At 63.2% G+C, this 56,267-nt stretch carries 54 protein-coding genes and 4 pseudogenes (1 of these 58 running past the window's edge); 19 read left to right on the forward strand and 39 right to left on the reverse strand.

Annotation, left to right across the window (positions count from 1 at the left end; all coding sequences use genetic code 11):
• Positions 1-157: 157 nt before the first annotated feature.
• Positions 158-271 (forward strand): annotated as a pseudogene (locus ACZ9H4_RS31355) (integrase); the annotation flags it as partial.
• A gap of 483 nt (positions 272-754) precedes the next feature.
• Here ACZ9H4_RS31355 and ACZ9H4_RS31360 read toward each other — a convergent pair.
• Both ACZ9H4_RS31360 and ACZ9H4_RS31365 read right to left on the reverse strand, forming a co-directional pair.
• Positions 755-979 (reverse strand): helix-turn-helix transcriptional regulator, encoded by a 225-nt coding sequence (locus tag ACZ9H4_RS31360; protein WP_408148021.1) that lies wholly within the window; start codon positions 977-979, stop codon positions 755-757.
• 678 nt (positions 980-1,657) lie between these two features.
• Positions 1,658-2,914 (reverse strand): annotated as a pseudogene (locus tag ACZ9H4_RS31365) (tyrosine-type recombinase/integrase).
• Between the two features lie 228 nt (positions 2,915-3,142).
• On the opposite strand from ACZ9H4_RS31365, the gene ACZ9H4_RS31370 reads away from it, so the two are divergent.
• Entirely contained in the window at positions 3,143-3,571 is a 429-nt protein-coding gene (locus ACZ9H4_RS31370; RefSeq protein WP_408148019.1) for a hypothetical protein, read from the forward strand.
• A 96-nt stretch (positions 3,572-3,667) separates the two neighbouring features.
• Here ACZ9H4_RS31370 and ACZ9H4_RS31375 read toward each other — a convergent pair.
• The 20 genes and pseudogenes from ACZ9H4_RS31375 to ACZ9H4_RS31470 all read right to left on the reverse strand — a co-directional run bounded on the left by ACZ9H4_RS31375 (position 3,668) and on the right by ACZ9H4_RS31470 (position 23,997).
• Positions 3,668-4,377, reverse strand: a pseudogene (locus ACZ9H4_RS31375) (DNA adenine methylase).
• A 15-nt stretch (positions 4,378-4,392) separates the two neighbouring features.
• Positions 4,393-5,442, reverse strand: coding sequence for a relaxase/mobilization nuclease domain-containing protein (locus ACZ9H4_RS31380; protein ID WP_408148017.1), 1,050 nt, complete (start codon positions 5,440-5,442; stop codon positions 4,393-4,395).
• A 1-nt stretch (position 5,443) separates the two neighbouring features.
• A complete protein-coding gene (locus ACZ9H4_RS31385) occupies positions 5,444-5,965 on the reverse strand; it encodes a plasmid stabilization protein (RefSeq protein ID WP_408148015.1) in 522 nt (173 codons plus the stop codon).
• A gap of 10 nt (positions 5,966-5,975) precedes the next feature.
• Positions 5,976-7,526, reverse strand: coding sequence for an LPD7 domain-containing protein (locus tag ACZ9H4_RS31390; RefSeq protein WP_408148013.1), 1,551 nt, complete (start codon positions 7,524-7,526; stop codon positions 5,976-5,978).
• A 45-nt stretch (positions 7,527-7,571) separates the two neighbouring features.
• Positions 7,572-9,497: a PriCT-2 domain-containing protein gene (locus ACZ9H4_RS31395; RefSeq protein WP_476122445.1), complete on the reverse strand. Its 1,926-nt coding sequence runs from the start codon at positions 9,495-9,497 to the stop codon at positions 7,572-7,574.
• Positions 9,494-11,287, reverse strand: coding sequence for a type IV secretory system conjugative DNA transfer family protein (locus tag ACZ9H4_RS31400; RefSeq protein WP_408148009.1), 1,794 nt, complete (start codon positions 11,285-11,287; stop codon positions 9,494-9,496). The genes ACZ9H4_RS31395 and ACZ9H4_RS31400 overlap by 4 nt, the downstream gene beginning before the upstream one ends.
• On the reverse strand, positions 11,284-11,685 hold the full coding sequence (locus tag ACZ9H4_RS31405) for a hypothetical protein (protein ID WP_408148031.1): 402 nt from the start codon (positions 11,683-11,685) through the stop codon (positions 11,284-11,286). The genes ACZ9H4_RS31400 and ACZ9H4_RS31405 overlap by 4 nt, the downstream gene beginning before the upstream one ends.
• Before the next feature lie 14 nt (positions 11,686-11,699).
• On the reverse strand, positions 11,700-12,839 hold the full coding sequence (gene virB11, locus ACZ9H4_RS31410) for a P-type DNA transfer ATPase VirB11 (RefSeq protein WP_408157479.1): 1,140 nt from the start codon (positions 12,837-12,839) through the stop codon (positions 11,700-11,702).
• Positions 12,836-14,053 (reverse strand): type IV secretion system protein VirB10, encoded by a 1,218-nt coding sequence (gene virB10 / locus ACZ9H4_RS31415; RefSeq protein ID WP_408328315.1) that lies wholly within the window; start codon positions 14,051-14,053, stop codon positions 12,836-12,838. Before virB10 ends, virB11 begins: the two co-directional genes overlap by 4 nt.
• Positions 14,046-14,864: a TrbG/VirB9 family P-type conjugative transfer protein gene (locus ACZ9H4_RS31420; RefSeq protein ID WP_408328324.1), complete on the reverse strand. Its 819-nt coding sequence runs from the start codon at positions 14,862-14,864 to the stop codon at positions 14,046-14,048. The genes virB10 and ACZ9H4_RS31420 overlap by 8 nt, the downstream gene beginning before the upstream one ends.
• Before the next feature lie 14 nt (positions 14,865-14,878).
• Positions 14,879-15,613, reverse strand: coding sequence for a VirB8 family type IV secretion system protein (locus ACZ9H4_RS31425; RefSeq protein WP_408328312.1), 735 nt, complete (start codon positions 15,611-15,613; stop codon positions 14,879-14,881).
• A 190-nt stretch (positions 15,614-15,803) separates the two neighbouring features.
• Positions 15,804-16,496, reverse strand: coding sequence for a P-type DNA transfer protein VirB5 (gene virB5 / locus ACZ9H4_RS31430; RefSeq protein WP_408148027.1), 693 nt, complete (start codon positions 16,494-16,496; stop codon positions 15,804-15,806).
• 11 nt (positions 16,497-16,507) lie between these two features.
• Positions 16,508-17,692, reverse strand: coding sequence for a TrbL/VirB6 family protein (locus ACZ9H4_RS31435; RefSeq protein WP_408148002.1), 1,185 nt, complete (start codon positions 17,690-17,692; stop codon positions 16,508-16,510).
• Positions 17,689-20,160, reverse strand: coding sequence for a VirB4 family type IV secretion/conjugal transfer ATPase (locus ACZ9H4_RS31440; RefSeq protein ID WP_408328309.1), 2,472 nt, complete (start codon positions 20,158-20,160; stop codon positions 17,689-17,691). Before ACZ9H4_RS31440 ends, ACZ9H4_RS31435 begins: the two co-directional genes overlap by 4 nt.
• Before the next feature lies 1 nt (position 20,161).
• Positions 20,162-20,482, reverse strand: a complete 321-nt coding sequence (locus tag ACZ9H4_RS31445; RefSeq protein ID WP_408147998.1) for a VirB3 family type IV secretion system protein — start codon at positions 20,480-20,482, stop codon at positions 20,162-20,164.
• Positions 20,483-20,508: 26 nt separating this feature from the next.
• Complete coding sequence (locus ACZ9H4_RS31450) at positions 20,509-20,850, reverse strand: TrbC/VirB2 family protein (RefSeq protein ID WP_408328307.1); 342 nt, start codon at positions 20,848-20,850, stop codon at positions 20,509-20,511.
• A gap of 35 nt (positions 20,851-20,885) precedes the next feature.
• Complete coding sequence (locus tag ACZ9H4_RS31455; protein ID WP_408147994.1) at positions 20,886-21,533, reverse strand: lytic transglycosylase domain-containing protein; 648 nt, start codon at positions 21,531-21,533, stop codon at positions 20,886-20,888.
• The gene (locus ACZ9H4_RS31460; protein WP_408328304.1) at positions 21,530-22,108 is read right to left on the reverse strand and encodes a hypothetical protein; all 579 of its coding nucleotides are present in this window, start codon (positions 22,106-22,108) and stop codon (positions 21,530-21,532) included. Before ACZ9H4_RS31460 ends, ACZ9H4_RS31455 begins: the two co-directional genes overlap by 4 nt.
• A complete protein-coding gene (locus ACZ9H4_RS31465) occupies positions 22,101-22,949 on the reverse strand; it encodes a ParA family protein (RefSeq protein WP_408328301.1) in 849 nt (282 codons plus the stop codon). The genes ACZ9H4_RS31460 and ACZ9H4_RS31465 overlap by 8 nt, the downstream gene beginning before the upstream one ends.
• A 793-nt stretch (positions 22,950-23,742) precedes the next feature.
• Positions 23,743-23,997 carry a helix-turn-helix transcriptional regulator gene (locus ACZ9H4_RS31470; RefSeq protein WP_408147988.1) on the reverse strand — a complete coding sequence of 85 codons (255 nt, stop codon included), beginning with the start codon at positions 23,995-23,997 and terminating at the stop codon, positions 23,743-23,745.
• A gap of 273 nt (positions 23,998-24,270) precedes the next feature.
• Between ACZ9H4_RS31470 and ACZ9H4_RS31475 the strand changes: the two genes are divergently transcribed.
• Positions 24,271-24,516, forward strand: a complete 246-nt coding sequence (locus tag ACZ9H4_RS31475) for a hypothetical protein (protein ID WP_408147986.1) — start codon at positions 24,271-24,273, stop codon at positions 24,514-24,516.
• Between the two features lie 337 nt (positions 24,517-24,853).
• On the opposite strand, the gene ACZ9H4_RS31480 is transcribed toward ACZ9H4_RS31475, so the two are convergent.
• The 8 genes from ACZ9H4_RS31480 to ACZ9H4_RS31515 all read right to left on the reverse strand — a co-directional run bounded on the left by ACZ9H4_RS31480 (position 24,854) and on the right by ACZ9H4_RS31515 (position 32,601).
• Entirely contained in the window at positions 24,854-25,888 is a 1,035-nt protein-coding gene (locus ACZ9H4_RS31480) for a porin (RefSeq protein WP_408148025.1), read from the reverse strand.
• A 75-nt stretch (positions 25,889-25,963) separates the two neighbouring features.
• Positions 25,964-26,509 (reverse strand): amino acid synthesis family protein, encoded by a 546-nt coding sequence (locus ACZ9H4_RS31485; RefSeq protein ID WP_408147985.1) that lies wholly within the window; start codon positions 26,507-26,509, stop codon positions 25,964-25,966.
• Complete coding sequence (locus ACZ9H4_RS31490) at positions 26,506-27,921, reverse strand: amidase family protein (protein ID WP_408328298.1); 1,416 nt, start codon at positions 27,919-27,921, stop codon at positions 26,506-26,508. Before ACZ9H4_RS31490 ends, ACZ9H4_RS31485 begins: the two co-directional genes overlap by 4 nt.
• A 54-nt stretch (positions 27,922-27,975) precedes the next feature.
• Positions 27,976-29,154, reverse strand: a complete 1,179-nt coding sequence (locus tag ACZ9H4_RS31495) for an ABC transporter substrate-binding protein (RefSeq protein ID WP_408147981.1) — start codon at positions 29,152-29,154, stop codon at positions 27,976-27,978.
• 28 nt (positions 29,155-29,182) lie between these two features.
• Positions 29,183-29,926 (reverse strand): ABC transporter ATP-binding protein, encoded by a 744-nt coding sequence (locus tag ACZ9H4_RS31500; RefSeq protein WP_408328295.1) that lies wholly within the window; start codon positions 29,924-29,926, stop codon positions 29,183-29,185.
• Positions 29,913-30,647, reverse strand: a complete 735-nt coding sequence (locus ACZ9H4_RS31505) for an ABC transporter ATP-binding protein (protein WP_476122446.1) — start codon at positions 30,645-30,647, stop codon at positions 29,913-29,915. Before ACZ9H4_RS31505 ends, ACZ9H4_RS31500 begins: the two co-directional genes overlap by 14 nt.
• Positions 30,647-31,720: a branched-chain amino acid ABC transporter permease gene (locus ACZ9H4_RS31510; protein ID WP_408147975.1), complete on the reverse strand. Its 1,074-nt coding sequence runs from the start codon at positions 31,718-31,720 to the stop codon at positions 30,647-30,649. The genes ACZ9H4_RS31505 and ACZ9H4_RS31510 overlap by 1 nt, the downstream gene beginning before the upstream one ends.
• A 5-nt stretch (positions 31,721-31,725) precedes the next feature.
• Positions 31,726-32,601 carry a branched-chain amino acid ABC transporter permease gene (locus ACZ9H4_RS31515; protein ID WP_408328289.1) on the reverse strand — a complete coding sequence of 292 codons (876 nt, stop codon included), beginning with the start codon at positions 32,599-32,601 and terminating at the stop codon, positions 31,726-31,728.
• A gap of 228 nt (positions 32,602-32,829) precedes the next feature.
• Here ACZ9H4_RS31515 and ACZ9H4_RS31520 point away from each other — a divergent pair, with 228 nt between their 5' ends.
• Entirely contained in the window at positions 32,830-33,069 is a 240-nt protein-coding gene (locus ACZ9H4_RS31520; RefSeq protein WP_347143642.1) for a helix-turn-helix domain-containing protein, read from the forward strand.
• 317 nt (positions 33,070-33,386) lie between these two features.
• A complete protein-coding gene (locus ACZ9H4_RS31525; protein WP_408147973.1) occupies positions 33,387-34,811 on the forward strand; it encodes an amidase family protein in 1,425 nt (474 codons plus the stop codon).
• Between the two features lie 55 nt (positions 34,812-34,866).
• On the opposite strand, the gene ACZ9H4_RS31530 is transcribed toward ACZ9H4_RS31525, so the two are convergent.
• Positions 34,867-35,703 (reverse strand): FadR/GntR family transcriptional regulator, encoded by an 837-nt coding sequence (locus tag ACZ9H4_RS31530; RefSeq protein ID WP_408328286.1) that lies wholly within the window; start codon positions 35,701-35,703, stop codon positions 34,867-34,869.
• A 240-nt stretch (positions 35,704-35,943) separates the two neighbouring features.
• Here ACZ9H4_RS31530 and ACZ9H4_RS31535 point away from each other — a divergent pair, with 240 nt between their 5' ends.
• From ACZ9H4_RS31535 to ACZ9H4_RS31590, 12 genes are all read left to right on the forward strand, one after another.
• A complete protein-coding gene (locus ACZ9H4_RS31535) occupies positions 35,944-37,173 on the forward strand; it encodes an acyl-CoA dehydrogenase family protein (RefSeq protein ID WP_408328283.1) in 1,230 nt (409 codons plus the stop codon).
• A gap of 58 nt (positions 37,174-37,231) precedes the next feature.
• On the forward strand, positions 37,232-37,510 hold the full coding sequence (locus ACZ9H4_RS31540; RefSeq protein ID WP_408147967.1) for an acyl carrier protein: 279 nt from the start codon (positions 37,232-37,234) through the stop codon (positions 37,508-37,510).
• Positions 37,511-37,631: 121 nt separating this feature from the next.
• Positions 37,632-38,522 carry a 3-oxoacyl-[acyl-carrier-protein] synthase III C-terminal domain-containing protein gene (locus ACZ9H4_RS31545; protein ID WP_408328280.1) on the forward strand — a complete coding sequence of 297 codons (891 nt, stop codon included), beginning with the start codon at positions 37,632-37,634 and terminating at the stop codon, positions 38,520-38,522.
• A gap of 2 nt (positions 38,523-38,524) precedes the next feature.
• The gene (locus ACZ9H4_RS31550) at positions 38,525-39,472 is read left to right on the forward strand and encodes a 3-oxoacyl-[acyl-carrier-protein] synthase III C-terminal domain-containing protein (RefSeq protein WP_408328277.1); all 948 of its coding nucleotides are present in this window, start codon (positions 38,525-38,527) and stop codon (positions 39,470-39,472) included.
• 25 nt (positions 39,473-39,497) lie between these two features.
• Positions 39,498-41,105, forward strand: coding sequence for an acyl-CoA ligase (AMP-forming), exosortase A system-associated (locus ACZ9H4_RS31555; RefSeq protein ID WP_408328275.1), 1,608 nt, complete (start codon positions 39,498-39,500; stop codon positions 41,103-41,105).
• On the forward strand, positions 41,102-42,310 hold the full coding sequence (locus ACZ9H4_RS31560) for a pyridoxal-dependent decarboxylase, exosortase A system-associated (RefSeq protein ID WP_408328272.1): 1,209 nt from the start codon (positions 41,102-41,104) through the stop codon (positions 42,308-42,310). Before ACZ9H4_RS31555 ends, ACZ9H4_RS31560 begins: the two co-directional genes overlap by 4 nt.
• Positions 42,311-42,334: 24 nt before the next feature.
• On the forward strand, positions 42,335-43,423 hold the full coding sequence (locus ACZ9H4_RS31565) for an acyl-CoA dehydrogenase family protein (RefSeq protein ID WP_408328270.1): 1,089 nt from the start codon (positions 42,335-42,337) through the stop codon (positions 43,421-43,423).
• Positions 43,424-43,448: 25 nt separating this feature from the next.
• The gene (locus ACZ9H4_RS31570) at positions 43,449-44,057 is read left to right on the forward strand and encodes a GNAT family N-acetyltransferase (RefSeq protein WP_408147956.1); all 609 of its coding nucleotides are present in this window, start codon (positions 43,449-43,451) and stop codon (positions 44,055-44,057) included.
• On the forward strand, positions 44,054-45,124 hold the full coding sequence (locus ACZ9H4_RS31575) for a 3-oxoacyl-ACP synthase (RefSeq protein WP_408328267.1): 1,071 nt from the start codon (positions 44,054-44,056) through the stop codon (positions 45,122-45,124). The genes ACZ9H4_RS31570 and ACZ9H4_RS31575 overlap by 4 nt, the downstream gene beginning before the upstream one ends.
• Positions 45,114-46,040 (forward strand): 3-oxoacyl-[acyl-carrier-protein] synthase III C-terminal domain-containing protein, encoded by a 927-nt coding sequence (locus ACZ9H4_RS31580; protein ID WP_408147952.1) that lies wholly within the window; start codon positions 45,114-45,116, stop codon positions 46,038-46,040. The genes ACZ9H4_RS31575 and ACZ9H4_RS31580 overlap by 11 nt, the downstream gene beginning before the upstream one ends.
• Positions 46,041-46,354: 314 nt before the next feature.
• Complete coding sequence (locus tag ACZ9H4_RS31585) at positions 46,355-47,143, forward strand: helix-turn-helix transcriptional regulator (protein WP_408328264.1); 789 nt, start codon at positions 46,355-46,357, stop codon at positions 47,141-47,143.
• 164 nt (positions 47,144-47,307) lie between these two features.
• Positions 47,308-48,057 carry an acyl-homoserine-lactone synthase gene (locus ACZ9H4_RS31590; protein ID WP_408328261.1) on the forward strand — a complete coding sequence of 250 codons (750 nt, stop codon included), beginning with the start codon at positions 47,308-47,310 and terminating at the stop codon, positions 48,055-48,057.
• 17 nt (positions 48,058-48,074) lie between these two features.
• On the opposite strand, the gene ACZ9H4_RS31595 is transcribed toward ACZ9H4_RS31590, so the two are convergent.
• Complete coding sequence (locus ACZ9H4_RS31595; RefSeq protein WP_408328258.1) at positions 48,075-48,641, reverse strand: hypothetical protein; 567 nt, start codon at positions 48,639-48,641, stop codon at positions 48,075-48,077.
• Positions 48,642-48,768: 127 nt separating this feature from the next.
• Positions 48,769-49,389: a hypothetical protein gene (locus ACZ9H4_RS31600; RefSeq protein ID WP_476122447.1), complete on the reverse strand. Its 621-nt coding sequence runs from the start codon at positions 49,387-49,389 to the stop codon at positions 48,769-48,771.
• A gap of 650 nt (positions 49,390-50,039) precedes the next feature.
• Here ACZ9H4_RS31600 and ACZ9H4_RS31605 point away from each other — a divergent pair.
• Positions 50,040-50,528: a tyrosine-type recombinase/integrase gene (locus ACZ9H4_RS31605; protein ID WP_476122448.1), complete on the forward strand. Its 489-nt coding sequence runs from the start codon at positions 50,040-50,042 to the stop codon at positions 50,526-50,528.
• On the opposite strand, the gene ACZ9H4_RS31610 is transcribed toward ACZ9H4_RS31605, so the two are convergent.
• From ACZ9H4_RS31610 to ACZ9H4_RS31635, 6 genes and pseudogenes are all read right to left on the reverse strand, one after another.
• Complete coding sequence (locus ACZ9H4_RS31610; RefSeq protein WP_408328256.1) at positions 50,475-51,920, reverse strand: DEAD/DEAH box helicase; 1,446 nt, start codon at positions 51,918-51,920, stop codon at positions 50,475-50,477. The genes ACZ9H4_RS31605 and ACZ9H4_RS31610 overlap by 54 nt on opposite strands.
• 135 nt (positions 51,921-52,055) lie before the next feature.
• The gene (locus ACZ9H4_RS31615) at positions 52,056-52,307 is read right to left on the reverse strand and encodes a hypothetical protein (protein WP_408328253.1); all 252 of its coding nucleotides are present in this window, start codon (positions 52,305-52,307) and stop codon (positions 52,056-52,058) included.
• Between the two features lie 72 nt (positions 52,308-52,379).
• Positions 52,380-52,580, reverse strand: a pseudogene (locus tag ACZ9H4_RS31620) (YbfB/YjiJ family MFS transporter); the annotation flags it as partial.
• A 51-nt stretch (positions 52,581-52,631) separates the two neighbouring features.
• Complete coding sequence (locus ACZ9H4_RS31625; protein WP_408328250.1) at positions 52,632-53,609, reverse strand: alpha/beta fold hydrolase; 978 nt, start codon at positions 53,607-53,609, stop codon at positions 52,632-52,634.
• An 83-nt stretch (positions 53,610-53,692) separates the two neighbouring features.
• Positions 53,693-54,073 carry a tautomerase family protein gene (locus ACZ9H4_RS31630; RefSeq protein WP_408328247.1) on the reverse strand — a complete coding sequence of 127 codons (381 nt, stop codon included), beginning with the start codon at positions 54,071-54,073 and terminating at the stop codon, positions 53,693-53,695.
• 20 nt (positions 54,074-54,093) lie between these two features.
• Positions 54,094-55,506 carry an amidase gene (locus ACZ9H4_RS31635; RefSeq protein ID WP_408328244.1) on the reverse strand — a complete coding sequence of 471 codons (1,413 nt, stop codon included), beginning with the start codon at positions 55,504-55,506 and terminating at the stop codon, positions 54,094-54,096.
• A gap of 270 nt (positions 55,507-55,776) precedes the next feature.
• Here ACZ9H4_RS31635 and ACZ9H4_RS31640 point away from each other — a divergent pair, with 270 nt between their 5' ends.
• Positions 55,777-56,267: the 5' portion of a TetR/AcrR family transcriptional regulator gene (locus ACZ9H4_RS31640; protein WP_408328241.1), read on the forward strand. It continues 91 nt past the right edge of the window; 491 of the gene's 582 nt are visible here — the first part of the coding sequence; the start codon lies at positions 55,777-55,779; the stop codon falls past the right edge of the window.

The raw sequence follows: 56,267 nt of genomic DNA on the forward strand, positions 1-56,267 counted from the left end.
TGCGGTCATCGCCTTCAACGAATCGCTTCATGAGTCACCCAGTCTGAACGCGTTAATTCAGTTTAGGCGATCAATGCGTTTTCACACACTCTGGGTCAAAGAGCGACCGCTGCGCAGCGCGCAAAATCGATCTCCCTTAGTTGAAGAGGATGTAGACATGGAAACGCTTAATTCTTCCAGCACCCGTCGGACGCCGTGAAACAAAGGAAGGATGACTGGCCAGAAGGCCCCGTTGAAGCTGCGCGAAATCTGGGCGATTCGAACGAGGCTTACTTCACCTCAAACTCGCGCCATTACGCCGATCCATGACACGTGCAAGGCACCTTGACCAAAACTTGACCACAGTAGGCACGAATTGCCGCGAATAGATCGAAAAGCGCAGCCAGTTAAAGTGGTGGCCACCGATGCAAGTCATTGATTTGACTGCGCTTTGCGTCGATACCTGATTACGGGAAGTAGGACTCTTAATCCGTTGTCGCCTACTCCTGCTTGAGATTGGAGGGTACTTGGCGGGCAGGTCCGACACAAGAAGAAACCCCGCAAGATTCATGTGGCAACCTTCCGGGCGCGGCCTCGGAACAGTATGGACTGCTACGGGAATTGCTCCTGCTGAAGGCGAATGGCGAATTAAAAAGGAAAACGAAGCATTCATTGCAGCAGTATGACCGAGCAACTCAAGCTTCCGCAAGTCCGCGTTCTGTCGCTCCGACGGCTTCTAATATCACGCAAACCGCCGCGACAGAACGGAACCAAGCTAGGTTGCTCCGCGCCCGCTGGCCTCAACGCGGTCTACAATCCATGCATCAACGTCGGTCTCTAGCCATGCAACCCTACCACCACCGATTTGTACTGGCCGTGGAAATTTACCTTCGGCCAGATACCGATAGACAGTACTTGTGCCCAGACCAACACGCAGACGCACCTCGCGAAGGCGAATCAAACGTTGCTTTGCCAGATTCTCAAGGAATTGATCAGCCATCGCCAGACTCCTTCTGAAAGCGTCCGACACGAACCGGACATATAGCAATCTAGACCGCAATTCGGAGCGTGACAAATACCCCGCCGAGAATGAAATTGCGCAAACTCAGAGTCGTGTCTCGCTGGCATCGTCCCCCCGGTTCCCAAGAGTTCCCATCTCATGCGGCGAAGAAGTGAAGCCTCGCTTTGACAAGCGGATACGAAGCCGAATCCTTCCGATTTTTATCAGGTAGCCAACCAGTGGGATGAGTTCACCTGTGTGAAATCCGTGCGATAGAGCGCCCAAAAACGAAGACGCTCCGCTGCCCCGACAGTCTCGCAAAATGATTGAGCCGCCACGAAGCCCTCGCCCGCTGACTCCGCGGGCGGGACATGTTCAGCCGATTCCCCTACGTACCCAGAACTTCCATCGCGTTCCCGATACTGGAGTGGCCTAAAAGTGGCACTATTCTGAAAGCCAAAGAAAAAGGCCTCACAAGCATTGCTTGTAAGGCCTTGATTTCTTTGGTCGGGGCGAGAGGATTTGAACCTCCTACCACCTGCACCCCATTCAATTATTCCACTTAGCAATACGCATCGAAAAGTCCCTTGCATGCATACCCGCTCCCGTCATCAATGCCCAATGAGCGATGGCAACCCACCCATCGAACGATCCTGATTTCTCAACGTACACCGACAGCTATGCAGCGAACGCTTGCGGTACAGCCGACGCCGTTGACGCAGTTTTCTCGTGCTCGTTGCCGCGGTACCTTCCCCAGTCCTCCATCATCAGCCGCCGACGCTCGAGCTGGTCGCGACGCCGGTAAGCCGCCACCGTCTGCGAAACGATGACGTGGGCGAGTGCCTCTTCGGCGAGCGAATCCGGGTATTCCGTGCATTCCGCCACCCAGTCGCGGAACGTCGACCGGAAACCATGCACGGTGATCCCGTGCCGTGACATGCGTTTCAGAAGAATCAGCATCGCCATGTTCGACAATGGACGGCCTTCCTTGCAACCCGGGAAGAGATATCCGTATTTCGCCTTGGGCAGCGCGCTGCGCACAATCTCCACGGCCCGCTCACAGAGCGGCACGCGAAGCGGCCGACCACTTTTCGTACGGTCGCCGGGAATTGACCAGACACGGCTGTCCAGATCGAATTCCTCTGGCCGCGCGAAGCGCACCTCGTTCGTGCGGGTTGCCGTGAGGATGAGCAGGTGCAGAACCCGTGCCGCGCGCCGGGGACGTTGCTCAAGTTGACGCACAAAACCCGGGATATCTTCCCATGGAAGCGCCGGGTGGTGTCTTACCTGCGAGCGCTTCTTCGACCGCGGCAACACGAGTTGCAGATGGTCAACGTACCGTGCCGGGTTGCTGCCGGTGCGATGGCCCATCACAGTCTCGGCGTCGAGGATGGCCTTGATGCGGCCACGCACGCGACGCGCAGTCTCCGCCTTTTTCGTCCAGATCGGCTGGAGAATCCGTACGATCATCGCGGTGTCGATGTCGCGCACCCGGACTTCCCCGATCACCGGATATGCGTACCTGCTGAGTGTGTTGCGCCACTGCTGCACATGCTTGCGGCTTCGCCAATGAGGTTCTTGCACACGGATAAACGCTTCGGCCGTCTCACGGAATGTCAGGTTGGCATCCGACGAGGTATCGAGCAACTATCTACGCTGTTGCTCACGCCGCGCGAGGATGGGATCAGTCAACTCTCTGACCATGTCACGGTATTCGGCGGCGAGTTTGCGCGCCTCGCCAAGCGAGACGCGCGAAAGCGGTCCGAGACCCATCTCCCCCACACGCCCGCCAAGCTTGAACCGGAACACCCACGAACGCGCACCACTGTCCGCGATCTGCATGTAGAGGCCGCCGCCGTCAGAGTAATGGCCCGGGGCCACCTCCTTCGCGACCCGCAATGCGCTGAGGCTCCGCTGTCCTCGATGACAATGAATGATCCAGGGCGTTGGACCAGAACCTGATGGCGGCGGTTCGGCTTGATCGGGCGCTCTTGCGGTCGATGATCAGACAGGGCCATGGCGCTATTATTGTGTCGAGCTAATGCTACTTTGCATTCGTCAGTCAAACGTCTATATTTGGCAGATGAAACTTCGCTCAAGTGTCAGCCTCATGACCTGACCAGAGGGGTTTGACGAAGCATTCCATGCCCAAAGGAGCAGATCATGGGTTGGCTACAACTTGCGCTGATCGCAGCGGCTGTAATCGCGATAGCAAAGGGTATCCAGCTGTTCAACCGGGTTTGCCGGCGCCGCTTCGGCCATTCGCTCTTCACGCTGCGAAGCTTCTGGATCACGGCCATCGCAATTAACCTGATCTGGTGGGGACTTTACTTCTGGGCTAACGCAACACTCCATCACACGCCCCTGTCCGACGGACTCATTCTGCTTTCCCTTGGCCTCGCTGCAACAGCATGGCTGCTTTACGAGAACATTCGCGATACAGATCTGCTTTACGGCGTTGGAGGGTCGGCCCTTCTGTTTGCACTGTTCTTCCCGTTGGCCGTCGCCAGCTTTTCCCTGCTTGCAGTCGCGATGGTGGTCATGGTCATCGCATCACACAAGGCGGGACCTGCGTGGTTCGTCGATTCCTGAGAGCGTGCAACGCATATTCCCGTTTCGCTACGACTCAAGACACCGCACCGGTCCGGGTTTGCACGAGCATCAATTGCGCTCGGGGCCACTCCAAAATCAGAACAGTCCCACGGGGTCTTTTGCCCTGTCACAGCTGTAGATAATGAATTCGCTGCGCGGTGCAGTATTGCCCGTACCGCCAACGATGTACTGGATATCGACCAGCGTTCTAAAGCCATGCGCTCATACTGATCATATTCAAACGGCAAACCGTAGCCCTCTGCTTCCCAGTAAGGGGGGCGAGGTAGAAGAAAGTTCGGAGCCCGATCGTAGTGAGAGACGCAGTCGTACCAGTCCAGCTTTTTCGATATATGCCCCCGACAGCCTGAGATGGGCCGCCGACAACGTCTTCTCAATTCGCAGAAGCTTCAGCCCCGGTGGAGAGGTCGTCGCCGCGCCGAATGTCCGCCCTTCAACGCGGCCACCGAAGCAGTTCTGCTGCAGATAGTAGAAACGTGCTGCACGCTGGATGTCGGTGAGTGTGTGCACTGGTGTATCGCTCAGCCACCTGAACACCTCGCGACTAGTCAAGGCCCACTTGAATGCCTCACAGACTCCTCGATATGATGCTGCACCACAAGGTAAAGATTCACAAGGTCATCGTTCACGTCGTTCAGCAAGTCGACCTCAGCCGGTTGGCGCATGAAAAACAGCGCCGCCGCACCGGCAAACACCTCAATGTAGCAGCGGTGCGGAGGAAATCGCGGAATGAGCACGTCGGCGAGCCGCAGCTTGCCGCCTATCCACGGAATGATCGGCATCGGCATTGACAGTTCCTCTGGTCAGCGCTCCATCTGCACATCCGGATCGTCGGGAAACAGTTCCCGCTGGATCTCGCTCCGCTCTGCGCCACGTAATCCGCGCTCGTGCAAGGGGGCGCAACGACGCTCTACTTCATTCGAGTGGGTGCGACCCATGCCGGGCCGATCGCGCAGAATGGGCATCGTCTGCACGAAGTCCGTAACCATTGCTGCGAGGCTCCGGTCATCGGCACTCTGCGATCCGGCCATCGCATGAATCACGCCTTGCCATGCTTCGAGCGACCCAGCGTGGGCGTCCCACAAGGCTCGACGGGCCAGTTCATCCAGCTCCGATCTCCAGTAATGCGCTGTTTCGCCGCGCGCCGTCATATGCACAACAGCCTGTTTCGGATAGCGCCGGGTCTCGCCCCGAGCGAATCGCCTCGTCGCATTGGCCTCCACACCATGCTCGCGCAACTGCATTGCGAACCGCTCGCGCCAGCGTTGCAGGTCGCGCTTGCGCGGGTTGAGACGCTTCCCATCCGCTCCGCGTACCTGCACGCTCAGATGCACGTGCGGATGCGCCTCGTCATTGTGCGCGGCAAAAACATACCGTCTGCCGTCGCCGAGTTCCGCAGCCGCAAACGCGCGCGCGGCGTTGCGCACCGCCAGCCGATCCGTGCCCGGCGGCATCGAGAGCAGCACGTTGAACACCTCTCGCCTGCGGCTTTCTTCCGGGATACCCCAGCCACCGAGGTGCCACGCATCAGTCAGATCGTGCAGTGCCTCGCGGCCGAGCATGGTCATCCCGTCCTGATCCTCGAGTTCGACCTTGCCATTACGCGAGATGTAGCGCAGATGACGGCGCACCGCGCCCATGCCCTGCGCGCCCGACTCCTTGTTCGTGATCTTGACCATCACCTCGGGGGTGCGCCTGAGCGTGCGGGCAAGCTGCTCGCGCATGCGTCGTACATCGCGTTGAAGCTCCCCGCGTGACATGCGTGGCGCACGCACGTGCCGCAGCGGATCATGAAAAAGCCGGTCCCCCCAGTTCAGCAGCATCTGGTCGACGTATGTCTTCGGGAACGACATGCTAGCGGCTCCAGCGATCGAGGTTGGCGCGCAGCACCTGTGTAACTGTGCGCAGGTGTGTATCAATCACGGCACGCGTGTCCTCAAGCACGTGCGCCGCGTCGCGGGCACCGCCGCTTGCCTGCGCCCGACCGAGCAACGTCACAATCATGGCCAGATGCTGGTTCGAGTGCGCAAGCAGTCGCATCTCGCGCTCGCCCAGTTGCGGCTCATGCACGAGCTGCGCGCGGATCACCGCAACTATCCAGCGATTGACATTCATTCCACCAGTCACTGCACGTCGTCTGGCCACTTCGAGTTCCTCCTGGGTGAGACGGATTTCGATGCGTTCGCGATGCCCGTCGACCTGCAGGCGACGATGTTCAGGCCCAGGCACCCCGTCTGGCGACTCGTCCTGGCTCAGCACACCGTGGACCAGGTGCCGGACGCCATCGGCCGCCGTTACACCGTGAAGGGCACACCATACCTCCCAGCGTGATTTCGCTCGCCCGAGATCCACACACAGTCGCGCACGCGTGGCCATGCCTGTGCTCCTACAGCGACGGAGGTGCGGGTTCGGATGGTCCGCGTTCGACCTCCCGGGTCGGTACGCGCTCCGCAGCCGTGCGGGTGCGGCGACTGCGCGTAGAGGGCGCCTCCGGATCAAACACGCGGGGTCGCGGAACGGCGACGCCCTCGGACTCGAAGGCGGTCAGCAGCCGCTGCGCACGTTGCTGCACGCGCGCAATCGATCGCTCGCTGAAACCCTGCTGCCGCATCGCAGCGGTCAGCACCGCCATCTGCACGGCACGCTCCGCGGGCGACATGGCCGAAGGCTCACGTCGGCGGGCGGCCTGTGCCTGCTCCGGGGTTTCCGGCGCGGCAGTCTCACTCCTTCCCGCGTCGTCCTTTCTGCCGCGAGCCTCGGGATCCAGTTGCGTCCGCTCCTGACCCACGACATCGACCTGCCACGTATTGCGATAGACCTCTTTTTCCTCTTCGCCGATCACATTTCCCGTCGCGTCGAGAACCGGGACCGCCACTGTCACGAGACGCCGGCCGAGGTTTTCGAGCACGACCTGGTGTCCGGCGAGCGCGCCGGAGTCCGCCACGGCCCGTCTCAGATCCACACCCCACACGACATGGTCCGCGCCACCCGTATCGCGATAGACGACGTAATACGAGTCGCTACGTGCAGGATTGTGCTGATAGGGCGCACCGCCGTGCTCGACCAGTTCGCCCATATAGCGCTGCCGCTCCGGCCCCTCGGACTCGGCAACGCGCGACCCCGTTTCGGAGGTGGGAGTGGTTCGGGACGGCTCCACGGGCGCGGGCGGAGCCGACGCACGAGCCTCTGGCTGTCTGGGAGCATCGCGCCTTGCTGGTTGCGCCGCCTGTGATTCCATGGGGCCAGGCGCCGCATCGGGCGCTTCCGGTCGATTCGCAGGAACTGGCGCGGCCGGAGGCGTTTGAGTCACGTCGATGCGATTCGTCATCCGGTCACGACGGGCTTCGCTCAGACGCGCCACGTCGACTGCCTTCGGCTCGTATCCGCTCACCTCGATGCCGATCAGCGTGGCCTGAACCCACACCTCGCGGCGGAACTGCTCGTGACCCGATACACGGATACGTCCCCATGCCTTCGCACGGGCCATGTCCACCATCGACTCGACCACATCGGGGCGGTTGTGCTCCGTCACGAGGTAAGGACCGATATCCTCGAACGCGAGCCGATGCGGCGCGTCTTTGAGGAAATACTGGTTACCCGCCCGCAGGTAGCGCTTTCGCACCATCTCCGGCGGATTGCCAAGCGGCGCCCATCGCATGGTGGATGTGTCACTGCTACGATGGAGCGCCTCCTGCTGCGGTGCCCGTTGCTGTTCTGCAGCCTGCGACGGCGCGCCCGCCTGGACGGCCTGATCGCGCAGCCGCGCCCGCGCTGCATCGAACTCGCGGCGCCGGCGTGCGGCCAGTGCGTCGGCCGCGGTCTGATCGACGCGCTGCGCGCCCTGCGGATTCGGGCCAGGCGGCGGGTCCGGCTCAATCACGTTGATGACCGGTTCGTCTGCACGTGGGCCGGAAGAAGTTGCGGTTTCATCCATCATGGATCTCCCTCTGATCTCTGCGCTGACGGGCAGAGCGTCGCCCGCTCAGCGTTGCTGCCCCAGTCCCTGTTCCTGCTCGCGGCCGGCGTGCTCCTTCGACTGGGCGAGTGCCGCCGCCCGTGCCTCCCTCACCCGCGTCCACGACGTGGCCTGCAGCTGGTCAAGCGTTGCGTCGAGGTCGTTACCGAAACCCACCTCGCGGGCGGACTTCTTCAGCGATGCCACCGTGCGCTCGAGCAGGTCGCGCGCACGGTCCCACGGATACACTTTCGCCCGTGCGCCGTCGTAGCCGACCTGCACCTCTGCGCCATTGAGACGCTGGTTCTCGTCCATCCACCGCAGGCGGTCCGAGACAAACTCCATGTTCGACTTCACGTGGAATACAACGCTGCGGATGGACACCTCCTGGATCAGGTAGTGCTCGGTGTTGAATACCTCGCCGCGGTACGGGCCACCGTTCTCGCGGGGCGCCGCCATGCGGGTTTGCGCGCCGAAGCGGTGCTGTGCGAGTGCCCTGATCTCGCCCGGTACCTCGTCGAGTCCGTACAGTGGTTCGCCTACCTGACGGCGCGCCGGCGCTACCACACCGCGCTCCGGCGCGGGAGCAGGCTTCGGCGCATCGGCTTCCCGCCGGTCCGGTTCCGGCGGCTGCGACTGTGCCTGCGCAGTTGCCGGTTCCGGTGCAGGTACGGTGCTTTCCTGCTGCGTCGGTTCCGGCGCGTCCTGATGGCCGGTCCGACGACGCGAAGTACGGCGCCTACCCGACACATCTCCATCACCCACGAGTTTCTCTTTCACATTGCCCATTGCATGGTCCTCCTTCAGTGCATGGTCCTGCTTCAGTGCGTCGTCCGATCCCTGTGCAATCATGGCCTGTCCGTCGGCTTCTCCACCCGCTACATCTCGCTCCGGTGCTCCGTACAGCGACTCCCGTAAAAGCTCACCAACGACATCCGGCCCGGACAGCACCACCATGTCATCGAAATCAGTCGGCACGTCACCGGCAATCCGTGCCTGCGGCGCGAAGCGTGGCTCGGCCAGCAGCGATGACGTGCCGAGCGCGGCCTGCCTCGCCTGCTCATATCCGGCACCGAGATCGGCGAGCACGAGCATCTCCGCTTCCGGGTACCGGCCGCGCCACATCGCCGCCACCGGCCGAAGGTTGCCGCTCGACAGTGCCGCGACGCTGAACCAGCCGGTCGCCTGCCACACTGCCAGTGCCGTTGCGACGCCCTCGGCAATCAGGATCGGTGTCACAGCACCGTCGCAGAACTGGCCCGGTTCCACCACCCAGTAGCCGCCCGACTTCGCACCGCCCGCGAGAGCCGACTTGCGTCCTTCGGCATCGATCAGTTCCAGCGTCGAAAGGGTCTCGCCGATGCGGACCGGCACCACCAGCACGCGGCCCGTGAGCGGCTCCTCGGCACTGCGCGGCGCGTATCCGAGCAGCGCATGCAGTTCTTCGGCCTCCAGCTCACGCAGTGTCGGGACTGCCCTCACCTGCTTGCGTTCGAGATACGGATGTCCGGGGCCCACCGGCCGGGCCCACTTCCAGATCGCCAGCGAGTCCTGCGCGGCGGCCGCCTGCCGCGCGCGCACGCGAGCCTCAATCTGGGCATCGTGCCGCGCCCTATCCACGGACGGACGGACTGGCAGCATGCGCGACCTGTCTGCGGGATCCATCGCCGCGCGCGAGGCCCGCACATCGAAACCGTGCTGCTGTGCGAGCCAGAAGAGAGAGGCAAGCGTCTTGCCGCCCGACTCGCCGGCCGAACGCCAGGTCACCCGCGCCGCACGCTCGCTGTAGTTGTGGGCGGTGCGGCTCCACTCGTCCCAGATGTCGAAGCCGGCCTCGCCAAAACCCTGCTTGAGGGCGAACGCCATATCGACCCATGTCGCGTAGTCCTCGGCCGGGATCGTGGCCAGCGCCGCACGCGCTCGCTCTTCTTCACTCAGATACCGCGCATTCATCGGCGTTCTCCATGGCGCGGCACGACGTTCGAGCCGTCAGCCGTGCGCGATGCGGCTCGCCCACGTTGCGTACGCGGTACGCCGGAGGCGCGCCTGGCCTTGCGCCCCGGCGCGCCTTCCGTGGGGCGCAGCTCCGCGACGTCGAGATCAGACGGCGACAGCCGCCGTGCAGCCACCGCAACGCGCCCAACTGGCACGCCCAGCAGCATGAAGTGCCGCTCGACGTAGGCAACCGCCTCTTCGTCGCTCACGTCGTTGAGATGCCGTGGCAGATCGCGTGGATCCCAGGCCTGCAGCACTTCCAGATACTCCGGGGAGATGTGCATCACACCGGCTTCGTCCACGTCGTCCAGTTGCACATCCCTTACCCGCCGCTCGACCTGGGCGACGAAACGCACGAGATCCATCGCTGGAATCGCTGGCGCAGCCACCAGGCGCGACGTGAAAACAGGATCGCGCCAATAGCAGATCCGGTCAGCGAGGATCGGCTTGGTGTTTTCGAGCAGGATGATTTCCCTGTCCCGCCCGAGCTCCTTGAGTTCCTGCGGCAGCAGCAGCGGACGGCGCTGCTCGGAAAAACTCTCGCTTGACCCGCCTCGGCCGCCGAAGATCGCGTTCGACCGGCTCACACTGCGCGAGCGGTCCGTGAAGGTACCGAGCATCTCCGAGTATTCGTTCGCGTCCTTCTGCTCACGCGGCGCGTAGATGATCTGCATCGCGTGATTGGTAACGAACGTCCTGGCATCCGCCCGGCCATAGACCGACTCGAGCTGGGAGACCGACTGCACGATCGAGAGCAGGCGCAGGTTGTAACCCGCCATGTAGGCGACGGCCCGGGCGATGATGTGGATCTTGCCGACCGATGTGAATTCGTCCATCAGCAGCAGGCACTGGACCTTCAGCTGCGGATTGTCCTGGGGCAGCTGCCGAGTATTCAGGTTGACGAGTTGCGAGAACACGAGGTTGACGAGGAGCGCCGCCTCGCTCAGGTGGTCCGGCGTGATCCCGACGTAGACCGACATGCGCCGTTTGCGCACGTCGCGCAGGTCGAAGTCATTGGCACTCGTCGCGGCATCAACGATCGGATTGGCCCAGATCGTCAACGGCGCATTGAAGGTCGCGAGGATGCTCGCGAGTACCTTGTCGTCATTCGCGAGAAAGCGGTTGAGCGCATCGACGCACGCGCCACTGAGCAACCGCCGGTTCTGCAGCAGCGCCTGCTGCAGGTATGCCTTGACCGGCATGCCGTTGCCCGATGACTGCCGCAGTACTTCTCCCATCGTCACCGGGCTGTCGGGCACATCAATGTTGCCGGCGCGGCGCGCATCACGCCACTCGCACAGCAGCAGCACGATGCCGAGAAAGAGATTGCGTGCCTGGTCCTTCCAGAAGTCGTCGTGACCGCCGACGGGATACAACGCGTAGCCGATCGAAAGGATGTCGCCAACGCGGAATACGCCATCCGAGATCGCCGATAGCGGGTTATACCGGTGCGTACGACCGTCCTCCGCAAACGGACTGAACAGGTACACGTCGTGCCCGTTTGCACGACGGTAGCCCGCGGTGAGATTGAAGTTCTCCTGCTTGATATCGAGCACAACCACCGAGTCCGGATAGCTGAGCAGGTTAGGCACCACGATGCCCACGCCCTTGCCCGAACGGGCCGGTGCCGCCAGCAGCACAAACTGCTGCCCGCTGAACCGCAGATAGCGGCCACGCCAGACGCCCACGACCAGGGGAGGCCCACCGTGTCCGCCTGAATATTCGCCTGAAGTCGCCATCGTGCTCATAGCAGGCCTGCCCGGCGGATGTCCGCCTCATTTGCGAACCGCGCGCTGCCGTAGAGGCGCCGGCGACCGGACTGTTCCAGAAGCGTGTACACGCCGAGCGCGGGCGCGCCAAACGCCAGCAGCACGCCTAACAGCGCGGCGCCGGCGAGCCGCCGCCCCTGCTTCGGCAGACGTCCGTCATGCCAGGCCAGCGCGGCATCCGGCCACGCATGAAACCCGGCATGAAGCGGGTTGCCGTGCTGGCTCGCGACGAAGAAAAGCGAAGCCAGCCAGAGGGCAAGCGTCAGCCCGGCTGCCGCCGCGGCAAAGACCGCAAGCGTGACCAGTGCAAGCATCGCGTGGTACCCGATCCCCCTGATGGCTGACCGTCCCGTTCCAGTTGCCTTTCCGATGTCCATGGCCTGTTCCCCTTTCACCAGGAATCCGCGCGATAGTCCGCCTCATGGCGACGCAGCGGATCGAACCAGACCTCCGTCATCGACCAGCGCCGGCCGATCTGCGCGCCAGATTCATCGAAGAGCGCGGTGGTCTCCATGTGCGCTACCACGTCGATCGTCATGAAGAGCAGCCGGCGCAGTGCCGCGTCGTCCCATGTGGCGGCTTCGGGGTGTTCCTTCGCCATCAGCGCGAACCGCTCGATGGCAACCGATGCGCTCGACGCGTGATAGCTCGTGATCGAACCGGAGTGCCCTGTCGTCAGCAGCTTCAGGAAGTCGTACGCTTCACTGCCCCGCAATTCGGCGAGCAGCACACGGTCAGGGCGCATGCGCATCGTGCTTGCAATCAGATCCGCAGGCGTCACCCGCGCCTGGCCGTGCCCTCCCTTGCTGTAGATCAGGTGGACGCAGTTCTCGATGTGACGGATGAAGAGCTCGCGCACATCCTCGATCGTCACGATGCGTTCGGTGGCCGGGATGTACCGGCACAGCGTCTTCATGAAACTCGTCTTGCCCGAGCCGGTGCTGCCCACGATCACGAGGTTCACCCGGCCGCGCACCGCCAGATCGAAGAACGCCGGAAACTCGCGCGCCCGGAGGCACCTGACGAGTTCACGATCCCGGGAGCGCAGTGCGGGCATCGCCTCATCAAGTCCAGCCGGACAGTGCCACGTAGTCATCGCGAACAGGCCCTCAGTTTCGTAGGCGTCGAGCGTCTTCTCGCGCGAAGACGGACGGCGGATCGTTACCGACACAGTTCGCGGAGGCACCACCGGCGGGATCACGATCTGGACACGCGCATCACCGGGCAGCAGCGCGGAGAGCACCGGATGCAGCGCCGAGACCTCCTGGTTCGTGAGCGTGGCGATCGCCACCGCGAATGACATCAGGCGCTCGAAGTCGAGGTCCGCACAGTCATGAGCCTGCCATCCGAGATGGGTTTCGGTCAGCACCCGCTGCGGCCGGTTGATCACCAGCTCCGTGAGAGCCGGGTCTTCGAGCAGTGCCGCGAGCGGGCGCATCAGCTCGCGCACCGAAGCATCCTCTGCCAGCCTCGGCAGCAGACCGTCGGCCAGTACCGGCGCTTCGCTCAGGATATGGACCGACGCGTTCATCGCGTACCCCCCGGCTCCAGCGCGTAGACCGGACTGAAGTCCAGATCCCGGGCGACGATAATCGTGACCTCGGCCCCCTGGTTCTGCGTCAGTGTGGGCGGAATGTTGATCGTGCTGTCGAGCACGCGCGAGGCCATGTCATTGCCCTGCTGCTGTGTGTTCTCGAACACGACCGAGCCGTTGCTGTTGCCGCCACGCGTCGCGAGATAGCCGATCGCATCCTGCGTCATGCCGAGCAGCATGGCCGCGCCGATACGCTCGCCCCAGTGGTTGTTCACGTAGCCGCTCACGCCGATGCGTCCTAGCGCGTCCGCCGCAGGAGAATCGATCTCGACCGTGACCCCTTCGGGCGTCCTGATACGCGCCGACAGGATGAACACCCGCTTCTGTCCGGGCGCCAGGTTCGAGCGGTATTCGCTGTTGATCTGCGAGCCGCGCTCGATCAGCACCACATGGCCGTCATCCGAATAGACGTTCTTGGTCACCGTGCAGGTCGAGATACCCGCCTGGGTCGAATCAAATGCCGTATCACCGGCGCAGTCGATCTTGGCGCCTTCGGCAAGAATCAGGCTGCGGTTGCCGAGAAAGCCCGCGCGCACTTTGGGCGTGACCGTCGGCGTCAAAGGCTGGGCGAGTGGACTGCTGCCCTGGGACAGGCCGCCGGCCACGGGCATCACGTTTGGCTGCGTGCCGCCCGAGGCACCGGGTGCTGACGCAGCCGAATCGGCCCCTCCGTTGGCCGGGCCACTGGATCCGCTCGCGAGCAGTGGCGCGTCGTAGTAGCTGCGCGCGGATACGGAACGTACCGGCGCCTCGCGGGGCGCCACGGCAGCGGGTGCCGACGCACCCGTGCCCACTGCCCCTGGCCCACTCGCCACTGCGGCGGCCGCTGACCCCGGTGCGCTGCCTTCCGCGAATACCCGCCCCTGGGCCGGCTGGTCCTGGACGGCATCCCGCCTCGCCTTCTCCGCCGCATCGTGCCGCGCGAGGAAGCCGTGGATCGTCCAGACCGCTCCGCCCATCACGAGGACGACAACAAGTAGTGGCGCGAGCCACCAGGCACGGGGGCGACCGCCCTGCTGTCCAAGCTCCGGCATGCCGCGATCGGCCGGCTGTGCGCCAAGGTCACCGTTTATGGTACCGGTGACCTTTGCCGGGTCACTCCCGGGCATCACTCCGGGCGCAATCACATTGCGCGGCGTTTCCTCATTCATGGCCGTCGCTCCGCAGGACACGCTTCACACCGCTCACCGTCGTGCCGTCCACCGGTGGCACCCCGTCCACATCGAACGCGTCGTTCCACAGACCGACGACCTCGTCGCCCAGACGCAGCACGAGACGCCGGGCCACCTCGTGCACGACGATCACGTCGTCCTCCATGTGCCGGTCAACGACGCTCTCGCTGCCGTCGTCTGCCACCCGGAAGATCGCCGGGATGCGGCGGTTGTCCGGAATGCGGATGTAGGTGAAGCGCCCGTCGTCCCACGCCGCGGTCGGCGCGATATCCTCCGAGTGCGGCATCACCTGCATCGAGTAAGCGGTGTTACGCACCACCGGCGGCTGGGCGAGGCGCTCGCGCACGAGCGCCGCACCGTCTGCAGCCTTCGTCTTCTCAGCCTCAGCGTCCGGATACACGAACGTGATGCGGTACATCTCCTCGTCGTTGCCGAAACGGGCCCTGAGCGGCAGCACAACCAGGTCGAAGCTGTAGCTGTGCCGGTCCGTGCGGATTTCGAGATTCGTGTCGTGTGCGGCGAGTTGCGGCTTGAGGTAGACATCGTGGTCGCCACGGTTTGCGACTACCTGCCACCCATCCCGGTCGCCTGGGGCCACAACGAGAATGCGCTCGGCCGGATCGAGTGCGATGTGCGTGGCGAACCCACGTTGCGCGATGACCCGCACCACCTCGTCCTGCCGGTACACGACCTGTCGCACGCGCGAGTCGCCAGACCAGCCCGGCACATCGTAGGCGCGGGCACCGGGGGAGCCAGCACCCAGCGCTGCCGCCAGTGCGGCCGCTCTCATCAACATGTTCGCTCTCATCGCCCACCTCCCGGAGCGGGTGACGATGCCGGCACCGACGCCGCAGGCGTGTATTCGGGATCGCGGCTATACGCCGTCACCCTGAACCCGAATGGGTTCTCGATCGCCGTGCGTTCGCGCGTGAAGACGAATGGCCGGTAAGTGAAGGCGAGCGTGATAACGAAGCGCTGCGGAGGTTCCGCGTTACCGATGCCGTTCTTCCACGTCGTGCGCTCGATATGCACGACAGCACGACCCGGTTCGTCCGGCACGAGCGTCGTCGAGAGAATGCGGATCCGCCGCTGCGTGTTCGCCCCGAGCTGGCGGTCCAGTGCATCGGGACCGCTGTAGATCGCCCGGTAATCCCGCGCGACACGGTCGTCGCTCATGTCGAGCACGCGGTCGTAGTCCATCTGCAGCAGGCCCCAGTCGTAGCGCTCGCGCGAGCGCACATACACTTCCAACCAGTGCTTGTCCTCGATGTCGCGCATGTGCATCTGCTTCGCGTCGAGCACGTCGATCACCTGCGCCTCACCGGTCAGACGGTCGACTTCGATCGGCAGCGGCACGACCCGGTAGAAAGGAACCATCACAGCCAGTGCGACCGCGCACAGGATCGCGACCACCACGGAGGCCGCCGCCACGTGCCATGCCCGACGCTCCGAGCGCTCCTGCAGATGCGTGACCGACACCTCAAAATCGAGTGCCCGGCGATAGTCACCCGATTCACAGGCGTCACGCTCACTGCTCATGGCCGCCTCCATCGGACGGGTAAGCCGGTGGCACGCGGTTCACCGGCACACGGTGCGAGCCATCCGGCAGGACAGGTTTGGGTGGATTTCCGGAGCATCCATTAATAAGCATGACTAATTGAAATACCAGGACTGCGACGACGGACCGGATCATGTCAGCCTCCTTGGTTTTCGAACTCAGTGGCCAAACTCAGTTGCCAAAACCCGCAGGCACCATCTGGTCCTGCAGCCGTGCGGTATTGCCGGCGCGCTTGAGCACAAGCTCCTGCTGCTGCTCGGCAATCAGCCGGTCTTCGGAATCGACCAGCATCCGGAAGAGCTGCAGCTTCGTCATCTCGTTACCGACCGCCGTGTTCTCGATCTGGATGCGCGCCTGCAACTCCGCGATGCCCTTCTGGTCCTGCGTGACGTCAATCTGCTGCATCAGGCCCTGGATCTGGTCGAGCTCCTGCAACTCCGTCTGGTACGCCTGGGTGCCGAACGCCTTGTCCTGGAACGGCTTGTTCAGCGCGCGCTGGCAGACCTGCTGGTCGATCCCGCTCTGATCTTCGCAGTTATAGATCTCGCTCGCCGAGCGCAGCGTCTGCGCGCTGCCCGTCAGACCCGCATAGCCGCCGTTCTGGATCGCCGTGTAGACCGACTGCCAGTTCGACGGCAGCGAGTTCGACAGCACCGGATTGCTCATCAGTTCGCCAAACCCGCGCGTGCCACTGAGCGACTGGTATAGCTGGAGTTCCTGCTGTACTTCCTGCTTCAGTTGCCCGACGGTCGCAATGGCCTGCACCACATTCTGCGCGTCGAAGACCGGGATGCCCTGTGCATGGGCCGACGGCATCGTTGCGACGATCATCACCACCACGAAGGGGACAAGACCGGTTTGCATGAATGACCTGATCATGACGATGACCCTCCTGCGTTATCCTGGTCGCCGAGGTGCTCGCGGGCAGCGCGCTGGTAGGCAGGAATATGACCTGCACCGCCGCCCGTGTTCGCGCTAGCGGCTTGCCCGCTGCCGCTGGAAATCCGCCCACCAGGCCGACGCGGGCCGTGTCCAAGACTGACGAGCGAGCCGAGACCTCTCACGGCACCACGCGACGCAAATCCGGCAACAAACGCACTGAACCCCGACAGCGTGGCGCCTCCGGCGAGTCCCGAGGCGACGGCCGGCAACTGCCAGCCGATGGTTGCCAGCAGCAGGGACGTGATGAACAGGCCGAATGCCGCACCCCAGGGTGCTATAGCGGTGAGCACTGCCTGACCTGCTGCAGCGAGCGCCGAAGCGTTTGTATCGGGCGAGGAAGCCGTGACGTTGAACGGCGCGAGATCGGCTGAGAACGCCGTGAGCGCCATGCCCAGAAACGCTGCGATGAGTACCTGCAGCAGCGCATAGTTCGTGACCTTCGCGGTCCACGTCTCGAAAAAGCGCGCTGTCGGGCCGAATGCGCCACAGGCGATGAAGGCCGGCCCAAGCCCCAGTACCAGATCCAGCAGCATTCTTGCCATCGTGACCTCGAATGCCAGGACCATCAGGAAAATGGCGCCGCCCAGCCCCACGATGAACCCGCCCGCCATATCACCGATGCCTGCGACAAAGCCGCTGACACTCAAGCCTTCGTGCGTTGCCTTGTTGAAGTACGCATCCATCACCAGATTAATCTGACGGTCATAGCAGTCGAGCGTCTGGTAAATGGCGGACGCGCTCGAGCCTGTCACGCTGCTGCCACTCACCGTTCCACAGCCAGGGTTGCCTGCACCGGCATTGGCCGCCGCGGTCTGGATCGTCTGGGCGAGGCCCGTCGTCGCCCCTTCGACTGCTGTGACGACCTGGGACTGATAGATGCCCGCGCCGAGCGCAAAGGCGAGCATGATGGCCACCTTCAGGCCACGCCACGCAAATGCAGGTACCGACTCATGGGCCTCGCCGCGCACCACGGCGAACCCGTACGTGATGATCCAGATCGTCAGGGCGGTTGTGACCACGGGCACCAGCGCGCTGGAGAGGACCGAGGACACGCTCGTGACATACGCCGACATTCCGTTCTCGAGCGTGCCGCCGACTGAAGTGAAAAGGCCGCTCATCGTGCACCTCTTCCCGACAGAGGCCCGGCTGGCGCGTTCGGGGCGGCCCCTGTCGCACGACGTTTCGCCAGCCGCTCATGAAACACGGGAAGCCACGCGACAGGATCGTCGCCCATCTCGGCACGTATCCCGTCGAGCAGTTCGACGTTGTCCGTCGTCCCCGACAGGACGTCGAGCACGTCACCGAGCCCGGCCAGATCCAGCCTGCCGATGGCCGAACGGTGGCCCTGCTTCATGAGGAACAGGCGGCTATTCTCGCCGAGAGACCGAACGATATTGAATTCGGCCTCGGTCAGCTTGAAGCCCTGCACGTAGTCGTCGTAGTCGGCACGCGGGTTCGGCAGGAAGAAGAACGTCGCCGTCTGCTCGACCAGCGCCCGCGCGATGTCGCTACGCAGCACATCGGCCGGGGACTGCGTATCGAAGATACCCAGACCGTTCTGCTTACGGATCGTCTTCTGCTTGTCCTTTGCGAAATCCGTGAAGACCGGATCGCCCAGGCGCTTCCAGAATTCGGTCATCACATACACAAAGCGCCGCCCGTCGATCAGGCTCTCCGTCAGATGCAGCAGATACATCGTGACGGGCGTCGACACCTCCGGATCGTCGAGCAGTTCCGTATCATCGAAGCCGAAAAGATGGTTGTGACTAAAATCCAGCAGGTCCGACGGGTTGTCCAGTACCCAGCCGAGCCGGCCGCCGGCGCACCATTTCGTCAGGCGCGCATGCAGGCTGTTCTCGCCCACCGCCGGCAGGAGTTGCCGGACCATCGACAGGCGCCGCAGCCGCCGTTCCATGCGTGCGACCTCCCGCACGGCACGCGAAATGTCGAGTTCATCCTTCGCCGACAGCAGCGTGCCGGTGTGGACCAGCCGGCGCACCAGCCGCTCCCAGAAGTCCAGCACCGCTTCGTCCGGATCGAGCTGGAACGGATTAAGTCCCGTCGGGACGCCCCGTCGAAACACCGTGTAGCGGCCGCCCATCGCCCGGATCGCGATCTCGGTGCCCCGGTCCTTGTCGTAGACGACGCCGGTGAGGCCATACTTCATCGCCATCGCAAGGAGGAACAGCTCCAGCACCGTTTTGCCGGCACCCGCCTGGCCGATGATCTGCGTGTTGGCGAGCGCCTTCTCGTCAGCGGACTCCTTCTTCTCCGGCGTCGCGTGGAAGTTCAGGTATAGCGGCTGGCCACTCGGCGTCTTGACGATCGTGATCGCCTCGCCCCACGGATTACCGTCGCGCTTGCCCGTCGCGAAGTTGTGCAGGCTCGCGAGCCCACAGAAATTGCGCGACGTGAGCTTCGCCTCGCGTGGCCGGTAGCGCCAGTTACCAGGCAACTGGGCGAACCAGGCCGCGTCCGCCACGAGGTCCACCAGTGCCGTCTGGAAGCCGACATCGGCGAGCTGCGTGCGCGCCTTCGCCACGTGCCGCGCGATCTCGTCGGGCCCGTCACCGAGCACGGCCAGCGAACAGTGATATTCACCGAGGACGAAATCACCGTTGATCAGGTCGTCCAGCGCCTGGTCCATTGCCTGAACCTGCGACACCGCCACGTCCTCGCCCGCAATCAGCTGGTTGCGCTGACGCTCGAGCGCCTCCTTCGCCGTGGGACGGTCGAGAATCGTGAAGCTCTGGGTCTCGATGTATTCGAAGTCACCGTAGAGCAGACCGTCGAGCATCCCCGGCTCGGTCTCCTCGGGATAGTCCTTCAGATCGAGTAGCGCCGCATAGCGCGTCGCCCCTGGCATGCGGATCTCGACCTTCTCGGTCCGGAAGAAAAGCCGCGAAGTCGGCAGCGCCTCCGCAATCCGGCCAGACGGGACGGGCACGGGCTCCCACGCGGCGTTGACGAGATAACCCAGGAACTCCAGCGCGGCTGAGAAACGCACGGGGCGCTGCGTGTAACGGATCGGCTTCCTGTAGACACCGAGCGGCACCGGGTCCCAAGGCTTCAGGCCGGATTCGACCTGGGCGGCAAGCTCCGCCATCACCTTCAGGGCTTCCTGCTGGTCCCGCCGGATATCATCGGGCGTGCGGCGTGCCGCCTGACTGAAAAGACGCCCCAGGCGCGTGCGGTGCGGCCGGTACACAAGCGTCAGGTACAGTTCGTTGGCCATCATCCGGTAGCCGGCAAAGCTCGCGTAGTAGCGAGTCGCGAGCTCCTGGCAGAACGGGTTGCCGTACGGCGTGGCGAAATGGTCGCTCACGCGCCGGCGGATCCGGTGCGACCACAGGCCGACGTGACCACCCGGCAGGCTGCGCACGAGCTGGTTGAATCCTTCGTGACGCACGAGGATGTCACCGGGATCAGCCGCTTCGAAGGCGATGCCGGCGATCTTCCAGACACGCAGGTAGTCCCCTTCTCGCGTGCGGATTACGTGGTCGGTCACGTGCGACGAAAACGGCACGAAGTCCGCGAGCACAACCTCGCGCCCGGCCACGTCGATGAGTTGCGGCTGTGCGCTCATCTCAGCCTCTCCTCTTGATGCGGACCGGCACGTAGGCGTGTGCGCCCCAGAAACGACGGTTGCGCTGGCGAACTACCATACGAACGCACAATGCGAACTGCGCCAGGCGCTGGTCGTCGTGGCGCGTGACCGAGCGCATCGTGACGAAGACGGGGATGAGGAGCAGCACGATGCCGACACCCACCGGAGGACTCGCGAGCAGCGCCCAGATCGCGGGAATCAGGATGCTGCCGCCTACCATCAGGAACGGCACAAGTGGCACGCCCCAGAGCATCGCGGGTCGCGTGCAGCCCTTGAAGACGGGATCCCTCAGTGGATTCATGAGCGGATTCATGTGCGCCTGCCGCATCAGCTCGTCGGAATCAGCATCGCTGCGATCACCGTGGCGCAGCCCACGAACAGGCCGCCGATGAACACGTTGGCAATGTCGCCGAAGCGCGCGTGCTGGAACATCATCTTGAAGCCCGCCCAGATGATCGAGATCGAGCACACCACCGCGCCCACGCTGAGCAGCGTGGTCTGGATCGTCGTGAGCAGCGTGTTGACCTGCGAGAGCTGCGCGTATGCCGGCGTCACCGTCACCGTCAACAGAGCGGCAATCCCGAGCCCGTTGCGACCGGTTAGCACCGACGCGAGAAACCACAACGCCAACCGGATCGCTATCCATTTCATCTGTAGTCCTGATTTCATGGAATGCTCCTGTTACACATATCGGTTCTGCTCCGTCAGAAGACGACGGCACTTTCCTGCGTCATGTCACCGGGTACACCGATCGGGCGATTTCGCCTGCCGTCCGTGGTCGAAGGAGTTCCATCGTGGATGCGCAAGGCACCGGAACGTGCGCCCTGCGGACCGGACGGAATGACGCGAATGGGTGGAATGTCGGTGGTAATGGGAGAAACCACAGGATCCGGGCGCGCGGCGTCAGCGACGACCCGTTGCACGTAGCCCGTACGAAAACCCGTGGAAAAGTCGCCGCTCGCGTAGCACGACAGCCCGGCGCGCAATGCGCTCTGCGCTTCCGGATGCCTGAACCTCGCGCGCTCGAAGCAGCCCTGGAGGATGGCCGCGCCGGCGGCGAGATTGCGGCAAGGATCGAAAGCGGCCTGCGGCGTCAGCCCGAGCCGGAGCCAGTTCGCGTGGTTCACCTGTGCGAGTCCTGCGCTGTAATTCCATCCGCCGCTCTCCAGTGCGCGTGTGGTCGCGACGGCCTCATCGAGGTTCGCGGGCTGCCGCTCGAGGCGGCCGCGTACCACGCCGATCGCGTACGGGTTAAAGCCTGACTCGATCCGCACGATGGCTGCCATCGTGGCGGGCGCCACGGCCGGCGCGCACTGCTGTGTCAGGGCGAGAAATGCGGCGAGCGGAATCATTCGCCACCTCCGTGGCCGCCCGAGCTTTCGTACTCCCGCTCGAGAAAGAGGCGCGCCGACTGGGTCGGCTCATGCGGAACCGCCGTACCGCCAGCCCCGTAGAACTCCGTGATCGTGCGGTCCGCACCTCTCGCATCCCACCAGACCCGCGTGTACAGTGCGCTGCTGATCTCGACGTTGATCGCCCCACGCGCATTGCACAGCAGCTCGCTCTGCTCGGGGCCACCCCAGTACAGCAGATCCTCGCGGCAGTAACTGGCACTCGCAAAGATGTTCACCGCCGACGTTCCCTGTGAGCCGCCTGCGCCGAAGTCGCAGGCCGGAAAAGGATCGCCGTGGCGCAAGGCCGCCCACAGTCTCCCGATTGGCGGGACGCACTCACCGTACTGTTCGGGACCACCGGGATTGGACAGGCACAGGATCACCTGGCAGCCCCAGTCGCCGGCACGGGCAGTGCCAGGCGCCATGATTGATGCACCGACGAACGCAGCGATGACGGTCGACCAACGGCGCAACGCCCGCAGCTGCGCGCGACCAGGGACCGCAACGTCGAATGAGATGGCGCCGTCATGCATCGCACACCTCCGCATCGCGACGGGCGTGCACCGCATCGTTCCCGATAGCATCAAGCCGCCGTGTGAGCACATTCAGACAGGCGGTCACCGTCCGCGACGCTTCGGCTACCCGGACGTCCTGCGCGGCGGCCCGGCCGTGCGGCACCGGGCGTTTTTTAATGCGCCCGACGGACCCCAGACGAGGCAGCCAGGCGTATCCGTAGGGAAAGGCCTGGTCCACGATCAGCCATTCACGCAGCGTCGTTTCCATCATCTTCACCCACGCCTCTTCCATCGGCGAAGGGACATCGACAACCGGCAGAAGCCCGGCAAAGCGCAATGCCGGATTCAGTCGCGCGCGGACATTGCGGATTCCGTATGTGCCGTTGATGACCGCGGACGCGCATTCGACACATTCCGGTGACATCGCGAGAGGGCTCAGCACCGCATCCGCCAGCGCCTCCGCACAGACAGCACGCAGGTCCGGCAGGATCGGCGCATCGATCAGGCACACATCGAACCATGGCCCCACGGCAGACAGCAGGTGACGGAGATTCGCGTAATAGCGGGTACGTGCGGGATCATCACTCGAACGCAGACCGTCGACGGCGTCGGCGCTGAGGACGCGAAGGCGCCCAGCCGTTACGGGTTGGGCGCGCTCCGGCAGACCCGGCACGCTGTTGCCGGAGCCTGTCGTGTCATGTCCGTGGCTGGCGAGCATCTGTGCGCAGCGCGGTGGCTCAGCCAGGTCCAGCACGAGCACGCGCCAGTGGTTGATGCGGCGCAGGTGACGGGCAAGCAGGCAGGTCAGCAGCGTCCTGCCCGAATTACCCTTTGCCGAAATGATCACAAGCGATTTCATGGTTCATCGTCCTCAGCCGCGCCCGCGGTCGATGAACCTGCGAAGAAAAAGGAACCCGCGGCGCCAGGGAGGCTGGCCGCGGGCCCAACGGGGGATCATTGCATCAGCGCCAGAAAGCACAAAAGCCTGCAGATGCAGGCTTTTTTCGAATGCGTCACGGCACACCACGTCGTCGCACAAACATCGAACTGCGGGGCCGCTAACGCGTACTCGGTCGTGCGTGGCACGTTGACCGGATCAGATTGTTGGTTTCAATCTAGGCGAGTGGGCCGCCCATTGCAAGTGACCTCAGGCACAGCGCCGTCCTTCCATTTACCCACGTGTTCCCAGGTGTTCCCACGGGTTCTCGAAAAAATTTCACGTCCAGACCTTCACCCTGACGTCCCCTGCTACAGCGGCGTCGCTCGCCAACACAACATGCCAGCTGCGCACCAGCACGAGCTGGCTCGGCGATGGGCCCCCTATCTGTCTCCGTCCCGGTCGATCAGCCGCCTTCACGATCCTGGGTAATCCTGGGTCCCGCCATCCAGGACCCGTGCGAGCGCCGCCCGTGCAGCGGCAAGTTCGGACTCAAAGCATTGGACCGGGCGCCGCGGTATACGCAGCCGACGGCAGACTACCTCCCGAGGCGCATGCCAGAGATAGACCATGCGCAGCAGGTCGCGATGCCGGGGATGCAGGGTCCGCCATGCTTTCGTGATCCGCGCCGCATCGACCGGATCGTAGGCGCCGCGCGATGCGTTACCCCAGTTCTCCAGCCGCCGGCGCGGAGGTGCCGAAGCGGGATCGCGACTCATGGCGCGCGCCCTGACGCATGTGCCATTTCGTCGTCGCGCGCTGGCACAGGCGCCCGGTAACGCGCGGGATTTTCCAGAAACCTTTCAATGTCCGCCGCGCGCCATCCCACCAGGCGACCACCCAGTGGCACGGCCGGGGGAAATGTTCCGGCCTGCATACGCCGGTAAATCGTTGAACGTGACAGCCCCGTTATCTCTTCGACCTGACGGCGGCGCAGGATCCTGTGCGCCTCACTGTTCGCAGTTGACATGGCCTTCCCCCAGAAAAGATGCCGGCCTCGGGTTGCCGGTACATGGGGGCATTCAAGCAGCAGTCGCGTCCGGCTTCCAAACCCGTCTTATCGACGGGAAGCTCCCGTCGGGCGTGGCGAACGACGTGTGGGCGACGCGTAACGTATCAGCTATCGACGGCGGTGATTATCGCGGTCAATCTCACGAATGCGGAGCGTAGAATTGTCAACACCGGACATACAGCGGTAGTCCAGCAAAGGTCGTACCCCTCGCATCAACCAGGAGCAACGTTCGTGCTGTCTTCCGATGAATGGCAAAAGCGTACCGTTGAGGATGGTGCCGTGCGCTGCCCGGCATGCGACGCGCTGACCGTGACGATGGGAGCGTGTGCTGTAGGCGCGTATACGATCTACCAGGAGTATGTGTGCGAAAACTGCGGGTACGAATTCCAGGCCATGTTTGGCCTGATCGGGTGTGTGCCCGGACACAACAACGAGGACAACGACGCCCGAGGCATTGTTCCGCCAGCAGGCAACTGAGTACATCGGCCTGGAACCCGGGATACGGTTACAGGCATGCAGGCGTTGCGGTCCTGCAGAGCCGCTGGAGCGCGCTCGTCCGAAGCGATTCAACCGCGCCTCAGAGGAAATCGCCAGCGACCGCGCGCCCTGGTTTCCCAAGCTTCGCTGCGCGGCATGCGCTCCAGAGATTTTTCGTCACGCTCCGACTGCCCTCGCGGCTTGAGTGCGACGCGTTGCAACACGCGCCGCCGGGATCCGAGGCGTCATCCGCCGCATTGTGGAGGGATTCCGATGCGCCGACCTGCCAGTTTCGTCACCGGTTTTCCGGGCATCCAGGCATGCTGGACAGGGTCGACTAGAACTTCATCCTGATGCCCGCACCCACGCTATTGCCGGACGACACGCTGGTCATCGTGTCGTACCGCCATGCGGCGTAGACGTCCGTGCGCTTCGACAGCGGGTAGTCGTATCCGAGCACCACGGTCGACCAGCGGATATCGGCGCCCTGTGCAGGCCGCCGGAGCGTCCCCGCCCAGGACACCAGTATGCTGCCCGTGCCGACCCGGGCGCTCGCCCCCACCTGAACGGTATCGTCGGTGAGCTCGTTGTTGTTGGTCACCCGTTCGTACTGCAGATAAAGCTTGACCGCCTGCAGGCGATATGCCGCTCCGGCCAGCCACGCCGTCTGCTCCGTGGCGCCGTTCAGGAAAAGCGAAGCGGTGTGAAGACTCTGAACTGCGGCAGTCGCCGAGAACGGCCCCGCGAAGTACAGCACGTTCGCACTGTAATTCGCCTGCCCGGCGTGGCCCGCAATGCCTGCATTGCTGTACAGCACACTTCCTGTCAGACCGCCCACCTCCGGCGACTGGTAGACGATCGAGTCGTCAATCGCCGTATCGCTTTGCACCGACGCAGCGCCCATCGCAGAACCCAGAAACGTGTGGACCACCATGGGGGAGAAAACGAACGAGTTGCCGAACGGGTTGAAAAGCAGTGTGGAGACGAACAGCAGTGAATCGTTACGCCCCAGCGTCAGTTGACCAGATTGCCCGCTCAAACCAACGAACGCCCTGCGGCCAAAGAATGACTGCCCGTTGAACGCGCCTGACTGACCGCCGTTGATCCGGTAGAAGCTCTCGAGCGTGAAGATCGCCTTCATGCCACTGCCCAGATCCTCGGCGCCCGACATGCCCCAATACGATGTCGAGAGCCCGCCCGACCCCACCTGCCAGGCGTTGCCCGCCGAGCCGGGTGTACGCACCACCCCGGCAAATGCATCGGCCAGCCCGTAGAGTGAAACCGACGACTGGGCGTGTGCCACGCCCACTGTGACGCACAACGACAGCGCTGCCAGCGCCTTGTTCCATGTTCCCCGCACATCCCTGCACATGTTTTTCTCCTTCATCGCTTGTGAGTGTTCTCTTGACGCTCTCGCCCGCCTGACGGCACGGTCTGTCGCCGTGCGTCACCCCGGCCTGACGCGTGCGAGCGGCCTTCCGCGCTCGGCCAGTGCAATGGCGATCAGCAGTTCGTCCGGTGCCGGTGAGTCGGGGACGCAGAGCGATACCGTGTCGAAGTGGTCGAAGCTCCACATGTCCGTGACGCTGTGCAGGGGAATATCGACGCACGCACCCGCCGACCCGCGCTTCGTGACGGAGGGCATGATCGAGGAGGCGCCAGGCAGGCAGACGCGCACCGACTTGCCGAGTCGTGGATGCAGCACCGCCGCTCCCCATTCGAGCGGTACGCCTGTGCCAGCAAGCGCGGCCTTCCCGTAACCCTGGATGTCTTGCCCCGCACAACCGAGCGCAAGCAGCGCCCGTCCGGTGAGCAGCTGGCCAAGTTCGGCGCCCGCCGCATATAGCGCCTCAAGCTCGCAGGCGGCATCCTGGTCGGTCGTCTTAAGTACCGCAGCGGCCACTATCTGGCGGTGCGGTGGAGTCACTGGCGTGCCGAGCTCCGCGCACCGTTCAACGAGATGGAGCACGATCCGCGTGATCTGGACGTTCATGGCACGATCTCCGTATCGCCCGGTAGCTGCAATTCCAGGCCCGGTGCCGGAAACTCCCCCCTCGCCAGTTCGTACGCACGCGCTGCCCGCAGGACCAGGGCATCGCTGCCCCGACGCCCGATAATCTGCAGGCCGACAGGCAGATCCCCGGCGAATCCGCACGGCACGGATATCGCAGGCACGCCAGCCTGGTTGCACCACGCTGTCAGAACGGGCGCCTGACGCAGATGGGCGGGCAGGCCGGGAACCGGAGGCGGTCCGCAATGAAACGTCGGCGTGAGGAGCAGGTCATAACGCTCGAAGAAGGTTTCCATCGATGCGCCGAGTGCGTGACGGGCAAGCAGTGCATCAACGAATGTCGCGGTGTCGATCCGTGCCCCTGCATCCGAAAGTGCCGTCAGCTCAGGATCAAGCAGTGACCTGTCGGCTGCCTCCATATGCCGCACGCGCTGCGCGAAGAACACGGACCACTGGACCGAATGCATGCGGCCATTGCCGTAGTGGTCCGCAATCGGCGCGACATCGGTCTGGATGACCGTCGCGCCGATTGCGCCAAATGTGTCCACTGCCCTCCCGACACACTCCGCGATGTCCGGCGCCACCGACACACTGTCCGGGGCGGGACACCAGGCGACCCGCAGACCCGCGACGCCGTCGTCCAGCGCGCAGGAATAGCCGGATGGACTCCCCGCTCCAGGAGGCCGGTTGCCATTCGCGCAGGTCATCGCATCAAGCATCAAAGCGGCATCGCGCACGGTTCGCGCGATCTGGCCGAGCGTAGACAGTGCGGTCCACGACACCGCATTGCCCGCCGGCACCAGCGCGAACGTAGGCTTGAAACCAACCACACCGCTCCAGCCGGCCGGAATCCGGATGGACCCGCCCCCATCGGTCGCAAGCGATAGCGGACCCATGCCCAGCGCAACCGCGACCGCCGATCCGCCGCTGCTGCCTCCCGGCGAGAGCCCCGTATCCCACGGATTACGCGTCGCGCCTGTCAACGGGCAGTCAGTGACGATCTTGTTGCCGAACTCGGAAGTCGTGGTCTTGCCGAACGGTATGGCACCCGCGCGCCGCAGCCGTGCGACGGCCGGTGCATCGGCGTTTTCACGGTCCGGCGAAGCGGTCCATGATCCATGCCGTGTCGGAAGACCGGCCACGGCGACGAGATCCTTGACCGAAACCGGTACGCCATCGAGCGGACCACACGGCTCGCCGCGCATCCACCGGCGCTCGGCTTCGCCGGCCGCCGACATCGCCCCTTCCTCGTCGAGGGCGCAGAAGGCGTTGACTACCGGATCGAGCTTCGTGACCCTGTCCAGTACCGCGCACATGACCTCCACAGGCGAGAGGCTGCGCTGCCGGAAGCCGGTAACCAGCTGAGCTGCATTCAGCGTGAGAATTTCGCTCATTCTGTAGTCCTTATCTATTGATACACAACATTCCAAAGCGTGAGGAGGGCACGTCTATCCTTCACAGCCCGGTGTAACGGGGCCGGTGGATTCCAGGATCGAAAAGCTGTTATCGGCAAGCGCCTGGCCGATCCGTGTCTGGCAAAGCACATGGCCCCCGTCGTGACTCACACCGGTTTTGCCACGCGGCAGCGCAACGGACACGGCGGGCAATGCAGCCCTCACGCGCCCGGCGTCGACACTTCCCGCCGACCGGACGGCTTCGGCGAAAAGACGAATGCCCGCGTAGGTGTTCTCGCCGTGCGGGAGCACCACGGCATAGCGGCCGAGGCGGGGGTCGCGTGCGTCGGCGTAACGGGCTGTATAGCGCGTGAGGAACGCCTGGTTTTCCGGGCTGTCGATGCTCATGAAGTACGACGACACGCCTATCGTTCCGGTCGATGCACCTGTGGTTGCGATCGAGAGGGATTCGTGCGCGATATCGGTCGCCAGCTGCGGTTTCATCGCGAACGACCGGTACTGCTTCACGAACGTCACCGGGTCGTCCCCGATGCTGTGCCACACGATCTGCGGCCTGGCACTGGCGACCTGTTGCAGGACGGCACCGTAGTCGCGTGTGCCGAATGGCAGCCAGTAGACGCCGAGGAACTTCCCGCCATGGCGGGCCACCGCAGCCTGCAGCTGCGGGATCAGCACCTTCCGGTTGCTGCCGATGTCCGAGACGACTGCGCAGACGGACTGTCCACCGCCCTGCATGAGCCACGCAATGAGTGGCTCGATCCGCTGGCTCGCAGCGAGCCCTGTTGTGAGCAGTTGCGGGTCGCACCGCCCCTCGTCGAAGTTCGGATAGACGATGAGCTTTCGCGCTGCCCTCGCCGCCTGAAGGGCCGCCTCGCGCTCGGATGGCAGCACCATGCCCGTGATCATCGCCACGTCGTCACGCATGAAAAGCTGCCGCGCCTTCTCCAGCGTCACGGCCGTCGACATCTGCGTGTCCTCGACGCTCAGTTGCAACGGTCGGCCAAGCAGCCCACCCGCCGCATTGATCTCGTCCACCGCTAGCGCCGCACAGTTACGGTTGGTCTGTCCCACACGCGTCAGGGGACCGCTGAGTGGCGCGAGCAGGCCGATCTTCAACGGCTCGGCACCACGTGCGAGCGGCGGGACAGCCGATGTGGCGAGGGATGCCGCTGCGCCAAGCAGCACGGTTCGGGAAAATTCACGTCGGTTCATGCTTTTTCTCACTAGGTATCACTGGATTTCACTGGATGTTTTCAGGGCGGAAGTCCGGCGCGGCCTCGGCGACCGGAGAGAGATAGCGCGCGAGCGGGTGTTCGCCCGTCCCGCTGTGTCGCGGCCCAACGGCACCGGCATGCACGAGCCGCCCGTTGCTGAGCACGATGCAGCGCCGCGCGCTCTGAAGGACGAGATCGAGGTTCTGTTCGACCAGGAGCACCGCCAGCTTCGAGCGACGGCAGAGCTCGGGAATCACCTCGCCGATACGCTCGACCAGATTGGGCTGCACGCCGTCGGACGGCTCATCCAGCAGGAGCAGTTTTGGCCGTCCGCACAGGGCGCGTGCGATGGCGAGGACCTGCTGCTCGCCGCCCGAGAGCGTGCCGCCCTGCTGCGACAGACGCGTCCTGAGCACCGGAAAGTAGTCGAATACCTCGTCGAGAATGTCCGCCCCACCGGCGGCCTGCGTGCCCATCAGCAGGTTCTCGCGCACGGTCAGTTTCGGAAAGATCCAGCGCCCCTGCGGCACCAGCCCGATACCCCGGCGTGCGATCTCGTGCGTGCGCAGGCCCTTCAACGGCTGGCCCAGGAAAGCGATCTCTCCACTCACACGCGGCAGCAGCCCCATGACTGCCTTCACCAGCGTGGTCTTGCCGGCACCGTTGCAGCCGAGCACACCGACCACCTCGTTCGGCAGCACGTCCAGCGTGAGGTTGTGAACCACATCCACGTCGCCGTATCCGGCGCACAGATTTTCAATACGCAGCATGTGTCGCCCCCCGCCCCAGATAGATGCGGCGGATCTCCTCGTCGTCCGCGATTTCCGCATACGACCCCCGTCGAACCACCTCTCCCCGGTGCATCACCCACGTCTCGCATGCGAGGGACTGCACGAAGCCGAGGTCGTGTTCGATGGCGAGCACTGCGCATTGTTCACGCAACCGATGAATAAGCTGCACCAGCCGCTGTGCGTCCTTCGCAGAGAGGCCGGCTGCGGGTTCGTCGAGAAGCAGCAATGCGGGCTGGCACATGACGGCCATGCCGATCTCAAGCCACTGCCGCTCACCATGCGGCAGATGCGAGGCGACTTCGCTCGCCTGCCCCGCCAGACCCACCTCCTCCAGAACCGCGTCGGGATCCGGCATCGGCGTAGTCCGGTAAGCCGCGACGCCAAGACCGGCCACCACCAGATTGTCGCGCACGGTCATCGTGAGGAAGGTGTTGGTCCCCTGGAACTTGCGCACCACGCCGCGCCGGCAGAACGCGTGCATCGGGCGACCGGTCATCCGTTCGCCATCGAGAATCAGCTCGCCGGAACCGGGGGCGATCGCGCCCGACAGCAGGCCAACGAGCGTGCTCTTGCCCGCCCCGTTCGGACCGATCACGCACAGCAGGTCGCGTCGCGCGATGGTGATGTCGACGCCCGCCACGGCGTTGATTCCACCGAATGCGCGCGACAGGTTGGTGCCCTGCAGAAACTGGCCGTCCATTACCGTTCCTCCTGTGCGTGTCCGGCGCGGCGAACCGGCGACCTGCCCCATACCGCTCGACCGGCCCGACGCGCGGCCTCCACCAGTTCATGGAGTCGCAGTCCGTTCGGCATGAACAGGACACATGCGAGAAACAGACCGCCGAGGATCAGGGGCCAGCCGTCCGTGCTGTAGCTGGAGACGGTTTGCCTGAGCAGCGTCAGAACGACCGCGGCGACGACAGGACCACCAATTCTTCCCCTGCCGCCGATGGCCACCCAGAGGATCACTTCGGTCGCAAGGAGCGGCGAGAACACGTCCGGGGCCACCACCCCCGAGGAAGCAGCCATCAGCGCGCCCGCAATTGCGGCAAGCGCCGCCGAGGCGACGAAGACGAGCAGCAGGTGAAACGACGTGTGATAGCCACACGCTTTTGCGCGCCACTCGTTGCTCGAGATCGCATCAAGCACCTTGCCGTAGCGGCTGCGGCACACGAGCCATATCAGGCCAGTCGCGGCAAGCAGTACAACGGCTACCGTGTACCAGGAGGCGCGAGGACCGCTCATGTCGAACGTGTGGCTGCCCACGTTGAATGACAGTCCCGGGATGCCCAGGATGCCCGTGTCGCCTCCGGTAATCGACTGCCAGCTGACGGCGAGCTGCTGCGCGACGATCAGCACGGCCAGGCTGATGATGGCGAAGAAGTGAAGCCTCACCCCCGCAAAGAGCAGAAAATACCCAATCACCGCGGCGACTGCCACAGCGCAGAACATACCCACCGCCAACCCGGTCACGGACGCCTGTCCGAACTGAACGGTCGTGATGGCAAATCCGTAAGCGCCGAGACCCAGGAACGTCGTGTGCCCGAGCGTGAGCACCCCGGCCCGCCCCCAGAGCAGGTCATAGCTCAACGCGAGGATCCCCATGACCAGCGCATCGCGCACCGTCGACAGCAGCCAGGGTCCGGCAAAAAAAGGCACGATTGCCACGGCTGCCATTGCCACGCTCCACATCAACAGCGGCGAAACATCCCTGGGGCCGAGGGCGGGCTGTGAGAGCCAGAGCCGCAGACAGCCTGCGTGTTTTCCAGACATACGCTTTATCCTTTACCGAGAAGCTGATGAGCCGCGCTGAATCCTGGAATCAGCCCTTGCGGTCTGAACCGGATCACCACAATGGAGAGGACCAGCACCACCGCTGAAGCGAGAGAGGGATCGACGCGATAGCTCAGTAACGTCTCGGCCGTACCGATAACTGCGCTGCCCAGGATGCTGCCCGCAATCGAGCCGATGCCGCCCAGCACGATCACGAAGAACGCCTTGGCGAGATAGGAGACGCCCAGATGCGACTCCACCGAAACCATGGGCGCAACCAGTACGCCGGCAAGCGAAGCAAGCGCCGCACCGCCGCAGAAGGCAATACGATTCAGGCGCCGGGTGTCGATGCCGGTGGCCTCAGCCATCACCGGATGCTGGATCACGGCACGCAACTGCATACCAAAGCGCGTACGGGCGAACAGCAGCCAGCACCCTGCTGTTACGATGAGCGCAACAGCGATCACAAAGATCCGGTAGGCCGGATAGCTCCCCCCGGGGACTGGAACCGCTCCGCCGAACGGCGCGTACACCAGCATCGGCTGCGTGCCGAAGATAAGTTCCAGTGCCTTCTGCAGGATCAGGCTGACGGCGTAAGTCGCGAGAAGGGTGTCCAGTGGCCGGTCGTAGAGCAACCGGATGATGAAGCGCTCAAGGCACCATCCGAGGAGCGCTCCCACAGCCGGCGCCACCAGTAAGGCAAGCCAGAAGGCCTGCTTCCCGCCAACCGCCTGCGCGACCGCCAGCGCGTATGCGCCAATCGTGACCCACTCGGCATGTGCAAGGTTCACGATGTCCATCATGCCGAACACCACGGCCAGACCAAGCGCAATCATCGCGAGAACGCACGCGTAACTTGCAACATTAAGTATTCCTATCATATTTCCCTCGCATACCAGACGGATCCTGACCAGCATCCGTCTGCCGGTAGCCCGCTGAAAAAGAGAACGCGAGCCGGCTGCCCACCGACGCTATCGCCGGAGTGCACGCTCCCGTTTACACAAAATATTGTGAATTTTAGGTCAACAAAACTCCGTTTACACAATTTATTGTGAATTTATGGTTGTTCGCTCCCCGATACTCGATTCGCCCAGTTCAATCGAGTACGCATGACCAAGGAAGCACTGATCAAGGCGGTTGGGAAGGAGATCCGCGCACGCCGCAAGCTGAAGAAGCTAACGCAGGCCGGTCTGGCACTACGCGCGAAAGTTCACCCAAACACCATCTCACTCATCGAGCGCGCAGAAACGATCGCGGGAATCGACGCGTTGATTGACATTGCTGACGCGCTCGGTGTGCCGCTATCGCAGTTGCTCAAGGCAGCCGAAGACCGCGGCGGCGTCCGCTGACTATCTGCGGCAACCCCCACCCTTTTCCCGTACCGGACGCGGCAGCCTCTCTCTGACGATCGCTCATCGCAGGCGGCCCGCGCTGCGCGAACACTTACACGACAAATTGCCGTCACGGCACACGGACACACTGTGACTGTCCAGTCGCATTCGATCGGCCACACTTCCAATTTATTGCTATTAAATTATTCCCTCAAAATGAGGGTGTCAACCCACATAATCAGCGAGTTTACCCTGATTAATTAACCATCGCCGTCCCTTGACATCGACCATAACCGTCAATATTGTATATTTGTTATAATTAAAAAGGAGGTGACATGCAGGGCGATCTCTGTGAACTCACTGCACAGGAACTGCAGGAGCTTTATCGCAACGGCAGTGCCTCGCCAGTCGAAGTCATGGCCGCCGTGCTTCAACGGATCGAGCGGCTCGACCCCGCCGTGAATGCCTTCTGCCAGATGGCTCCGGACGCACTCGACATGGCTCGCGCGTCGGAAACACGATGGCAACGCAAGCGCCCTCTTGGCCCTCTCGACGGGGTGCCAATTAGCGTCAAGGACAACATCGCGGTCGCCGGACTCGCTACACGATACGGCTCACGCGTCACGGACGAATCGCCAGCGCCCCACGACAGCCCCTGTGTGGCCCGGCTTCGCGAGTCCGGTGCGATCTGCTTCGCTAAGACCACCCTGCCTGATTTCGCACACAAGATCGTCACCGATAGCCCGCTTACGGGAGTCACGCGCAATCCGTGGGATACCGACCGTACCCCAGGCGGCAGCAGCGGCGGAGCCGCCGCCGCAGTCGCACTTGGCATGGCGCCTGCAGCGATCGGCACCGACGGCGGTGGATCGATCCGGATTCCAGCCGCGTTCACTGGTACGTTTGGTTTCAAGCCGAGCTTCGGCCGAGTTCCGCATGCGCCACGCGGGCCGTTCGGGCTGTTGAGCCACGTTGGCCCCATGACCCGCTGCGTGGCTGATGCCGCACGCGTCCTGACCGTTATCAGTCGGCCTGACAGCCGCGACTGGTACGCCTTGCCGTTCGACGCCAGCGACTATGAACTTGGTCTCAAGTGCAAGCCAACACCGGGCGGTGTCCGCATAGCGTCCAGTGCGTCCCTGGGCCTTGCTGTCACGCCCGAAACCGCCGTCCACGATGCGGTCATGCGTACGGCTGACACCTTCCGTGACCTTGGCGCCAAGGTACAGCTGGAAGATCCGCCGGGTATCGCTCGCTGTAACTCGATCCACGCGACCATTTGGCCGGCCTGCTGTCGCCAGCTCACCGAAGGCATGGCTGACGCCGGCGCGGCGCTCGATCCGTCATTGCAGGCCTACTCTGAAGCAGGCGCGACAATATCGCGCCAGGCGCTGCTTGGCGCACTCATCGAGAGAGGGGAGATCGGAGCCGCCGTCAACGTGTTCTTCGAGCGGTACGATCTTGTCATCTGCCCGGTGTATCCCCGAGTGGCCATGCCACTTGTGGAACGCCCCGCCAGCGACCAGCTGTTTCCCCATTTCACTGCCTGGTGCAACCAGCTCGGTCTTCCCGCTGCGAGCGTCTACACGGGCACCACTTCAGACGGTCTACCGGTCGGAATACAGATCGTTGGCGGCCGTCACGCCGATGCACTTGTTCTCTGGGCAAGCCACATACTGGAACTCGCCTTCGGGCGAGCACCTCTGACCGACGTAGCACGCTCGCTTTCCGCATCTATACCTGGCCGCACAACACATTAAGGCTGATCAACCAGCGGACACCGAACGCACCGTCAACGGTTCGGGCGTCCGTCCGTCAGTCACCGCCCTTTCTGCCGAGGTGCAGACCAAGGTCCGAATCCAGTACCAGTTTCTGGCGCAAGGCTGCGTGCACCTTGCGCAATTGCGCCTCCGCTTCATCCATATGCGCCGCCATGAGCTGCTCCACCGCACCGGCGTCGCGCCTCTTCGCGGCATCTAGAATCGCGCGGTGGGCAGCGACAGTCTGCCGCCCGAACTCCTGGTAATCCCGCTGGGTCACGTTGCCCGCCACGATCACGAGGCTGTGCAGCATCTGGTTGATGATCTGGCATACGCAGCGAAGAAAGGCGTTCGGATTTGCCGCTGCCAGCACGTCATGAAAGTGGATGTCCTCGTGGCGCTGGTCGAGCGTATGCTTATGGCTTGCGACAAACGGCTCACACACCTCCACGCTGCGTTCGAGCGCTGCCAGGTCGGCCTCCGTCAGATGCGCGACGGCGCCCGCCGCAAGCAGCGGCTCCAGCACGCGCCGCACGGCATAGATGTCCTCAAGGTTGATGCTCTCGAAAAACAGGTAGTTCTGCATCGCCTGAAATGCGCGGGCGAGCGGCACTCGCGTAATCGTTGCACCACCCTCCGGTCCTGTACTCAGACGCACGAGTCCCTGCACCTCCAGTGCCTTGAGCGCATCGCGCATCGAGCCGCGGCTGACGTTGAATATTTCCTGAAGCTCTGCCTCCTTGTTCAATCGAACGCCTGGCCGCACCTTGCCATCGCTAATCCACGTCTTGATAAGTTCGGCGACCTGGTCTCCCCGCTTGGTCGTGCGGGGCCCCCGTTTGTCTCGCTTCAGCAACGGTTTTTTCTCTGTCGTCTGTTTTCGCGCTGCCATACGTCACACCCGTAGTTGGCCATCATCGTTTGATCTGAACGTCATTATCGGTCATCCGCCGCCGCATGACCGCGACGATGTCCCCCCGAACGCCCTCGATACAACACCCTCCCAATGTTCGGAGGTGACGCCCTCCGTTCTGATACCTACGCTCATTGCCAGACGACACGCAAACCTCATCAGTGGGTTCGCGTGAAAATCGGTACTGGGCACAGATGCGCCCGCCTGGGAGAACGCGTCATGACACGGCATGAACAGACGTCGCAACAGGTTCACATCATCGACAACATCGATACAGCGCTCGCAGATCGCGGACTCGACCTAGAACTGCTTGCCAGGCATATGCGCACCGCCAGCCTCGAATCGGACGCAACCGGTGAGATCATCGGCCCTCCCTGGCGTGCTGATGAGGTGCGCGCCCTGAACATGAACCTTGTGCCCACCCGGTACGGCGGCTGTCCGGCGCTGCAGCCTCTCGTAGCGCAGGCGACATTGATGGCCTACCTCGGTGAGGCCGACGCAAGCCTCGCGCTTGCGTTGCCGGGCCCGGGACTCGCCACGCCACCTGTCCTCGCGCTCGCCTCGGCGGAGCAGCGAGCGCAGTTCTTCCGGCGATTCGAATCCGACACGCCGCGCTGGGGAGCCTTCGCCATCACCGAGCCCGACTGCGGCTCCGACGCCACCGCCATGCGTACCAGCGCACGGAAGACGGACCGCGGCTGGGTACTGAACGGCACGAAGTGTTTCATCACGAACGGCGCGCGTGCCGACTGCGTGATCACGTTTGCCACCATCAACCGGCAGATGGGACGCTACGGTATCCGTGCATTCCTGGTGGAACGCAACGCGCCGGGGTTCATGGTGTCACGCATCGAGCGGATGGCTGGCCTGCGCGCCACCCAGCTTGCCGTACTCTCGTACGCCGACTGCGAGGTCACCGATGACGCGCTGCTTGCGCGCGGCGACGAGAAGCCGCTCGACGATGCCTTCTCGGGTGCGCAGCGGTCCTGGGACTACTTCAGGCCGCTGCTTTCCGCAGTCATGGTCGGTACGTGCCGGCGCATTCGCGCGGACCTCGCTGCCTGGCTCGACGCGGGTGGCAAGCCCGCGGACAACCGGCAAGGCTCGGCCAGCGTGTCAGCAGCCCTGCTCGACATCGACCGCCAGATCACGGCCGCATGGCTGCTCTGCCATTGCACGGCCTGGAAGACCGATGAGGGAACCGCCACGTCGATGGATTCTTCAATGACCAAGGCGTTTGCCTCCCGCGTGGCAGCACGGGTGACACGCGCTGCAATTGACCTTGCGGGTATCGATGGCATCACCGCCTGTCCGTCGCTCGAACAGGGCTACCGGGACGCCAGGGCGTTCGACATCATGGAAGGCACCGGCGACCTGCAGCGGCTCATGATCGCGCGAGCCGCGCAACGATCGACGTCGCGTCCATGGAACATCGCGGAACCCGCCTAGCGACTGCATCGTCATGCCTGGCGACCAATGTCCATAGACCTGATCAGGAGATACTCCCATGACCCATACCACCTCCGGTCCCGAACGCGAGGAAATCGCCGCCACCATCAGGTCATGCCTGCTGTCGGCCATCGGCAGCACCACGGCTGCGGACCTGGTCGCGGATGACACGAACCTGTTCGACGTCGGCGTCGACTCAATGAACATGACAGACCTGCTTCTTCAACTCGAACAGCGCTTCGGCTTCACGCTCGCGCCCGAAGATCTCTCATCTGACCTCTTTCTGCGTTTCGGCAATCTGGTCACCTTCGTGGAATCCCATGTACGAAGCAACTGACCACGGGCACGGGCAATTCTGCATCGCGGCAACGGCGCGGTACGTACCCCAGACGCGTGTGCGACCCGAAGTGCTGGTACGGGAGCCGACGGCCACGCCCACCTCCGTGCGGGAGGCCGTCATGCAATCAGTCTATGCCGACACGCTGCGCTGGCGCCGGCAGGCGACAGCTCCCGTTGCCGTGGATCATCCGTCCGGGCGCGCCACAATGCCGGCACGCGTCACCAGCGAGCCACGCCTCACCCTCTCGGAAATGGCGTCAGCCGTAGCCAGGGAGGCTGTCCGGCGGTGCCGCCCGAAGGACAATCGTGCACCCGACCAGATCATCGTATGTGCCAACAGTTTTGAGCATGATCTCTCGCTCTCGTGCGCGGGTCGCCTGCACAGCGAACTCGGCTCAACGGGCGTGCCGTTTGCGATCGGACAGCTCCAGGGCGTGTCCTTTTTCCTGGCGCTGCAGGTGGCAGCCGACATGATGGCCAGCGACGAGCGCATGCACGCCACACTGATCGTCGCGGCTGAACGGTGGCTGCCGCCATTCTCCCGCCAGACCGGAACGCTCACCGCATTGGGTGATGGGGCAGCCGCCGTGCTGGTCAGGCGCCACGCCGGACCCGGATGGCACGTACGCAGCGTTATGGTATGCACGCCCGCCACCGCCGTTGCCATTGCGCCGCACGAGACCTTTGTCGACGAAGCGGCCGTGGTCGAAGTCATCGGGAAGACGTGTGCGCAGGCGGGCCTGAAACCCGCTGCACTTGACTGGATCGTGCCTCCGCGTATCAACGCAGCCCTGGCATGCGAGGTCGGCGCACAGGCCCGACTGCCTGCCGGGCGAATGTGGTATCCGGATCCGGGGGACATCGGTTACCTGTGTGCCGCAGACGCGCCCGCGCAACTCGACGTGCTGTTGCAATCGGTTGCTCCGGCAGACGGTCAGCGCATCCTGATGTGGTCGGCCGGATTCCAGGGACAGACCGCCTGCGCGATCCTCGAGTTTCGCGGGAGCTAGCGATGTCTACGCCCCTGCCCGACTCCATGCTGTCCCTGTCCGGAATCGCATTCAGCCTTCCGTCCCGCACGGTCGATGCGATCACGTGGGCCAGTCGTTGCGGATTGCCCGAGACGCGCGCGAGCGCACTGCTGCGCAACGGTGTGCAGCAGTTCCACGATGCTGCAGCGCAGTCACCGGTCATCTTTGCATGCGAAGCGGTTGCCGCCCTGCTCGAGGATACCGGCACGACACCCGCAAGCATCGATGCGCTCGTGTGCACGCACACGATCCAGAGCAGCGTCATGGCGCCGCCTGCCGGTACTGCCTCGTTCATCCAGTCCCGTATGGGCCTGACCCGCGCACTTGCGTTCTCTGTGGTGCAGCAGAACTGCGTCTCGCCGATCGCAGCTATCCGCATGCTGCGGGTGCTCACCGTCAGAGGTCGGCCCATCCGGCGGGCGATTGTTGTCTGCGCGGATGTGATGGGCGCGGGCTGCGATCATCTGCGCGCAATCCAGGACCTCGCCCTGCACAGCGACGGCGCATGCGCAATCCTGCTGGAGCGCGGCACCGACCGCAACTGCATCGCGGGACTGCATCTTTATACGGACGGTCGCTACTTCCGCGGCACCGACGACGATCTGCAGCCCGTGCCTGATGACCGGTACTACTGGTCGGCATTCACCACCATGCGCACGGCACTCGGACAGGCGGGCATCACGGGTAACGAACTCGTCCATGTCCTGCCCCACCACGTCAACCTTCCCGGATGGTCCCGCCTCGTGACCATGCTGTCCGTACCACAGGAGTGCCTTTTCACCGTGAACTTCGGGCACCTCGGCCATGTGTTCGGTGCAGACCCGTTCATCAACTTCCACACCGCGCCACGCGGGCAACCGGGCTCGCACTCCCTGCTGTTCTCCAGCGGGTTTGCCGGCTGCTTTGGCGCAATGGTGATCCGCCACTGATCCTGAACTTCATAGCGATCCGGCCATGAGAAACCTCCTTGACCTTGTGCAGTCGGCAGCCCGCCGCACACCTGATGCGCAGGCACTCGTTTGCGGCGATGTCCACGTGACCTACGACGAACTGCTGCAGCTCAGCCACACGTTCGGGCAGGCATTGCCCACCCTCGGCATCGCTGCGGGGGAGCGCGTCGCGATCTTTCTTGACAAGCGTATCGAGACCGTCGTCTCGATGCTTGGCGCCTGCGCGGCGGGTTGCGTGTTCGTCCCGGTCAATCCGCTCCTGAAACCGAACCAGGTGGCCCACGTGCTTCGCGACAGCGGTGCCCGGTGCCTCGTGACCACCGCATTGCGCGCCCGCTCACTGGCTGCGGAAGGCATTGCGCCAGTATCCGACCTGATCCTCGTGGATGAGCCTGAACCGGCAGTCTCCAGCCTCGGGAACACGGTCAGGATTCATCGCTGGCCAGGCCGTGACACCGGCCGCCCCGACGATACCCATATCCAGGGACCGGCGGTATCCTACGTTGATACCGACCTCGCCGCCCTTCTGTACACGTCCGGCTCGACAGGGCTGCCCAAGGGCGTGATGCTCAGCCACCGGAACCTGCTCGAAGGCGCCTGGAGCATAGCCGACTATCTGCGCCACGAGCCGTCAGACCGCATCCTCGCCGTTCTGCCCCTGAGCTTCGATGCGGGGCTGAGCCAGTTGACCTCGGCCTGGTCTGCGGGCGCAACAGCGGTCCTTCTGAATTACCTCAGCGCGCATGATGCCGTCCGCGCGTGCGAGCGCGAGCACATCACTGCGATTACCGGTGTGCCGCCACTATGGATGCAGCTTGCAGCCGCAACGTGGCCCGACGGGGCGCGCAACAATCTCCGATACTTCGCGAACACGGGAGGTCGCCTGCCATTGCCCGTGCTGCAGAAACTCAGGGCGCTGTTTCCGCGAGCCACGCCCTTCCTGATGTATGGGCTGACCGAGGCGTTCCGTTCCACGTTTCTCGATCCTGCACAGGTCGACCGGCGGCCCGACTCGATCGGCAAGGCCGTTCCCAATGCGCGGGTGCTCGTCGTCCGGCAGGACGGCACACCGTGCGCTCCCGATGAAGCCGGCGAGCTCGTGCATGTGGGTGCATGCGTCACACTTGGCTACTGGAACGACGCGGCACGCACCGCTCAACGCTACCGTCCTTCGCCCGAAACGAAACCGGGCGGAGCGCCGCACGATATGGCGGTCTGGTCCGGTGACCTCGTGCGGCGCGACAGCGAGGGTTTTCTCTATTTCATCGCGCGCAATGACGCCCAGATCAAGAGTTCCGGCTACCGGATCAGCCCGGAGGAAATCGAGGAAACGGTTCACGCAAGCGGCCTCGTCGTGGAAGCGGTTGCCCTGGGTATCCCGGATGACGGGCTTGGTGAAGCGATCGTGCTGCTCGTCGTCCTGGCAGGTGGTTCAATACGTATCGACGATCTGCGCGACTGGTGCATGCAGCGCCTGCCGCGTTATATGGTTCCCCGGGACATCGTGAGTTGTCCGGAAATTCCACGCAATCCCAACGGGAAGTTCGACAGGGCGGCGCTGCATGCCCGGCTTGCCTCGCTCGCGAGCGGTTCTGGGGAGAAAGCATCGTGAACCTGACTTTCATCCGGCGGCCCTCCGGGCTTCAGTTCGGCGGCGTCGACGTGCGTGAGTTGGCCGACCGGGCAGGACGTACGCCGTTTTTCGCCTACGACCGCGCAGCGATCGACGCCCGCATCCGGGAACTGCGCAGCCTGCTGCCCTCCGGCATGCATCTGCACTACTCGATCAAGGCGAATCCGATGCCAGCTTTGGTCCACTGTCTGGCCGCATGGGTTGACGGGTTCGACGTCGCCTCGGCGCAGGAGATGGCCGTCGCGCTCAACGCCGGCGCCGCCCCGGCGGACATTGGCTTTGCCGGGCCCGGCAAGTCTCACGACGACCTGCGGCGCGCAGTCGCCAGCGGCGTCAATGTGCACGTCGAATCGGAGACTCAGTTGCGGCTCGTCACTGCGCTCGGATGGGAACTCGGCGTGCAGCCCAGCGTGGCGATCCGCGTCAATCCCGATTTTCAGGTCGGACAGAGCGGCATGCGCATGGGTGGCGGCGCGGCGCCGTTCGGCGTCGATGTCGGTCAGTTGCCGGCGCTGCTGCGCGAACTCGAAGCTCGGGAAGTCGCACTCGCCGGCTTTCACATCTTCTGGGGTTCGCAATGCCTGCACGCGGCAACCGTTATCGAGGCCCAACGCCAGAGTGTTGAACTCGTCCTCCGCCTGGCCAGCGGTTTGACCGACCCGCTGCGGTTCGTGAACCTTGGCGGTGGCTTTGGTATTCCCTACTTCCCGGGCGAAACACGGCTCGACGTGAAGGCAGTCTGCGAAGCGATGCACGACTGGCTGCCAGGGATGCGCGCAGGTCTGCCCGGAACGACGCCGATCCTGGAGCTCGGGCGTTATCTGGTGGGAGAAGCGGGCATCTACGTGTGCCGCGTGATCGACCACAAGGTCTCGCGCGGCAAAACATTCGTCATCACGGATGGCGGCCTGCATCATCACCTCGCGGCCTCCGGCAACTTCGGCCAGGTCCTTCGCCGTAACTTTCCGGTCGTCATCGGAAACCGTCCCGATGGTGTTGCACGCGAACGCTGCCACGTGGTGGGCTGCCTGTGCACGCCGCTCGACCGACTGGCGGACGACATTGAGCTTCCCGAAGCCCATATCGGCGACTTCATCGTGGTGAAACAGTCGGGCGCGTATGGGCGCTCGGCGAGCCCGCTGCATTTCCTGAGCCATCCCGAACCCGTCGAAATGCTCGTGTGACGCCGCAACAGCAGGAGAAACATCATGCCATCCAGTCGATCCGTCATAACGGACCTCACGCCAGCATCGTGGGCACTCAGCGACGACCAGCAGGGGCTGCGTGCGACCGCAAGACAGTTTGCGCGCGAACGCCTCGAACCGCTGCTCGTCCATCAGCCAGACGCTGCCCTGTGGAGCGAAACGGTCAGGCTCGCTGCGACGCTCGACCTCGCGGCCATGATCCTGCCGGAGCAGAAGGGAGGCATGGGAATCAGCCGGCACGACCTGGCGCTTGTCGTTGAACAGTTCGCGGCGGGTCCGCTGGAACGCGCGGCCGAACTGACACTCAGCAGCCCGGCACTGATGACACTGCGCGAATACGATGCGCTCGACCGGCTATCCGATCGGGATACTCAGCATTATTTCGACGGCAGCACATCGATCGCACCGGGTATTCCGGACATCGATGCCTCGGGTCTCTGGGTATTGCGTCGGCACCCCGCCTCGCCAGTATTGATGGTCCGCATGCACGACAAACGTCCGCAGCTCGTGCTCGTGACGCTGCCTGCAGGGCAGGAAGAAATCCGCGGTGCCGCACCTGTTGCCGTGTTCGGCGCGCTATCCATCGAACGATATACCGTCGTGCCTGCAGACGATGCCTCGATCCCGGTGGTGTCCCGGGACGAAGACAACTTCGGCCCGGATCCGGTTCGGCAGTCGCTCGTCGACACAGCGCTCTACTTTGCCACGCTGCTTTCGGGCGCCGTGCAGCAGTGTGTGAACTTCGCCCTTGCCTACAGCGCGACCCGACAGACGTTCCGCAAGCCGATCGTTGCGCATCAGCTCGTCGCTGCCCGGCTCGCCGACATGCTCGTGTCCGCGCATACCATCCATCTCGTGCTCCGGTCGGTGGCAGCGCAGGATACGCAGGCGCAGATCGCCCCCTTATCGCAGATGGCTCGCCACGTTGCCACCGAAGCGATGAACGTTGCGCGCGAGCTTGTGCAGCTTTGCGGTGGCCATGGCTACGTGGAAGGCCTCCCGCCGGCGGCACGGTTCCAGACGGTGCACTGGTTTGTGATGCTGTTGATGAAGGTCGAGGCCGCGCTGCGCACATTCATCGCGTCTGCATGAGGCATTCACCGGCCGGAGATTCGACGTGGACAGCCAGGGCCAGGCGCGAGCACTCGCGCAGCAGACTGAAGGATCCCACCAGACGGATGGAGGATCCGGCTCATGCTGGCTCCGTGAACCTGACAGCAACGATGTGAACGACATCGCTACCTGGCTCACCGAACCGGACATCAACCAGTGGTTCGATTTTGGGCAGGGCCGCCAAACGCTACCCCTGCTTGCCGTGCAGCTCATGATGCAAAGCGGTCGACATCGACTGCGCATGTTCGGACCGGCAGGCCATAAGGTCGCAAGCGGCCTTGTGGCCATCAGCGATCTCGCGCATGCCTTTGGCACCGCCTCGTTCTGGGTATTGCGCGACAGCCGGCGCCCAGCGTGCAGTGACATGACGTTTGTGGCCTCGACCACGCTTCTCCACGAGGCGTTCGCAACGGACCGGCTGCATTGCGTCACGGCGTGGGCCGTGGACTGCAACGTGCGGTCACGACGCCTGCTCGAGCGGATCGGGTTTCGGCCGGTCGGTCTGCAGCGCGATTGCCATGTCATGCGTGGGTCGCGGTTTGGGCGCGTACTCTATGACCTGCTACCAGCCGATCTCGCCAACGGCTCGGGCCCGCCCGAAGGGGGCGCATGAACCCGCCCGTCATCACCGCAGTGACGGCCTGGGTGCCAGAGGCCATACCGCTGTCCCGATGGATGACGATCGAGTCGACACTGCGCGCGACGGGTCATCCCGGGTGGGATGCCTGGATGAGGTCCTGGCATCCCGACTACGGGCACTGGCTGGATGCATGGCCGGGTAAGGAAACCGGTGGTTCGCACCCTGTGCATTCCGGTCTGGTAACGCCAGGCATGACCTGCATGGTGCCTGTCGAAACCGGCACCGGTCTTTCCGGACTCGCCGTAAAAGTGGCGAATGCGCTCTGCGCTGCACGCCCACCGGACGCCCGCCCGGTCGATGTCATCGTGTTCTGTCACAGCAGCCTCGATGAACATGTTTCGACCACCGTTGCCGGGCGGCTGTGTGCCGAAGTCGGTACACCGTGCTTTCCATTTTCCGTCTCGCAACAGCATGGTGTATCGCCATTCACTGCATTGAGGCTTGCGGCCGACCTGCTCGTCGCTGAACCGCACATCCATACGATACTTATCGTAGCAGCGGAGAAGTGGTGCCCACCATTTTCGAGAATATGCGGAACTTGCATGGTGCACGGTGACGCCGCCGGCGCGATGCTCGTTGAACGAACCGACCCCGGCACAGGTGGCGTGCACCTGCTTGATGTCGCGACCCGGCACGTTCCCGTTGACATGGTGTGCCGTGACGCAGGAGTCGCCGATGCCCGGACATTCCCCTTGCTATCGATGATCGACTCGCTCCTCGCGCGACATGGCCTTCACGACGGGAATGTTAACGACGTTGTGGGGCACCCAGGTATTCCGTCGCTCAGGGCCGCAGTATCCGACCTGCTCGGCCGGCCGGACGCAGGTGTGCAGCATGAACATTGCGTTCATCTCGGCGCCGCCGAATCCATCGTACGCCTCGCACAGATACTCAACCGCGCCGCCTGTGGCCGGCGACACCGCGTGCTGCTGTGGGGCTACGGGACAGGCGGCTTTATCGGCACAGCGCTGCTGGAGATGCGCGGCGCACCCTCCCAGCCTATCAGCAGAACGATGTCCAGTCCGTCTTATGATCCCTGATCTCGGCATACCGCACGTCGCCTTCCATCTTCCTCAGTGCGTCGACGATGTCCGAAGCTGGGGACAACGGACCGGACAGAGCACCACTACCGTCGTGCAGCTGGAACGGGCGGGGATGCGCTATTACCGGAAAGCGAATGGGCAAACTGCGATCGGTCTCGCGGCCAGCGCGATCCAGCGTCTCCTGCTTACCTCAGGTATCGCACGTCGCGAAGTCGACTGCATCGTGTACGTGCATACACTGCAGGGCAGCGTTGCGCCTCCGCCGCACTCGCTACCCGGCCTGCTCTGTGACCGTTTCGGATTCGTCAACGCGGAGGCGTTTTCCTTCGCGCAGCAGCACTGTGCGTCCGCCCTCGCCGCACTGCGCGTGATTCGCGCGATGTTCATCGCCCGACCCCACATGAAACGGGTCCTGCTGGTCGGTGCCGACGTCATGCCGCTGGCATCGGAAAGGTTAATGCAAGCCGAGGGGATTCTGGGCGATGGTGCGTTTGCTGCATTCATCGAGCGCGGTGCCGCCGTCAACCGCCTGCTAGCGATCGCGATGCACGCCAGCGGGCTGGGCTGGCAAGGGGTACTGGCAAATGACGAATCGCGCCTGGCAGCGCAGAACTTCTTCACGGCGCGCAGCCTGATCAGGCAGACCGTCCAGCAGGCACGTTTCACACTGGACGACATCCAGCGTATCCTGCCTCACCATCTGGATCTGCCCGCGTGGCACCGGCTGCTCGATTCGCTTCAGGTCCCGCACGACCGTCTGTTCGCGGAGAACTTTGCCCGCATCGGCCACGTCACCGTCAGCGATGCATTCATCAATCTCGCCCAGTGTGAGGGGCTCGTAGCGGGCAGGCCGCTCCTGCTCTTCGCGCGAGGCATCGGAGGGTTTTCAGCGGCAGCGTTGCTGGTCCGTTAGCCTGCCGACTCAGCCCCGTCTCGTCCGCTTGCCCCAGCCCCATGCAGTGGGTATATTTCAATCCCTTACACGAATCGTCGGGCGGTAATCGGCACACTATAATAAATGTTTGAATGCATTCGCGCCCTTGCATAGTACGCGTCCAGTTGGCCATTCCGGTGTCGCAACCTGCGGCAATCGTATGCGCGACTCTGATTGGCCCCTCACTCCTGAAACGCGTGTCGCATGAATCGCACCGCCGTTGCGCGCGGGCCTCGTTCTCATGCGGCACCTGGAGTTCCTGACTCTGTTGGGGCAGCGCCGGGGTAGTGAACATGAAACATGTCTCTGGACGCCGTCTGAACGAGCGTCAGCACAGGCCATCACTCATATCTGATCGTCTACAAACCGGCGCACCGGCACCGGTGATGCGTCTTGCATGTGCCACCGATATTCCTTCCCTCGTCGAGTCTTTCGGCCATGCGGCCGGGAAACTTGGCTTCCCGCACTACGTGATCAGCCGCGTTACGCGCAGCCGTTCGGCCTCCACCCGGCGAACGTCGCTCGAGATGATCGGCTCACACTATCCGCAGGAATGGGTGCGGCACTACCAGCGTCGCGAATACGCGTCCACCGACCCCGTTCATCGGGCTGCGTTCCTCCAGTCGGCTCCCTACCGGTGGCATGACATCATCGGCTTGAGCAAAGCCGAGCGTCGTCTACTCGACGAAGCAGGAGAGGCCGGGTTGCGCGCGGGACTCAGTATCCCGGTCCACCAGTCCGATGGCAGTATCCTGCTGTTCAACCTGTCCGGCCCGTTGCGTTCCGTCAACGACGCAATCAACTCCCGGCTGGCATACCTGATCAGCGCGCAGTTTCACTTCGAACTGCATCGCCTCGCTCAAATGTCCCCGAAAAGGGCGGCCCACCTGCTGACACCGCGTCAGCTCGAATGCCTGACCTGGGTCGCCCGGGGGAAAACCTCGGCCGAGATTGGCGAGATCCTCGGGCGCTCGCGCTATACCGTTGACTACCACATCGAAGAAGCGATGGAGGCCCTCAACATCCGCAGCAGGACGGCCGCTGCAGTCCACGCGAGCGTACAGGGCATCATAAAACCCTGACTCCGCTTTTCCCGCAATTCCCCCGCATGCCCTGCCCGTCGCCGTAAGCGGCGTGGGCCAGTGCACGCTCGCGCGTGCGCGCCGACACCCTCCCAAAGCTCCGAGTTTCCGGGCCAGAGACACGCTGATAGCGTCGCGTCAACGGCTAACACCAGGAGGAGCCCATGTCATATATCGTTGCCGGCCGGCTTGATGAGCTGCCATCAGATATCCGTCACCATCTCGGAGTCTTCCGTCACAGGGTATTTGTCCAGCGCCTGCACTGGGAAATACCCGGCGTATCACACGATGCGACGAGCGAGTGGGATGAATTCGACGTAGACGCTACGGTCCACCTGGTCGCACTGTCCGCAGACGACGAGGTGTGCGGATGTGCGCGGCTCATGCCCACCACAGGACCCTATCTGCTCCGTGACGTCTTTCCGGAACTTGCAAGGCCAGATTCCTTGCCGTCATCACATTCGATATGGGAGATGTCGCGATTCGCAGGATCTGGGCTGCCAGACCATCGAACGGGCTCCATGCCGGGCATGTCGTTGTTCCCTTACTCAATGGCGCTCGCCCTCTCGTTGGGCGCAACACGCGTGATCGGCGCGGTCTCACGCTCCGTTGCACGTCTGTACCGACGCTTCGGGCTCGATCTGCTCGATATCGGCGTTGACACGGCGCCGGGCTGCGCCAACCTCGTTGCATGCTCAATCGATCTGGACCCTCCCACGTTCCACAAACTCCAGTGCGATCCTGTCACGCTGCTGAACTCGATTACCTGCTTCGGACAGCACCCGCTCGCTGAACCTGGCATGCCGGGTCATTCGCATCCGACTCAAGCGAATGCACCTTCTGTGCGCGCCCGAGGCGACATGCCCCTCGCCGTTTGCGACAACAGTACGGTACACACGCAAGCGACAGTCTAGACGACCGGCCCCTGACATTAGCGCATGCCTGCAGGCCGGCAATGGTGCCGGTTGTCGGCCTCCTTCACCCAGTCCGGCCTGATCGCCGACGCGTAGGCCTGCCCGCTGCGCGAAGCCTCTCCATTCTGCTGTGAACTCAAGCCCAGGCGCTCGTCGATCGCGTGCGCGACGGTCGCAGACTTCGGAGGATGATCGTGATCGCCGTCCGCCCAGAACGTACACATCGCATCGAACAGAACGGACAGTATCGACGTCACGTAGGGCAGTTTCACGACGATGCCCTCCTCTGGCCGGTCGCCAGCAAACTTGCGACAATGCTGCTGGAACCCGTTCACGGGCATCATGATCCGCAGGGAATCGAGTTCACGCTGCAGGCGATCTTCAAATGAGTAGTGAACGGTTGCCGAATGCGCAAGCGCCTTGCGCAACTGGCAGAGCTGCCGGTCCTTGATCTCCATGCATCTGGTTAGCCGACGCACTTCGGCTTCGGCCCGCTGCAAACGCTGATCGGGAGCAGCGTTTGCCGACACCATCAGTGGGGCGCTCTCCATGCCAGTGACTGTCCATGCATTGAGTTCTTTCATGATGTTCCCTGCCTCAAATGCGCATGCCTGTACCGTTCCGGCTGCGCCCCTTCCCCGCCGTCAGACGCGCACGGAAGGCACCTGGAGTCTTCGCCACTGGTCAATCGTGACCGTTAATCGCAGCGAGTCATCGGACTTCAGCCACGTATCTTTTTTCGGTTTTCTCAGACGAAATATCAACTGCGAAAAAAGGCAGGGCGTGCCATATCGGAATCAGCATGGATATGCAGCAGGCGTACCGACAGTTTTGGTGACCGCCGGTCACCGGATCGACGGGGCCACCGTCAGGCAGCGTGCACTGTCCTGCCATTAAGTCGCAAACATGCAGAACCCACTGTCGAAAGGGCGGCATAGTTCGCGGAAGATTGTTGAAGAGAAGACTTCTCCATGGCTCGCAGGCCAGAGCGATCTGCAAAGACCGCCGAAGCGCAGCCACGCACTGAGGCATGCACAGGACGGGCACCGAGTCGGGCGTCGGCGCCAGCGCTTTATGAACGCTGGTCGCCGGAAGGAGCACCGCACAATCCATCTCCACGCCCGGTACCTGATCCAGCATCGCGCCTTCCTCCAGTAGCGCTTGGGAGCAGCCGCCGACGCGTGCTGCTTCGCAAGCACGCTGAAGCGTTCGGAGTGCAAGTCTCGTGTGCCCTTGCCAGTGCTGAACCAACGCTTGCAGCACGTGGAGCTTGACTGAGAGCAGCAGTCGGACCGGCACGATGGACAACGCCGGCTCCAGCAAACCGGTCACTCGATCGAGTCGATGCCGCTGCAATGCAAGCCGGATTCGGCCCAGCCACGGCCCACCGAGCATCTCCGTAACGGGAATCCATACCGGCTCGGGCGGCGATGCGTCGCTCGACACGTGTGGTAACGGCGCTCCGATGCGCGCCGGTTCGCCGCGCTACCCCGCGATGTAGAGGCGCTCCCACGCGATCGACACCATCGACAGTGCAATGAATTCCGGTACTGCGGCGAGCGTGATGTCTTGTTCGAATTGCGCTGCGAGTCTTCCGCGGTGTCCAGTTCGTCCAAAAACCACGGCGTAGGTTTCGCAACGGAAGGCCGTCAATCAAGGAATTGATGTTGTTCTGCGATTTTTGTCAAACAGATCAGATCTCCCAGATACCACCATGTCGCTCACAGATGCGCAGGTGCGCGTCGTCAGCTAGAACCCATGGAGCCCCGGCAATCGATTGTCCGACGGCGGTCGCATGTACCTCCAACTGGATAAGTTCGGAGCCGAATATCGGCGGTCGAATTACCGGTTCGCCAGCAAAGAGAGAACGCTCGCGCTTGCTGTCTATCCGGGGCGTGTCACTGGCCAGGGCTCGGCAAAAAAACTGATAAACGTGCTGCGCGGCTCGGCGCGGGCGATACATTTGAAGCTGTTGCATCGGCATGGGTGGAAGAACGCAAGTTCTACGTCGAGTCGAGCCACGGCAACACGAGAACACACTCGCGCGCTTCAGCAATGATGCCTTCTCCTGGCTCGGCAAACGTCCAATCTCTGAGATTGATGCGCCGGAGATCCTCGAAACGCTGAAGCGAGTCGACGGCCGCGATGCACGCTACACCGCTCGTCGTCTGCGCGGAGAAATAAGCCGCGTCTTCCGATACACGATCAAAGAGGGCTTCTGTCAGTCAGCCCCGGCTCGCGATCTCGTCGGCGCTATTGCGCCCGCGAAAACAACCCATTTCGCCTCGATCATCGAACCAGCTAAAGTCGGTGAAATGCTTCGCGCATTCGATGGCTTCAAAGGCACGTTCCCGGTGCTATGCGAACTGCGACTGCCCGCCGACCTGTTCCAGGGCTGGCGTTACTCGCCGCACGGATCAGGGTTGGCGTTTGCCGCGGCCACCAGCGGGTTTGCCGTCCGCCTTACGTGAACCCACGGCTGGCTTGCTGGCGGGTTTGCTGCGTGGCTTTTGCACACTGAATGGGTTACCGCTGGACAAGCTCGTGCCTTTAGCCCCGGCCACAGCGCGTTGCGCCGCAGGCTTGCGTTTGTTTTCGCCAGTTTGCGGGCGCGGCTTTTTGCTGAGCACCTGCGTGGCGCCCGGCGCAGCTTGCGGCACTTTGGGCTTCTTGGGCTTTTTGGGTTTCTTGATGATCTGGCCCGTCGCGCTGGTTTGCGGCACGCGGTGTTCGGCTTCAAAACCCGGCTCTTCTTCACGGGCCAGCGTTTGCCGGATCAGCGCTTCAATCGCGGCCAGTTGCGGCGCTTCATCGGCACACACAAGGGACACCGCCACGCCGCTGGCGCCCGCGCGGCCGGTACGGCCAATACGGTGCACATAGTCTTGCGCCACGATCGGCAGATCAACGTTGATCACCAGCGGCAGGTCGTCGATATCCAGCCCGCGCGCAGCCACATCGGTGGCTACCAGCATCTGTACTTCGCCCGTCTTGAAGCGCTCCAGCGCACGCAGGCGCGCGGGCTGCGGTTTGTCGCCGTGGATGGTGTCGACGGCATAGCCCGCTTCATCCAGCATGGCCGCCAGATACTCCACGCCATTGCGGGTTTTGACGAACACCAGCGCGTGCTCCCAGTTGTTCTCAGCCACGAGGTGCATGAAGAGGTCGGGCTTGTTCTTTTTATCCACCGGCACCACCCACTGCTTGATCTTGCTGGCCGTGGCATTGGGTGGGCTGACACTGATATTGATCGGGCCGCGCAGAATGCCTGCCGCCATGGCGCGGATATCATCGGTGAACGTGGCAGAGAACAGCAGGGTCTGGCGCTGAGCGGGCAATGCAGCAAAGACGGCGTTGAGTTCGCGCGCAAAGCCCAGATCCAGCATGCGGTCGGCTTCATCCAGCACCAGCGTTTGTACTTGATCAAACTGCACTGCGTTCTGGCGATGGAGATCCAGCAAACGGCCCGGCGTGGCCACGAGCACATCCACGCCTTTGCGCAACTTCATCATCTGCGGGTTGATACTCACACCGCCGTAGGCAGCCAGAAATCGTAAGTCGAGGCCTTTGCCGTATTCGATAAAGCTTTGCAGCACCTGTTCGGCCAGTTCACGCGTGGGCACCAGCACCAGAACACGCGCGCGGTTGCTGGACACCGCCGGGCCGTGTTGCACCAGTCGTTGCAACAGCGGCAGCGCAAAACCCGCCGTTTTGCCAGTGCCGGTCTGTGCCGCGGCCATGACGTCCTTGCCACTGAGCACAGCAGGAATCGCCTTGGCCTGCACCGGCGTAGGTGTCTGGTAATTGAGGTCCTGCACATTACGCAGCAAGGGATCGATCAAGCCAAGCGAGGCAAAAGACATTGGCGTATTCCGGGCTAAAGCCGCAATTCTAGCGGTTACCGCCTGATTGCGCCGCGCAGATCAAGGTCAAAACGATCGACGTTGATCGCCACTAAAAAACGTAGCGGTGCCGGGCGCCACGCCGGCAAGCTGCACCTACGAGACACCGATGAGCAGCACTGCCGCCAGCGCCAGCCCCAATGGCATCAACAGCAAACGCGCCAGTGGCTGCGCAACCAGCCAGGCGCGCACCCGCATTGCCGCCAACTGCCCGAAATAAGGCCACAGTCCAGCCAGGCGATCCATGATCGGATCTGTCGCGGTAACGACAATCAGAAGGTCCGGCATCAAAATCGCGCACATGATCCGTAAATGGTCGATGCAGAACGACCGCGGCACAAAAACCACAGCGGAGTAATTCTATCCTCCGATCACGTAAGCATTCCTATTCACTCACAAATTCTATCGCCTCATTTGTAAGCCGACGAGATTCGCGGCACCGAGATAGACGACATCAGGCGCGGAAAACCAATGCGCCTGAATCAGAACCGCAAGCAAGGGCGTGTAGGCGAAATGCGCAAGGCCAATGCCGATCAGACTCGCGCAGAGTCCCGGGAAAACAGAAGGCCATACCGTCGCTGGACGATCCACGACTTTGGAATGTGTAAGGCTCGACAACATGAACGCCGAAGGAGATGCCGATTGACACGACACGCGCGAACCACCGTTGGACTACATCTTCGCCACCTGCAAGACCGCTTCGGCGAAGGCATGCGGCGCTTCTTGCGGCAAGTTATGACCGATACCGCCTTTGACTTCATGATGCCGGTACTTGCCCGTGAACCAACCGGCGTAAGCGGCGGGTGACTGATGTGGCGCGCCGTTCGCATCGCCTTCCAGAGTGATCGTCGGTATGGAGATCTTTGGCGAGAGCGCGAGTCGCTTTTCCAGTTCGTCGAACTGCGGTTCACCTTGAACGAACCCTAGCCGCCATCGATAGTGGTGAATGACGATCGCGACATGATCGGGATTATCGAAGGCCTGAGCGGTACGCGAGTATGTTGCATCGTCGAATCTGAATTTCGGCGATGCGTTTTGCCAAATCAGCTTGTTGAATTCGTTGCGATTCTCTGCATAACCCGTGGCGCCGCGCTCGGTGGCGAAGTAATACTGGAACCACGCCTGTAATTCGCCGCGAGGTGTCAACGGCTTGCGATTGGCGCTCTGGCTACCGATCAGATAACCACTCGCTGACACGAGCGCACAACATCGTTCAGGCCATATCGCAGCGACGATGTTCGCCGCGCGCGCGCCCCAATCGAAGCCGGCGAGTATCGCCCGATCGATTTTTAACGCGTCCATCAAGTCGATCACGTCCGGCGCGAAGACGGCTTGTTGACCATTGCGCGGCGTGTCCGCGGAAACGATGCGTGTCGAGCCGTAACCCCTGAGGTACGGCACGATCACACGATAGCCCACCGCTGCCAGTATCGGCGTCACTTCCACGAAGCTGTGGATGTCGTGAGGCCAGCCGTGCAGCAGGATGACGACCGGTCCGTTCGACGGGCCTGCTTCGGTGTATCCGACGTTGAGTCGGCCGGCGTCGATTTGCCGGTTCGGCCCGAGCGAGGCGGCCGAGGCCGCTCGCTCGGCAATCACGATTCGCGACTCGGCAAAGCTATTCGCCGACCCGGGCAGATCGAGAAACATCAACGCGGCCAACGCCGACGTATTGCCCAGCAGATGGCGGCGCTGGATGTTCAGTGATCGACATGTCTGTTTCTCTTGTCGCGCTAACTGACGTACTGAGCGATGCCGTGTCCGTACGACCAGTTCTCCTTTTTCACCTCGACGAGATTGATCAACACATTCTCGGGTCGTACACCCGGTGAAATCGCGAGGCCATCGGCGATGGCCTGGTAGAGCGTCTTCTTCTGCTCGATAGTACGGCCCTCGTTCCAGGTGATCTGGATCATCACGAGGTCGTCGTTGCGCCCGACGCCGAGATAGGTTTCGTCGAACTGAAAGTTGTCCGCTTCGTGTTCACTGACGATCACGAAGCGGTCGTTCAGCGGCACATTCGCACCGAGCATCGCTTCATACACAGCGTTGCCGAGTTGCCGACGGTAAGCGGCACTCTTGCCTTTCAACAGATCGATACGTACGAGGGGCATGACTTTTCTCCTCAGGAAGTTCAGATGCGGGACATGTCGGGATGAAGACCGCGTACCGGACTCACGGCTTCGAGTAACGAAGCGAGGTGCAGGATCGTCGATTCCGCCATCCACGGCGATACGAGCTGCACGCCGATCGGCAGTCCTTCGCGGCTCGTACCGAAACGCAGCGACAGCCCCGGAAGTCCGGTCACGCTCAACGGCGCCGTGGCGGTCATTACATGCAACGACGACACCTTCTGACCGTCGATGTCGAATTCCGCCGCGTCGTGTTCGTGCGCCGGCACGGTCGTCACCGGGCAGATCAGCGCGTCGTAGCGCTGGAAGTACGCGGCGAATCCGTCGCGCAGTTGTTCCGCCTTCTGTTCCGCGTCGACGAAATCGGCGATCGAGGTGTCCGGCGTGTCATAGACGCCTTGCACGTGCTTGAAGATCTTGTCTTCGTGGCCGGCCGTCACTTTTCGAAACGCGGGCTTCGTTTCCATCACCTGGAGTTTCCAGAGCAACTCCAGCGCATTGATCTCTTCGAGCACCGGAATACGCACCGGCTCGACGGCGATGCCAAGACTGGTTAGGGCTTCGGCCGAGGCACGCACAGTCGCGGCGACGTCGGCATCGACCGGCGCGAACGCATCGACGAGCCAACCCACGCGAAGCGGGCGACCCGGCGACGATCCCACGCCCGCATCCAGTTGAAGCGGGGCCGTCGAAAAACCATCCGCGCCGTCAGGACCCGCGAGGAGCGAGTACGCGAGCGCGACGTCGCGGACCGAACGCGCGATCGGGCCGACGTGCCAGAAACGGCGCGGCACGCGCGGCCAGATCCCCGTCATCGGAATGCGTCCGTGAGTCGCCTTGAGCCCGACGACGCCAGTCAGGGCCGCCGGACCTCGGATCGAGATCGCGACGTCGGTGGCGAGGCCGATCGGCGACATGCCCGCTGCAATGGCGGCGGACTCACCACCGCTCGATCCGCCCGGCGTGCGATCAAGATTCCACGGATTCAGCGTGCGTCCCGAAAGCAGGTTGTCGGTCTCGATCCAGAAAGAGAATTCGGGATGATTGGTCTTGGCGAGCAGGATGCCGCCCGCTTTTTTCATGCGAACGACGGTGGTTGCGTCAGTGTCGGGCACGCGGCCCTTGAAGATCGGTGAGCCGCGTTGAGTCATGACGCCGGCGGTATCGATGGCATCTTTCGCCGTGAACGGAACGCCATGCAGCGGCCCGAGTTCACGACCGGCCATCACCGCCGCCTCCGCAGCTTTTGCGGCGTCAATCGCGTCGTCGGCGACCGTGACGATGGCGTTGATCCTGCGATCGACGGCATCGATGCGCTCGAGATGCGCCTGTACGACTTCGAGCGGCGACACTTCCCTGGTGCGAATCAATTCGGCGAGTTTGCTTGCGTCGAGTGAGACGAGTTCGGTGCTCATAAGGATGACTCCAGGAGTGTGTTGGAGATGAAAACAAGGCAGCGCTGCATCTATCTACCTAACGTTTGTTAGGATGTACGATAAGCAATCTGCCCGGCGTCGTCAACACCATTCGCGCCGTAGGGATTTATTGGCGCGGCGAGCGCAACCGTAAAAGCGGACGCACATTACAATCGAGCGTTAAGGGATTTCGCCGCCGTTCTGGCGAAACGCAAGGCTAATCGGCCTCGATGGTGTTCGAGGCTACTCATCTTTATCGAGGACAGATTTGTGGCAAACCAGGCAAGTACGAGCACACATTCCAGTGACAAAATCCTGGCTGCCGCGACAAAGATCGCGCAGGCGCACGGCTACGGCGGATTGAACCTTCGCGCGCTCGCCGAAGAGGTCGGTATCAAGGCCGCGAGCCTTTACCATCATTTCCCGAGCAAAGCCGATCTCGCCGCCGCCGTCGCCAAACGTTACTGGGAAGATGCGGCGGCCGCGCTGGAAACGATATCGGCGAAGACACCGGATGCAGTCGGCTGCCTGCGCAAATACCCGGCAACGTTCCGCGCGGCGCTGGCGAACGACAACCGCATGTGTCTGGCAAGCTTCATGACTGCCGAATACGACGATTTACCCGACGTCGTGAAGACCGAAGTGCTGGCCTTCGTCGATGTCAACGTGGCGTGGCTCGCGAAGATGCTCGTCGCAGCGGAAATCGTCGGCGCAAAAGACGCCAGGACGCGCGCTCGCGCGATCTTTGCCGCCGTCTCGGG

It is taken from the genome of Paraburkholderia sp. TE9906 (assembly GCF_056279605.1).

Coding starts and splice junctions, on each gene's coding strand:
- ACZ9H4_RS31360 (WP_408148021.1), bottom strand. CDS start 979: ATGGCTGATCAATTCCTTGAGAATCTGGCAAAGCAACGTTTGATTCGC.
- ACZ9H4_RS31370 (WP_408148019.1), top strand. CDS start 3,143: ATGGGTTGGCTACAACTTGCGCTGATCGCAGCGGCTGTAATCGCGATA.
- ACZ9H4_RS31380 (WP_408148017.1), bottom strand. CDS start 5,442: ATGTCGTTCCCGAAGACATACGTCGACCAGATGCTGCTGAACTGGGGG.
- ACZ9H4_RS31385 (WP_408148015.1), bottom strand. CDS start 5,965: ATGGCCACGCGTGCGCGACTGTGTGTGGATCTCGGGCGAGCGAAATCA.
- ACZ9H4_RS31390 (WP_408148013.1), bottom strand. CDS start 7,526: ATGATGGATGAAACCGCAACTTCTTCCGGCCCACGTGCAGACGAACCG.
- ACZ9H4_RS31395 (WP_476122445.1), bottom strand. CDS start 9,497: ATGAATGCGCGGTATCTGAGTGAAGAAGAGCGAGCGCGTGCGGCGCTG.
- ACZ9H4_RS31400 (WP_408148009.1), bottom strand. CDS start 11,287: ATGAGCACGATGGCGACTTCAGGCGAATATTCAGGCGGACACGGTGGG.
- ACZ9H4_RS31405 (WP_408148031.1), bottom strand. CDS start 11,685: ATGGACATCGGAAAGGCAACTGGAACGGGACGGTCAGCCATCAGGGGG.
- virB11 (WP_408157479.1), bottom strand. CDS start 12,839: ATGAACGCGTCGGTCCATATCCTGAGCGAAGCGCCGGTACTGGCCGAC.
- virB10 (WP_408328315.1), bottom strand. CDS start 14,053: ATGAATGAGGAAACGCCGCGCAATGTGATTGCGCCCGGAGTGATGCCC.
- ACZ9H4_RS31420 (WP_408328324.1), bottom strand. CDS start 14,864: ATGAGAGCGGCCGCACTGGCGGCAGCGCTGGGTGCTGGCTCCCCCGGT.
- ACZ9H4_RS31425 (WP_408328312.1), bottom strand. CDS start 15,613: ATGAGCAGTGAGCGTGACGCCTGTGAATCGGGTGACTATCGCCGGGCA.
- virB5 (WP_408148027.1), bottom strand. CDS start 16,496: ATGCAAACCGGTCTTGTCCCCTTCGTGGTGGTGATGATCGTCGCAACG.
- ACZ9H4_RS31435 (WP_408148002.1), bottom strand. CDS start 17,692: ATGAGCGGCCTTTTCACTTCAGTCGGCGGCACGCTCGAGAACGGAATG.
- ACZ9H4_RS31440 (WP_408328309.1), bottom strand. CDS start 20,160: ATGAGCGCACAGCCGCAACTCATCGACGTGGCCGGGCGCGAGGTTGTG.
- ACZ9H4_RS31445 (WP_408147998.1), bottom strand. CDS start 20,482: ATGAATCCACTGAGGGATCCCGTCTTCAAGGGCTGCACGCGACCCGCG.
- ACZ9H4_RS31450 (WP_408328307.1), bottom strand. CDS start 20,850: ATGAAATCAGGACTACAGATGAAATGGATAGCGATCCGGTTGGCGTTG.
- ACZ9H4_RS31455 (WP_408147994.1), bottom strand. CDS start 21,533: ATGATTCCGCTCGCCGCATTTCTCGCCCTGACACAGCAGTGCGCGCCG.
- ACZ9H4_RS31460 (WP_408328304.1), bottom strand. CDS start 22,108: ATGCATGACGGCGCCATCTCATTCGACGTTGCGGTCCCTGGTCGCGCG.
- ACZ9H4_RS31465 (WP_408328301.1), bottom strand. CDS start 22,949: ATGAAATCGCTTGTGATCATTTCGGCAAAGGGTAATTCGGGCAGGACG.
- ACZ9H4_RS31470 (WP_408147988.1), bottom strand. CDS start 23,997: ATGTCAACTGCGAACAGTGAGGCGCACAGGATCCTGCGCCGCCGTCAG.
- ACZ9H4_RS31480 (WP_408148025.1), bottom strand. CDS start 25,888: ATGTGCAGGGATGTGCGGGGAACATGGAACAAGGCGCTGGCAGCGCTG.
- ACZ9H4_RS31485 (WP_408147985.1), bottom strand. CDS start 26,509: ATGAACGTCCAGATCACGCGGATCGTGCTCCATCTCGTTGAACGGTGC.
- ACZ9H4_RS31490 (WP_408328298.1), bottom strand. CDS start 27,921: ATGAGCGAAATTCTCACGCTGAATGCAGCTCAGCTGGTTACCGGCTTC.
- ACZ9H4_RS31495 (WP_408147981.1), bottom strand. CDS start 29,154: ATGAACCGACGTGAATTTTCCCGAACCGTGCTGCTTGGCGCAGCGGCA.
- ACZ9H4_RS31500 (WP_408328295.1), bottom strand. CDS start 29,926: ATGCTGCGTATTGAAAATCTGTGCGCCGGATACGGCGACGTGGATGTG.
- ACZ9H4_RS31505 (WP_476122446.1), bottom strand. CDS start 30,647: ATGGACGGCCAGTTTCTGCAGGGCACCAACCTGTCGCGCGCATTCGGT.
- ACZ9H4_RS31510 (WP_408147975.1), bottom strand. CDS start 31,720: ATGTCTGGAAAACACGCAGGCTGTCTGCGGCTCTGGCTCTCACAGCCC.
- ACZ9H4_RS31515 (WP_408328289.1), bottom strand. CDS start 32,601: ATGATAGGAATACTTAATGTTGCAAGTTACGCGTGCGTTCTCGCGATG.
- ACZ9H4_RS31520 (WP_347143642.1), top strand. CDS start 32,830: ATGACCAAGGAAGCACTGATCAAGGCGGTTGGGAAGGAGATCCGCGCA.
- ACZ9H4_RS31525 (WP_408147973.1), top strand. CDS start 33,387: ATGCAGGGCGATCTCTGTGAACTCACTGCACAGGAACTGCAGGAGCTT.
- ACZ9H4_RS31530 (WP_408328286.1), bottom strand. CDS start 35,703: ATGGCAGCGCGAAAACAGACGACAGAGAAAAAACCGTTGCTGAAGCGA.
- ACZ9H4_RS31535 (WP_408328283.1), top strand. CDS start 35,944: ATGACACGGCATGAACAGACGTCGCAACAGGTTCACATCATCGACAAC.
- ACZ9H4_RS31540 (WP_408147967.1), top strand. CDS start 37,232: ATGACCCATACCACCTCCGGTCCCGAACGCGAGGAAATCGCCGCCACC.
- ACZ9H4_RS31545 (WP_408328280.1), top strand. CDS start 37,632: ATGCAATCAGTCTATGCCGACACGCTGCGCTGGCGCCGGCAGGCGACA.
- ACZ9H4_RS31550 (WP_408328277.1), top strand. CDS start 38,525: ATGTCTACGCCCCTGCCCGACTCCATGCTGTCCCTGTCCGGAATCGCA.
- ACZ9H4_RS31555 (WP_408328275.1), top strand. CDS start 39,498: ATGAGAAACCTCCTTGACCTTGTGCAGTCGGCAGCCCGCCGCACACCT.
- ACZ9H4_RS31565 (WP_408328270.1), top strand. CDS start 42,335: ATGCCATCCAGTCGATCCGTCATAACGGACCTCACGCCAGCATCGTGG.
- ACZ9H4_RS31575 (WP_408328267.1), top strand. CDS start 44,054: ATGAACCCGCCCGTCATCACCGCAGTGACGGCCTGGGTGCCAGAGGCC.
- ACZ9H4_RS31580 (WP_408147952.1), top strand. CDS start 45,114: ATGATCCCTGATCTCGGCATACCGCACGTCGCCTTCCATCTTCCTCAG.
- ACZ9H4_RS31585 (WP_408328264.1), top strand. CDS start 46,355: ATGAAACATGTCTCTGGACGCCGTCTGAACGAGCGTCAGCACAGGCCA.
- ACZ9H4_RS31590 (WP_408328261.1), top strand. CDS start 47,308: ATGTCATATATCGTTGCCGGCCGGCTTGATGAGCTGCCATCAGATATC.
- ACZ9H4_RS31595 (WP_408328258.1), bottom strand. CDS start 48,641: ATGAAAGAACTCAATGCATGGACAGTCACTGGCATGGAGAGCGCCCCA.
- ACZ9H4_RS31605 (WP_476122448.1), top strand. CDS start 50,040: ATGGGTGGAAGAACGCAAGTTCTACGTCGAGTCGAGCCACGGCAACAC.
- ACZ9H4_RS31610 (WP_408328256.1), bottom strand. CDS start 51,920: ATGTCTTTTGCCTCGCTTGGCTTGATCGATCCCTTGCTGCGTAATGTG.
- ACZ9H4_RS31625 (WP_408328250.1), bottom strand. CDS start 53,609: ATGTTTCTCGATCTGCCCGGGTCGGCGAATAGCTTTGCCGAGTCGCGA.
- ACZ9H4_RS31630 (WP_408328247.1), bottom strand. CDS start 54,073: ATGCCCCTCGTACGTATCGATCTGTTGAAAGGCAAGAGTGCCGCTTAC.
- ACZ9H4_RS31635 (WP_408328244.1), bottom strand. CDS start 55,506: ATGAGCACCGAACTCGTCTCACTCGACGCAAGCAAACTCGCCGAATTG.